Raw genomic sequence first — 57531 nt, 5'->3', positions numbered from 1 at the left:
CTTGTCCCGCGCCGCGTCGTCCGCCGCGGGCAGCAGGGCAAACAATTCCCGGATTTCCGCAAATGTCGCCTCGACCACACGCTCCACCATGTTTCCTCCGCCGGTTCGGATCGGGACCGCCGCCAGGAGTCCGTCATGCCAATTCCCCCGCGCCGCGACCGCGGCGTGGGCCGGCCCTCGTATATGACGGTTCAGCCGGCACCGCAAATTCATCGGTGGCCAACTCTGATTTTCCGCCGTCAACCATGACTGCCGCGGCCGCCACGGGCGCGGAATATCCAAGGCCGGGAAACAAGAGGCGTATCAACCGGCGCATCCGACGGAAAAAAGCTGAAGGACCTGATCGACGCTACAGATGCAGCCGGAAGGGAATCATGGTTGACCGCTTGAAGCCGAACCGTTCGTAAAAGCGGTGCGCGGCGCTATTGTCCCGGTCGCTGTTCAGGGAAATACGACCGACCCGCGCCCGGCGGCAGGTATCCATCACGCCCCGCATCAGGGCCGCCCCGGTGCCCCGGCCGCGCATGGCATGATCCACAACCAGATCGTCAAGCAGCGCGACGCGCCCGCCCAGTACCGTGCTGACCGTGAACAGCAGCGTCGCCATGCCGGTCAGGCGGCCGTTATCGTCCGCCACCAGAATTGTGCCGGCCGATGGATCGGCAAGGATCAGCAACAAGCCGGCGCGCTGCGCCGCATCGTCCGGGCGGAACTCCGCTTCCTGACCGAACAGCTGGCCCAAAAGACGCGTCAGCGCCGGAATATCGGTTTCAACGGCGGAGCGGATCCGAAGCACAGCGCAAACCTTTCTGGCAGTTCCGGCAACAATCACGAACTGATTCAACTTATCGAGATAGCGCCTTCACAGGTTTGAACGGAACCTGTTGCGGTTCCGTTCAAACCTGTGAAAGTGCTATAGGACACCGACACAATGCAGATTTTCACAACAGGAACAATGACCGACACGAACTCAAAACAGCCGCCGTCATCGCAGTACCTGATACGCGACCTGCGCATCGCCATCGCGTTCCTGACACGGCTGCCGATCGCCGGCGCGGAAGGCGGGCTGGCGGCTGCCAGTTGGGCCTTTCCCGTCGCCGGCCTTCTGGTCGGGGTGTGCGGCGGGCTGGCTTTCGGGCTGTCCCTGGGGATCGGCGCGCCCGGCGCCGTCGCGGCGCTGATCGCGCTCGCGGCAACCGCGATCGTTACCGGCGCGCTGCACGAAGACGGGCTGGCCGATACCGCAGACGGGTTTGGCGGCGGTACGACACCTGAGCGCAAACTGGAAATCATGCGCGACAGCCGCAGCGGCGCCTTCGGTGTGCTGGCGCTTGTTTTCAGCGTCGCCCTGCGCGCCGCCGCCCTCGCCGCCATTCACCAAACCGATGCCGCCGTCGCCGCGCTGATCGCCGCCGCGGCCCTGTCGCGCGGACTGCTGCCGGCGGTCATGAACGTGCTGCCCATTGCCAGCAGCACCGGGCTGGCGGCGGCGGCCGGCCGTCCGCCAAACGGCACGGCCTGGGTTGCGGCGGGTATCGGCGCCATTGCCGCGCTGGTCCTGCTGGGTCCGGGCGCCGGCATTGCGGCAATCATACTGGCCTGCGTGGCCGTCACGGGGCTGGCCGTGCTGGCCCGCCGGCAGATCGGCGGCTATAACGGCGATACACTGGGCGCGGCGCAACAGGTGGCGGAAGCCGCCGTCCTGGTCGCGGCCGCCGCGCAGTTTGCATAGCAGAGGAAACACAACGGTGAGCACCGTGACCCGCTGGTGGTGGGTTCGTCACGCGCCGGTTCCTGACGGGCTGGATATTGTCTACGGGCAGCGCGACCTGGACGCCGACTGCACCGATACGCATGCCTTCAGGGCGCTGGCGGGTATCCTGCCCGCCAATGCCGTGCTGGTCACCAGCGATCTGAGGCGCGCCACCCAGACCGCCGACGCCATCCGGGCCGCCGGGCTGGACGTGCCGGCGCCGCTGCGCGAACCGGACCTGCGCGAACAGAATTTCGGCGATTGGCAGGGCATGCGCAACGAGGCATTCGCCGCCCTGCGCGACAGCATGCCGCCGCAATCCTGGCGCGCCCCCGCATTTGTCCGGGCCCCGAACGGAGAAAGCTTTGCCGATCTTGTTTCCCGCGCTGTCCCGGCCATCATCCGCCTGTCGGCGGACCATGCCGGGCGTGACATCATCGCCGTAGCCCATGGCGGTACAATCCGCGCGGCACTGTCGCTGGCACTGGGTCTCGGCCCGGAACGCGCACTCGCCTTCAGCGTCGTTCATCTGGGCGTCACACAGCTCGACTACATTACCGGGCTGGCCGAAGGCGAAGCCTGGCGGGTATCCGGCGTCAACAGACCGGCGTATTAACGGTCGCAAAATCCGAATGCCGAATTGTTGAAACCGATGCGCGGACTGTCATTGCCCCTTTCACGTCGGCACCGATATAAACGACTACCAGTATGCTAGTTTCACGAAGGAGACGCAGAGGGTGAGGGCATTGCAGTCCCGTCCCATTGTACAGAGCTTGCGGCGTATGCTGCGGTATCGCCTGCTCGTGCCGCTGCTGCGCGCCAAACATTCCCCGCACTATACGGCGCGCGGTGTCTTTATCGGGTTGCTGGTCGCGATGACGCCGACCGTCGGCGTGCAGATGCCCATCTGTCTGGCCATCTGGATCGTGCTGCGGATAATCCGGCCGGAATGGGACTTCAGCGCCATCGTCGCCATGGCCTGGACCTGGGTTACCAATATTTTTACCCTGGGGCCGATGTATTACCTTTTCCTCGTGACCGGCCGGCTGATGCTGGGCGAAAACAGTAACTTTTCCGGTTATGACGAATTTACCGCCACGCTTACGAATATGCTGGACGCCGATGCCGGATTCCTGGACTCGATCTGGATCTATACGGTCGCGCTCTTCGAAAGATGGGGCCTGCCGATGTTTATCGGATCGATCCCCTGGGCATTGCTCAGCGCCGTCATAGGCTACTGGTGGAGCCTGAAACTGCTGGAGCGGATGCGGGTCCGGCGCATGCGGAAACGCCTCGGACGGAAGGGGCAGCCCGGCATCGGCGTCTCCCGGTAACGCTTGCCCCCGGCGATGCGGCGCGGTACCGTCGCGCCAGCGTGCCAGAACAGGGAAGTCCGGTGCAAGCCCGGCGCTGCCCCCGCAACTGTGACAGGCGGACCCGGAACAAATTGCCACTGGCGGCCCTGCCGCCGGGAAGGCGCTCCGGAAAGACCCCGCCCCAGCCAGGAGACCTCTCCGGTGCGCATATGAACTGGCCCCCTCGGGCGGAGGACGATGCCATCGATACGAAGGAAGAATCCGCGTTGCGTCCGGTGACGCTTGTCCTGGGCGGCGCGGCGTCGGGAAAAAGCCGTCACGCGGAAACGCTGATCGAAGCCGGTTTCGGCACGTCCTGGACGGGTGCGACCTATATCGCCACCGCGCATGCGGGCGATGCGGAAATGATCGACAGGATCAAACGGCACCGGCGACGCCGAGGCGACCGCTGGCAAACGGTGGAGGAACCGCTGGCGCTGGCCTTCGCCATCGCAAAACATGCGGCGCCGAACCGGCCGGTGCTGGTCGACTGCCTGACCCTCTGGATCACCAATGTGATGCTGGCCGACCGTGACGCGGACAGGGAAACCCGGCATCTGGTCGATACGCTGGCCGGCCTGGCTGGCCCGGTGGTAATTGTCGCCAACGAGGTAGGGCTTGGCGTTGTGCCCGCGAATCCGCTGGCGCGCGCCTTCCGCGACATGGCCGGAAACCTGAACCAGGCGGTTGCCGCCGCCGCCGACCGCGTCCAGTTTATGGCCGCCGGGCTGCCCCTCACGCTAAAGGACAATTAGAATATCATGACCGAAAAAATTCCCGCGACCGTCATCACCGGCTTTCTTGGCGCCGGCAAGACCAGCCTGATCCGCCACATGATCGAACAGAACAGGGGCAAACGGCTGGCCTTTCTGATCAACGAGTTCGGCGACCTCGGCATCGACCGCGATGTCCTCCTGGGTTGCGGGATCGAGGATTGCGGGGAGGACGATATCGTCGAACTTGCCAATGGCTGTATCTGTTGCACGGTCGCCGACGATTTCCTGCCCGCCATGGAGATCATCCTGAACCGTGACAATCCGCCCGATCACATCATCATCGAGACGTCCGGGCTGGCGCTGCCCAAGCCGCTGGTCAAGGCGTTCAACTGGCCGGAAGTGCGCAGCCGCGTCACCGTCGACGGCGTGATCGCCGTTGTCGATTCCGCGGCGATGGCCGAAGGCGTATTTACCGCCGACCCCGCCGCCCTGCTGGCGGCGCGCATGGCCGACCCGGCGCTGGATCATGACGACCCCCTGGAGGAAGTCTTTCAGGACCAGCTGGCCTGCGCCGATATGGTGGTGATGAACAAGACGGACCTGATCCCGAAGGCCGCCGCCACCGTCCTTCGCCACCAGATGGCGGCGCGCATCCGGCCAGGCGCCCAGGTGATCAGCGCCGCCAACGCCCGGGTCGACCCTGCTGTCCTGCTGGGGCTCGGCGCGGGCGCGGAGGACGACCTGGACACACGGCATTCCCGTCACGACGACGAATCCGATCACGACCATGACGATTTCGAAAGCTTTATCATCACACCCGGGCCCGTCGCGGATGCGGACGCGCTGGAGAAGCGGCTGCGGCAGGCCGTGGCGCAGCACCATATCCTGCGGGTGAAGGGTTTCCTTGACCGCCCGGGAATCGCCCGTCGCGAAGTCGTGCAGATGGTCGGTCCGCGGCTCGACCGGTATTTCGACCGCGAATGGACGCCGGGCGAGGAGCGCCGCAGCCATATTGTCGTCATCGGCTTCGCGGGGCTGGACAAGAAGGCGATCTGGGAGACGGTGCTGGGCTGACACGGGATGCACCTGCTCGCCACCCAGCCCGGCACGATCGAGGACGGAAGCCCCGCCATCGACCTGGAACAGACGCCGGGCGATGTCGTCATCCTGACCGCCGCCGATAGCGAGATTGCCGGCTTCGCTGCCGCGCACAGGCACAGAGCCGGTGCGATTTCCCTGCGGCTGGCCAACCTGATGCAGCTCGGCCACAACATGTCGGTCGATCTCTACGTCGAATCCGTGGTCGGACAGGCAAAACTGGTGATCGTCCGCCTGCTCGGCGGGCGTGGCTACTGGCCCTACGGTGTGGAGCAGATCGCCGATACCTGCCGCAGGGAAAACATCGCATTGGCCTTCCTGCCCGGCGACGACCAGCCGGACGCCGAATTGACCTCGCTGTCCACCCTGCCGGGCGATGTGGCCCACCGGCTGTGGCAATACTGCGTGCAGGGCGGTCCGGCGAATTACCGCGAATGCCTCGCCTATGCCGCCAGCCTTTGCGGGCATGACACCGAATGGCGCGAACCCGCCCCGTTGCTGCGCGCCGGGTTGTATGCGCCGGACCGCGCGCCGGAAACCATCGCCGATCTGGACTGGCGGCCCGACCGCCCGGCGGCGGCGCTGGTGTTCTACCGCGCGCTGGTACAGGCATCGAACACCGCCGCCATCGACGCCATGATAACCGCGCTGAATGCGGCGGGACTGAACGTGCTGCCGGTCTACGCCACCAGTCTGAAGGACCCGGTCGCGGCGGAAACCATGCGCCGGCTGATTGCCGAAGCCGCCCCCGCCGTCATCCTGAACGGCACCGGTTTCGCCCTGAGCAGCCCTGGGGCGAAGCGCAGTGAAACGCCCTTCGACGATGCCGACTGCCCGATCCTGCAGATCGTGTTTTCCGGCGGGACGGAAGAAGCCTGGCGCGGCAGCACGCGCGGACTGTCGGCGCGGGATATCGCGATGAACGTGGCGTTGCCGGAAGTGGACGGCCGCCTGCTCACCCGCGCGGTTTCCTTCAAGGCGCCGGCGCAGCGCGACGACGCGGTCGAAGCCGATATCGTCACCTACAAACCAGTCGCCGACCGTTGCGCCTTCGTGGCGACGCTCGCCGCCAACTGGGCAATGCTGCGGAACACGAAGCCGGGTGACCGGCGCGTCGCGCTGATCCTCGCCAACTACCCGAACCGGGACGGGCGCATCGGCAACGGCGTCGGCCTGGACACACCGGCCGGCACCGTCACCGTGCTGCGGGCAATGGGTTCCGCCGGTTACCGCGTGACGGACATTCCCGAAGACGGCGATGCGCTGGTCGCGCGGCTGACCGAGGGGCCGACCAATGCGGGCTGGCGCGGCCGCAGGATCGAGGAAACTTTGTCGCTCGCCGATTACCACCTGTTCTTCGGCGGGCTGCCAGAAGCCGTGCGTGCGCAGGTCGCCGAACGCTGGGGTCCGCCGGAATCGGACCCGTTCTACCGCGAAGGCGAACTGGATTGCGGCAGCTTCACGATTCCCGCCTTCCGCTGCGGCGGCGTCGCCATCGGCCTGCAGCCGGCGCGCGGATATAATATTGACCCGGTGGCCAGCTATCACGACCCGGCGCTGGTGCCGCCGCACAACTACTTTGCGTTTTACGCCTGGCTGCGGGAATCGTTCCGGGCGCAGGCGCTGGTCCATATGGGCAAACATGGCAACCTGGAATGGCTGCCGGGCAAGGCGCTGGCGCTGTCGGAAGAATGCTTTCCGGAAGCGACACTGGGACCGCTGCCGAACCTGTACCCGTTCATCGTCAACGATCCGGGCGAAGGGACGCAGGCCAAGCGCCGCGCACAGGCGGTGGTGATCGATCACATGACGCCGCCGCTGACCCGCGCCGAAAGCTATGGCCCGCTGAAGGATCTGGAGGCGCTGGTCGATGAGTATTTCGAAGCCGCCGGAGTCGACCCCCGGCGCCTGAAGGTGCTCGGCGGCCAGATCCTGGAACTGACCCGGTCGCTGGGGCTGGACAGGGATTGCGGCATCGCGCCGGACGCATCGGAGGACGATGCGCTGGGCAAGCTCGACAATTTCCTGTGCGAGTTGAAGGAAATGCAGATCCGCGACGGGTTGCATGTCTTCGGCGAATCGCCGGACGGGGACCGGCTGAACGACCTGCTGGTCGCGCTGGCCCGGGTACCGCGCGGCAAGGGCAAAGGCGGCGACGCCTCGCTGATCCGCGCGCTGGCGAAGGACCTCGGGCTTGTATTCGATCCACTGGACTGCGTGTTAGGAGATGCGTGGTATGAGGCACGGCCGGGAGAACTCGCAACGGTGATCGTGTCTCCCCCTCACCCCGACCCTCTCCCCACAGGGAGAGGGAGTGAAGAATTGGGCGATGGATCGAATCTTTCTCCCTCGCCCCCCTTGGGGGGAGAGGGTCGGGGTGAGGGGGTCGCGCGTGCAATCCCTTGGCGCACCAATGGCGACACGGTGGAGCGCCTCGAAATTCTGGCGCTGAACCTTGTCAGCGGCACGTCGACTCCCTCTGCCGATTGGACCGCCTCCCTCCCCGTCCTCGACGAAATCGAAAGCCGTATCCGTCCCGATGTCGAAGCCTGCGGCGATGCCGAAATCGCCGGGCTGCTGGCCGGGCTGGACGGCCGTTTTGTTGCGCCCGGCCCGTCCGGCGCGCCGACGCGCGGCAGGCCGGATGTATTGCCGACTGGACGCAACTTCTATTCCATCGACACCCGCACCGCGCCGACGCCGGCGGCCTGGCTGCTGGGATGGAAGTCCGCGCAGATGCTGGTCGAACGCCACGCGCAGGACCATGGCGACTGGCCGAAGACCATGGCGCTGTCCGCCTGGGGCACGTCCAACATGCGCACCGGCGGCGACGATATCGCCCAGGCGCTGGCGCTGATCGGCGCGCGCCCGACATGGGATTCGGCGTCGCGCCGGGTTACCGGGTTCGAGGTGTTGCCGCTGAACGTGCTGGACCGGCCCCGGGTCGACGTTACCCTGCGGATTTCAGGTTTCTTCCGTGACGCCTTTCCAAACCTGATCGACCTGTTCGATTCCGCCGTGCGCGCGGTGGCGGCGCTGGACGAAGACGCGCGCGATAACCCGCTGGCCGCGCGCACACGTGAAGACACGGCGGCGCTGGAAACGGAGGGCATCGACGCCGCCACCGCGATGCGCCGCGCCGCCGCGCGCATCTTCGGATCCAGACCGGGCGCCTATGGCGCTGGACTGCAGGCGCTGATCGACGAGAAAGGGTGGGAATCGCGCGACGATCTGGCCCGCGCCTATATCGCCTGGGGCGGCTATGCCTATGGCGCGGGATCGGACGGCGAGGCGGCTCACGGGATGCTGGAAAACCGGCTGCGCGGGGTCGATGCCGTGGTCCACAACCAGGACAACCGCGAGCACGACCTGCTGGATTCCGACGACTATTACCAGTTCGAAGGCGGGATGACCGCTACCGTGCACAGCCTGCGGGGCGAGCGGCCAGCCGTTTATCATAACGACCATTCGCGCCCGGAAAGCCCGCGCATCCGCACGCTGGAGGAGGAAATCGCCCGCACCGTGCGGGGCCGGGTGCTGAACCCGAAGTGGATCGCCGGCGTGATGCGCCACGGCTACAAGGGCGCCTTCGAAATGGCGGCGACGGTCGATTACATGTTCGCCTTCGCCGCCACGACCGGCGCGGTACAGGACCACCATTTCGATGCCGTGTTCGAGGCCTATCTGGGCGACGACACCGTGCGCGGCTTCATCCGCGACCACAATCCGGCGGCGCTGCGGGAGATCGCCGAACGCCTGATCGAGGCGCAGGACCGCCGATTGTGGCAGCCGAAATCGAACACCGCCCGGCGTGCGCTGGAAGCAATGGCCGCACAGGGAAATTAACGGTTCGCAATCAGCGGCGTTCAATCGGTTGCGGTCGGGCTTCTCAAAGAAAGAATATTTTTGCCTATCGCAACGGAACCCGTTTCCGCATGCAGCGTTGGCTGCAAATGCAATGGAAACGGCTGATTTCGATAGGCTTAATTTCATATGATTTTAATTCACGGCGCCCCCAGGTCGGGAACGACGTGGCTGGCAAAAATATTCGACAGCCATCCAGATGTGCTTTACCGACACGAGCCGGATATTGAACTTCGCAATACAGATATTCCCTTCTTGCCGCGGGAAGATGAAATTGAAGCTAGTGCCTCTGCTGCTCGCGAATATGTAGCGACGATGCATCGCATCAGGACGCTGCGCACTTCCGGCACATTGCCCGTTTTTCCCAAGGCGCATAACTCCAGACTGAGTTGGTTGACGCGCTACTTTATCGTGGCTGCATTACATGCGCTTGATCAGTTTCCCGCCAAACCACGTTGGGTCGGTAAAATCGATGTTCCGGATCTTATCAGTAGACGTAACGAAGATTCAGTTGTCCCCGTGATTAAATCAGTGGGCTCCTTAGCAAGGATACGGCTGTATTTGCATGCTGTCCCAGAATCCAAGGTGGTTTTTATCATCCGTCATCCATGCGGATACGTTTCCTCCGTCATGCGAGGCAGAAAAACGGGCAGCATGGGATCCAATGTGGCAATCAGTGGCCTGGCCGAGACCGGCCCGGGCAGGCGCCGCGGACTCACCAACGAGTATCTGGCAAAAACCGTTCCTGTCGAGAGGCTGGCCTGGGTTTGGACATTGCTCAACGAATTGGCACTCGAAAACAGCGATAACTCAGAACGCTTCAAATTGGTCCGGTATGAAGATTTATGTGAATCTCCTATAAAGTTGTCGAAGGAACTATTCGCGTTTTGCAACCTGGATTGGAAAAACCAATCGGAAAAATTCCTGCAACGGAGCACAAATGGCCCTCGCGATGCCCGTTATTTCAGTGTAATTCGTGATCCGCTGGATGCGGCAATGCGCTGGCAAAAGGAAATGACGGCTGGCGATATCGAGACCGTGGAAAAAATCGCAAAAAATTCGCTGCCGGGGAATTTATTCTACAACAATTCCCTGTAATCGCGCTCAACACCCGCGCAAATCATCCAAGATACACCCAAGGACCTGCAATGCGTCTTCCTGTGGCGGCGATAGCCGTGCCGTTCCCGGATATTCGCGATTTGCACACACGCCATAACCTTTGCACAATTCGCGTGTATGATATCCGTGAATAACGCCCGTAATACATAGGCGCCGGGAACAGGAGATAAACGCGGATGAAGACCGAGGGGATGACGGAGGCCGAAGCGGACGCGCGGCATGCGGAAAAGATGGCCAGCAAGAAGGCCGCCAGAGACCGGATGCTGGCCGGCAAGACCATTGAGAAGGGACTGCTGATCGTCCATACCGGCAAGGGCAAGGGGAAGTCCACCGCCGCCATGGGACTGGCGGTGCGGGCCATCGGCAACGGCATGAAGGTCGGCATCGTGCAGTTCGTAAAGGGTGCCTGGGCAACCGGGGAACGCGAGGTGCTGGATAAATTCCCCGAACGCTGCACGATCAAGGCAATGGGCGAGGGCTTCACCTGGGATACCCAGGACCGGCAGCGCGATATCGCCGCCGCCCGCGCCGCCTGGGAATACGCGAAGGCGCTGATGACTGACCCTTCATACCGGATGATAATTCTCGATGAACTAAATATAGTATTGCGCTATGATTATTTACCCCTAAATGAGGTGGTGGAAACGCTTTCGGCGAGGCCGGAAAACCTTCACGTCGTGGTCACCGGACGCAACGCCAAGGACGCCCTGATCGACTTGGCGGATCTGGTGACGGAAATGACGCAGGTGAAACATCCGTTCCGCAGCGGCGTAAAGGCACAGGCGGGCATCGAATTCTGAGGGGCAGCCTTCATGGACCCCCAACGGCAACGGGAAACAGAGCATGACACGGATTACAGCATTTTTCTTCGCGGCCCTGATGGCGGCCTCCTTCGCGGCGAGCACACCGGCCCGGGCGCTGTCGGAGCAACAGGAACTGATCGATAAATCGATCATCACCATCGAAAAACTGGCCGGCCGCGAAGACATCAGGGACCACGTCAGGAAATACCTGCGCGAAGCCCGCGGCGTCTTCATCGTTCCGGCCCTGATCAAGGGCGCCTTCATCGTCGGCGGCGAGGGCGGCACCGGGGTCCTGATGGCCAAGGGCAGCGGCAACCAGTGGAGCTATCCCGCTTTCTATACGATGGGTGCGGCGAGCTTCGGATTACAGGCCGGCGGCCAGGTGTCGGAAACCATGCTGATCATCATGACCGCGAAGGGGCTGACTTCTATCCTTGAAAACAGGGTGAAGATCGGCGGCGACCTGAGCGCGGCGGTCGGCCCCTACGGCGTCGGCATCGAAGGCTCGACCACGACGGCGGTCGGCGCGGATATCATCACCTATTCGATCGGCAAGGGCGCCTTCCTGGGCGGCTCGATCGAAGGCGCGGTGATCGAACGGCGCCCATCCATGAATTACGAATATTATAACGATACGACGGCGACACCGAATGCGATTCTGCTCGACGGCAAATTCGCCAATCCGCAGGCCGACCGGTTGCGTCAGGTCATCGGAAACGTCAGCGCCAAATAATCCGTACAGGATGGCCGGGAATGCCCGCCGCATTGATGCTGCAGGGCACGGGCTCCGATGTCGGCAAGTCGCTGCTGGTTGCCGGGCTGGCCCGCGCCTGCCTTAGGCGCGGGCTGACGGTGCGGCCCTTCAAGCCGCAAAACATGTCCAACAACGCCGCCGTCACCGCCGATGGCGGCGAAATCGGCCGGGCCCAGGCGTTGCAGGCGCGGGCCTGCGGCGTGCCCCCCAGTGTCGACATGAATCCGGTATTGCTGAAACCGCAGGCGGAAGCCGAAGCGCAGGTCATTTTATGCGGCAGGATCTTCGGCACCGCCGGCGCGCGGGACTATTACCGGCTGAAGCCGCAATTGCTGCCGCGTGTACTGGACAGTTTCCACCGGCTCGGCCGCCAGGCCGACCTGGTGCTGGTCGAGGGCGCCGGCAGCCCGGCGGAGGTCAACCTGCGCGCGGGCGATATCGCCAATATGGGTTTCGCCGAAGCGGCCAATGTGCCGGTGGTGCTGGTCGCCGATATCAACCGGGGCGGCGTGATCGCCAGCCTGGTCGGCACCCATGCATTGCTGACCGATGCCGAACGCAGGCTGCTGCGCGGTTATATCGTCAACAAGTTCCGCGGCGACCAGCGGTTGTTCGACCCGGCGCTGGACATCATCCGGGACCGCACAGCCATGCCCTGTTACGGGGTGGTTCCCTGGTTCGAAGCGGCACGGCTGCTGCCGGCGGAGGACGCCATGGCGCTGGATCGCCCGACGGCGACGGCGGCGTCCGGCGCGATCCGGATTGCCGTGCCGCGACTGGGCCGGATCGCCAATTTCGACGACCTGGACCCGCTGGGCGCGGAGCCGGGTGTCGCCGTGACTATCGTGCAGCCGGGCGACCCGATCCCCGGCGACGCGGATATCGTGCTGCTGTCGGGATCGAAGGCGGTGCGCGCGGACCTCGCGGTACTGCGGGCGGAAGGCTGGGATATCGATATTCACGCCCATGTCCGGCGCGGCGGTATCGTGGTCGGCTTGTGCGGCGGCTACCAGATGCTGGGGAACAGCGTCGCCGATCCGGACGGGATCGAGGGGCCGGCTGGCGTCAGCGACGGGCTCGGCCTGCTTGACGTGGCGACGGTGCTGGCCGGCGACAAGACACTGACCGACGCGCAGGGCGCCGAAACCGCGACCGGCGCGACGGTACGGGGATACGAGATGCATATGGGCCGCACGACCGGGCCGGGACTTGCCCGCCCCATGCTCGATTTCAGCGGCCGGGCGGACGGCGCGGTTTCAGCAGACGGGCGGGTCATGGGCTGTTACCTGCACGGGTTGTTCGCGGCGGATGATTTCCGCACGGCGTTCCTGTCGCGGATCCGGACCGGCCATGTCGCCGGGGCGGCGTATGATTTGCAGGTGGAGACAATACTGGACCGGCTGGCGGCGCATCTGGAGGCGCATGTGGATATAGACCGGCTGCTGGCGATCAGTTCAGCCGCATCGACGCCAGGGTGACATAGAACAGCAGATGCAGCACCCCTGTAACGCCATACAGCAGCAGGGCGCGGTCAATATCGCGCACAGTGGCGCGGGGGTTGCCGTCGCCCAGCCATGCCGCCTTCACGACGCCGCCCAGATATTGGCGCGGACCGCCCAGCGACAGGCGCAACGCGCCGGCCACCGCGGCTTCGGGCCAGCCGGCATTGGGCGAATCATGCCTCCCCGCGTCGCGCCACATGATGCGCAGGGCGCGCAGGGGATTGGCGGTGGGCGTCACGATAGCAGCCAGCACGAACAGCAGGCCGGCAAGCCGCGCCGGGATCAGGTTCACCACATCGTCCAGCCGTGCCGCCGCCATGCCGAAATCGCGGTATTGCTCGGACCTGTACCCGATCATGCTGTCCATCGTGTTGATCGCCTTGTAGGCGAACAGCCCGGGCAGCCCCAGGATCACGTACCAGAAGGCGGGGGCGACGACGCCATCGGCGAAATTCTCGGCCAGCGATTCGATGGCGCCCCGGGCCACCCCGTGTTCGTCCAGCCGGTCGGTCTTGCGCCCGACAATATGGGCGACGGCGGCGCGGCCCGCCGGCAGCCCGTCCCGGCGCAGCGCAATGGCGACGGCGCGGGCATGGCCGTAGAGGCTGCGCTGCGCGATCAGCACGGTGACGAAGAACAGCTCGATCCCCCAGCCATAGGGAATATTCCGTCCGGCCTCGCCCAGCGCCCAGCCGGTCAGCGCCGCCAGCCCGGAGACAATGAGTGTGACGATTATGCCCCGGATCAGGCGGTTCGCGGCGCTGCGGCCGCTGCGGTTCAGCCTTGCATCCAGGAAGCCGATCAACCGCCCGGCCAGCACGACGGGATGCGGCAGAATACGGAACAGCCAGCGCATGTCGCCGACGATCGCGTCCAGAATCAGGGCGAATGTCAGGACGACCAGCGGGTCCGCCGCGCGGGCAACAGTTTCGGGCATCGAAATCATCCGGCGATCATAGAGAGAATTGGCCTGACCCGCACGAGCTGGACTGTTAACATGCGTTCGGGATATTTTTCGTAAAAGGGGAAGTTGCATGGCCGAACAGACCGGCGTGATTGTATGCGGCCACGGCAGCCGCGACGAGGCCGCGGTGCGCGAATTCCGGTCGGTCGCCGCCGGACTGCGCGGCCGGCTGCCCGAATACGATATCGACTACGGGTTCCTGGAATTCGCCACGCCGATTATCCGCACCGGGCTGGATGCGCTGCGCGCGCGCGGCAACAGGCGGATACTGGCGGTGCCGGGCATGCTGTTCGCAGCCGGCCATGCGAAGAACGACATTCCCTCGGTGCTGAACACCTATCAGGCGCAGCACGACGATGTCGAAATCCTCTATGGAAGGGAGCTTGGCATCGACCCCAAGATGATCAACGCCGCAGGGTCGCGGATCCGCGAGGCGCTGGACGCTGCGCGCGGCGACATTCCGAAGGAAGAAACCCTGCTGGTCGTCGTCGGCCGCGGCGCCTCGGACCCGGACGCCAATTCGAACGTCGCCAAGATCACCCGCATGCTGTGGGAAGGCCTGGGCCTCGGCTGGGCGGAAACCGCCTATTCCGGCGTCACCTTCCCGCTGGTCGAACCGGGGCTGGAACAGGCAACGCGGCTCGGCTTCAAGCGCATCGTCGTATTTCCCTATTTCCTGTTCACCGGGGTCCTGGTGAAGCGGATCTACGATTACACCGACAAGGTGGCGGCGCGGCATCCCGATATCCAGTTCATCAAGGCCGGATATCTGAACGATCACGCGCTGGTGCTCGACACCTTTGCCGAACGGGCGCGGGATATTCTCGGCGGACCGAATACGATGAATTGCCAGTTGTGCAAATACCGCGAACAGGTGCTGGGATTCGAGGATCAGGTCGGGCTGGCCCAGGAAAGCCATCACCATCACGTCGAAGGCATCAATGCCGGCCATTCGCACGATGAGCACGATCATGGCCACAGCCATGCGCACGGCCACGGCCATAGCCACGACCGCAAGCATTCGCACAGCCATCACCATCCCTACCCCCATGCCGACCACCCGATGGGGCCGCGCAGCATGGAAAAGGATTCGGACCCGGTCGAGTGACGATGGCGCTGTTCGATGCGTATCTCATGGTCGACTGGAGCGCCGCGGCCAAACCGGCGAAGGGGAAGGATTCGATCTGGTGGGCGCTGCTGCAGCGCCAGGACGGCAAGACCCGGCTGACCCGGCACGAGAATCCGGCAACGCGCGCGGACGCCACCGCCGCGATCGCCGATACGCTGGATTCGCTGGCGGTCGCGGGGCAGCGGGTCCTCGTCGGATTCGATTTTCCCTTCGGCTACCCGGCGGGCACCGCCCAGCGGCTCGGCATGCCGGGGCTACCCTGGCGGTATATGTGGCAGGAGCTTGCGGACTTGCTGGACGATGCGCCGGGCAACGCCAATAACCGCATCGACGTGGCGGAAGGGCTGAACGCCCGGATCAGCGGCGAGGCGTTTCCCTTCTGGGGCAATGTCCGCGAGGAAAGCCGCCCCTGCCTGCGGCGGCGCGGACGGCGGCCGCACGGGGCCGGCGACCTGGACGAATGGCGGCTCTGCGACCGGCTGGCGAAAACCGCCAGTTCCGTCTGGCAGCTGGCCGGCGCGGGTTCGGTCGGCAGCCAGGTCCTGACCGGCATTCCCCGCGTGCTGGCCTTGCGCACCGACCCGCGGCTGGCCATGATCAGTGGAATCTGGCCGTTCGAAACCGGGCTGACTCATGACCCGCGATTGCAGATCATCCTCGCCGAGGTTTACCCCTCGATGGTCGCACCGGAACCGGAAGACGAAATGGTAAAGGATGCAAGACAGGTGCGCAGCATCGCGGCGCATTTCGCTACGCTGGACGATTCCGGCGCGCTGGAACCGCTGTTCGCCGGCGACCCGACGCTGACATCGGCGGAGCGCCGGATCGTCGAGCGCGAGGAAGCCTGGATACTGGGCGCATGACGACACCGCGTTACGACTACATCCGCGACCCGGTGGAAATCTATCGGCAATCCTTTGCCGCGATCCGGCGCGAAGTCGATCTGTCGGCGCTGCCGGATGACCTGGCGTCGGTCGCGCTGCGGCTGGTCCATGCGACGGCGATGCCGGAAATCCTGGACGACCTCGTCGCGACGCGCGGCGCGGCGCTGGCCGGCAGGGACGCGCTGGCAAGGGGTGCGCCGGTCCTGTGCGATGCGGAAATGGTCGCCCGCGGCGTCACCCGCAACCGGCTGCCACGGGACAATGACGTGCTGTGCCTGTTGAACGACGACCGGGTCCTGCCCCTGGCGAAGTCTTCCGGAACAACGCGCTCCGCCGCCGCCGTCACCCTGTGGCAGCCGCATCTGGCGGGCGCGGTCGTGGCCATCGGCAACGCCCCGACGGCATTGTTCCGGCTGCTGGAAGGACTGGCCGAAGGGTGGCCGAGACCCGCCGTGATCCTGGGATTTCCGGTCGGCTTCATTGGCGCGGCGGAATCGAAATCCACCCTGATCGACGACAGTTTCGGCGTCCCCGCCATCGCCCTGCGCGGACGCCGGGGCGGCAGCGCCATGGCGGCGGCGGCGGTCAATGCGCTTTGCGGAGATAGCGCATGACCCCCTGGCTCAGCATCGTCGGCGTCGGCGCGGAGGGCATCGGCGACCTGCCGGCGCCGGCGCGGGTCCTGATCGACAATGCGGAAATCGTCATCGGCGGCGCGCGGCATCTGGCAATGCTGCCGGACGACCATCCGGCCGAGCGGCAGGGATGGGCATCGCCGATCGGCGACACGGTTGCAGCGATGAAACGGCTGGCAGGACGGCGTGTCGTCGTTCTGGCGACCGGCGACCCGATGAGTTACGGCATCGGCGTGACCCTGGGGCGCGCCTTTGGGCCCGACGCAATGACGGTGCTGCCCGCGCCGGGCGCGTTCTCGCTTGCCGCCGCGCGGCTTGGCTGGGCGCTGCATGAAACCGACTGCCTGACCCTGCATGGCCGGCCGCTGGCGGCGCTGAACCTGTTCGTCCGGCCGGGCGCGCGTCTGCTGATCCTGTCCGAGGATGGCGGCACACCGGCGCAGATCGCCGCGACCCTGCGGGACCGGGGCTACGGGAAAAGCGTAATCACGGTGCTGGAAAACATGGGCGCGCAGAACGAATCGGCGCGGATCGCCACGGCCGATGACTGGGACGAGACACCGGCCGCCGACCTGAACACCGTCGCCGTGGCCTGCGTCGGCGGCGACCGCGCCCTCACCCATAGCCGGATTGGCGGTCTGCCGGACGACGCCTTCGCCCATGACGGGCAGCTGACCAAGCGCGTCGTGCGGGCGGCGACCCTGTCGGCGCTGGCGCCGCAACCGGGCGAATTCCTGTGGGATGTCGGCGCCGGCTGCGGGTCTATCGCCATCGAATGGATGCGCGCCGGCGGAAGGGCCGCCGCTATCGAACGCAGCCCGGAGCGCTGCACCCTGATCGCCCGCAATGCGGCGATGCTGGGCACGCCGACGCTGGATATCGTTACCGGTACCGCGCCCGATGCGCTGGCGGACCTTGCGCAGCCGGACGCGATCTTTATCGGCGGCGGCGTCAGCGCGTTGTCCCTGGCGGAGGCCTGCTGGGCGGCGTTGGCCAGGGGCGGGCGGCTGGTCGCCAATGCAGTCACACTGGAAGGCGAAGCGATGCTAATGTCACGCCAGGAAAAATGGGGCGGCGCGCTGACCCGGATCGCCGTATCGGAAGCGAAGCCGATCGGCGGATTGCGCGGCTGGCAGCCCATGCGGCCGGTGACGCAGTTCAGCGCCGTGAAACCATGAGCGGAACCCTGTACGGCATCGGCGTCGGCCCGGGCGACCCGGAGCTGATCACGCTGAAGGCGCTGCGCCTGCTGCAGGCCGCCCCGGTGATCGCGTGGCCCGCGCCGCCGGAAGGCGAAAGCCTGGCCCGGAAAATAGCCGCGCCGCATATCACGCATAGCCCGAAGGAAATCGCCATCCGCATGCCGCTGGAAGTGACCCGTTTTCCCGATCGCGGCGTCTATGACGAGGCGGCGACCGAAATCGGCAGCCATCTGCGCGCGGGTCAGAACGTCGTCGCGCTCTGTGAGGGCGACCCGTTTTTCTACGGCTCGTTCATGTACCTGTACGACCGGGTCGCGGACCATCATCCGGTTATCGTGGTGCCGGGCGTATCGTCGCTGATGGCGGCGGCGGCCGCATCGGGATCGCCGCTGGCGTCGCGCAACGACATGCTGAGCGTCGTGCCGGCGCCCCTGCCGGAAGACGCCCTGTCCGCCGCCATCCTCGGCGCGGACAGCGCCGCCATCATCAAGGTCGGGCGTCACCTCGGCAAGGTTCGCCGGGTCCTGGCCGGGCTCGGCCTCGCCGGCAATGCACGCTATATCGAGCACGCCACCATGCCGAACGAATCCACGTGCCCGCTGTCCGATATCAGCGACAAGGCGGCGCCCTATTTTTCAATGATCCTGGTGCACCGGCGCGGGACGGCGCTGCGATGAACGCAGCCCTGATCGTTCTGAACGCGGAAGGTCTGACGCTGGCCCGACGGCTGCAGCCGCGGATTCCCGGGGCGCGGATTCACGGATTCGCCGGACGGGCGGATAATGCCGATTTGGTGTTCACCGACACAATGGCGCATCTGCGAAGCCTGTTCCGCGAAGGCGTACCCATTATCGGTATCTGCGCATCGGGCATCCTGATCCGCGCGCTGGGACCGCTGCTGGACAACAAGCATCGCGAATCCGCCGTCGTCGCGCTGGACGAGGACGGCAGCGTCATCGTGCCATTGATCGGCGGGCATCATGGCGCCAACGCCCTGGCGCGGCGGATCGCCGGGATCACCGGCGGCGTACCCGCCATCACCACCGCGGGCGACCGGCGCTTCGGTTTCGCGCTGGACGAGCCGCCGCCGGGCTGGCGCGTCGCCAACCCGGAAATGGCAAAGCCGGTCATGGCGGCGCTGCTGTCGGGCGCGGGCGCGCGGCTGGATGGGGTAACCCCCTGGCTTGCCGGGGCGCCCTGGCGTGACGATGCGGCGCTCGGCGTTTGCGTCACGGAACGCGCCGGTTGCGAAAACGACCATACGCTTGTCCTGCATCCGCCGGTCCTGACCGTCGGGGTCGGCTGCGAGCGGGGAACGGACCCGGCCGAACTGGCGGCGCTGATTGCGCGCAGCCTCGCCGAAACGGGGCTCGCCGCGGGCGCGGTCGCGGCCATCGGCTCGCTGGACCTGAAAATGGACGAGCCCGCGATGCACCATGCGGCTGCGGCCCTGAATACCCCGTTACGGTATTTCTCTGCCGCCGAACTGGAAGCGGAAGCGCCCCGGCTGCGGAATCCGTCCGACATCGTGTTTCAGGAAACCGGCTGCCATGGCGTCGCCGAAGGGGCCGCGCTGGCGCTGGCGGGACCGGACGGAGAACTCGTCGTCGCCAAACGCAAATCGAAACGGGCGACCTGCGCCATCGCCCGCGCCGCCATGCCATTGGAGGGGGAACCGGCGGGCCGGCCGCGCGGCGCCCTTTCGGTCGTGGGCATCGGCCCCGGCAGCGACGCCTGGCGGTCGCCGGAAGCGACAGCGCTCATCGCGCAGGCGGATATCGTTGTCGGATACGGGCTTTATATCGATCTGCTTGGCGCGCTGGTGCCGGTGGCGAAGCGGCGCGACTACGGGCTGGGTGCGGAAACCGCCAGGGTCCGCGAGGCGCTGTCGCAGGCGGCGGAAGGCCAGCGGGTCGCGCTGGTCTGTTCCGGCGATGCCGGCATCTATGCGCTGGCGACCCTCGTTTACGAAATGCTGGATGCCACCGACGACCCCGCCTGGCGCCGGATAGCCATTTGCGTTGCGCCCGGTATTTCCGCGATGCAGGCCGCCGCCGCGCGGGCCGGCGCGCCGCTGGGGCATGATTTCTGCGCCGTCTCGCTATCCGATCTCCTGACGCCGCGAGGGGCCATCATCGCGCGGCTCGAAGCCGCCGCCGCCGGCGATTTCGTCACCGCGCTTTACAACCCGCAAAGCAACAGCCGCCGCGACCTGCTGGTCCGGGCGCGCGATATTTTCGCCGCCGCGCGCCCACCCTCCACGCCGGTAACCGTCGCCCGAAACCTGGGTCGCCCGGATGAGACGGTGGCCGTCGTGCCGCTGTCCGACCTGGATATCGAATCAATTGACATGCTGACGATCCTCATCATCGGCAACAGCGAATCCCGCATGCTGGACACCGGCGATGGCATGCGGATGTACACGCCACGGGGCTACAGGGGAAAGATATGACCGTCCATTTTATCGGCGCGGGACCGGGCGCCGCCGATCTGATAACCGTGCGGGGCCAGAACCTGATCCGCACATCGCCAGTCGTTCTTTATGCGGGCTCGCTGGTCCCGGCGGAAATCGTCGCGCAGGCGCCGGCAGGGGCGCGCGTTCTGGATACCGCGCCTCTGAACCTGAATGAAATCATCGCCGAAATCGCGGCGGCCCATGCGCAGGGCCTGGACGTGGCGCGGGTGCATTCCGGCGACCCGGCCCTATACGGGGCGACCGGCGAACAGATGCGGCGACTGGACGCGCTGGGTATTCCCTATGACGTCGTGCCCGGCGTATCGAGCTATTCCGCCGCCGCCGCCGCGCTGAAGGCGGAACTGACCCTGCCCGGCGTGGCGCAGACCGTCGTGCTGACCCGGACGGCGACGCGGGCTTCCGCCATGCCGCCGGGCGAGGAGCTGGAAACACTGGCCCGGAGCAGGGCGACGCTGGCCATCCACCTGTCGGTCAACAACATGGCCCATGTGGTCCGGGCGCTGACGCCCCATTACGGCGCGGATTGTCCGGTGGTCGTCGCGTACCGGGTGACCTGGCCGGATGAATTGATGCTGCGGGGCACGCTGGCCGACATCCGCGACACGGTCAAAGCTGCCCGCATCACGCGCACCGCGCTGATTCTGGTCGGCAGGGTTCTGGCGTCAGAAGATTTTTCAGACAGCCGCCTGTACGCGCAAGACCATCACCACGTGCTGCGGCCGCGCAAATAGGAACGGCTTTCAGCGCCGACTGTCGGCCTGCTCCAGCAGCTTCAGGACATCGCGGTTTCGCCCGTTGCGCGCGAGCTCCAGCGCGTTTCGGCCCGTGTAATCCTGCAGGTTCATATCCGCCCCGTTCTCCAGCAGATACTGTACGACATCGTAGTAGCCTCCGGCCGTCGCCTGCATCAACGGCGTGATTCCCTGACCGTTTTGGAGGTTCACCTTTGCATTCGCCTCAACCAGTATCCGGACCACTTCATACGCGCCCTGTTGCGCCGCCCAGCCCAGCGCGGAATTGCCGCCATTGTCCTGCCGGTCCACGGTTGCGCCGGCATCCAGGAGAAGTCTGACAATTTCCGGCGATCCGACAAAGGCGCCGAAAATCAGCGCTGTCCGACCTGATTGATCCCGAAGGTCGGCATTCATGCCGCGTTTGATCCAGTATTCGACGACGTCGACATTGCCGACGGCGGCGCCGTCGATCATCGGATTGGTCGTGGTCAGGTCCATCTGTGCGGCGGACGGCGCCGCCCACAAGGCAGCCATCGCAACGATTGCGGCGCAGGCGATCCGCATCAGGTTTCTCTCCCTACCATTGTCTGCGCGACCCATTGCAATGCTCCTTCAATCGTCTCGACGTTCAATCCGCGTTCAGCCGGCGGCGGCGCGATCATGACAACCGGCAGCCGCAGGCGCCGCGCCGCGGCGATCTTCGCAAAGGTAGCCGTCCCGCCACTGTTCCGGCTCACCACCGCATCGACCCGTTCGCGGCGGAGAAGATCGATTTCCGCCGCCTCGCAGAACGGGCCCCGGTCCAGAATGACCGAATAGTCGGCGAGCGGCAAATCGGCTTTTGGGGCATCGATCATGCGAACCACCAGATGAACGCTCCGCAACCCGGCAAACGCGTCCAGTTTCTGCGACCCGATGCTGAGGAATATCCTGGACCCGATTCGCGGCAGCATCGCGGCCGCGCAGCCGAAATCCGGAACCTCGCGCCACCGGTCGCCGGCCGCCGCTGCCCAGGGGGGGCGTGAAAACACCAGCCGGGGAACCTTTGCGATATCGCAGGCCATTCGGGCATTCGATGAAATCCGCGTCGCATAGGGATGTGTCGCGTCCACGACCATATCGACCCGCGCGGCCCGCAGCCAGGCGGCAAGCCCGTCCGCGCCACCAAACCCGCCGATCCGCATCGCGCCGGCAAGCGTTTCCGGCGAATCGGTTCGCCCCGCCAGCGATACCGTCACTGCCAGGGATTTTCCGAACCGGGCCCAGACCGCATCTGCCAGTCGCGCCGCATGTGCGGTCCCTGCCAGGATGAGAAGATGCGGGTTACGGTCCCGCATGGCCGATTGCCCTGCCCTGCCGGTCGACCACCAGGATATCCACCGCGATATTGCCGGACAGGACGCGCATGGCTTCTTCTTGTGCCGCGCGCGCCACGGCGTCGGGCAGCGACGGCGCTAATTCCAGCGCCTGCGCCGCTGTATTCGCGCCGCGTATCGACTGCTGAATTTCCGGAGTCGCGCCCAGGGTTCCCGCCATGGCCGCCAGCCGCTCCAGATCCACCTGGCTGCGCGCCGAGTGCAGGTCCAGATTGCCCTGGGCCAGTTTGGTCAGTTTCGCGAACCCGCCAGCGATCGTCACGCGCGGCAGGGGATGCCCGTTCAGGTATTTCAGCATGCCGCCCGCAAAATCGCCCATATCGACCACCGATTCCATGTCGAGTCCGTGATACCGGCGCACCGCGGCCTCGGAAGTTTTTCCCGTCGCGCCGGCAATATGGGAAATGCCAGTGGCCCGGGCCACGTCGATCCCCTGCCGGATCGAATGAATCCACGCGCTGCAGGAATAGGGAATCACGATCCCCGTCGTGCCCAGAACGGACAGGCCGCCAACGATTCCGAGCCGCGGGTTCCACGTCCGTTCGGCGATCTTCTCGCCGCCGGGGATCGAGACGGTGACCGCCACATCGCCCGACACGCCGTGCGCCGCCGCGATTTCGGCAAGCGCCTCGCGAATCATCTTTCGCGGCGCCGGGTTGATGGCGGGCTCGCCAGGCGGGATCGGCAGGCCGGGACGGGTCACGGTGCCGACGCCTTCGCCGGCATGAAACGTCACCCCGGCCCCCGGCGCACCCGCGCGGACGGTGACGACGACCATCGCGCCATGGGTAACATCGGGATCGTCGCCCGCGTCCTTGACGATCCCTGCTGTCGCGCTATCGCCATCAACGGATTCCCGCGCCAGTGGAAACACCGGCATCTGCCCGCGCGGCAGCCGGATTGTCACGGGATCGGGAAAACGCCCGGTCAGCAACGCCATGTAGGCGGCCTTCGCCGCCGCCGTGGCGCATGCCCCGGTCGTCCAGCCGCGCCGCAGTGTCCCTTCGGGTTTACGATTCATCGCAATGATTTTATCAAATGCCGCCGCTGTGCGATAATGATGAATCTTCTATTTCCTTCCATTCCCGAGGAGACTGGCCGGTGACCGACTGTTTCGTAGCGCGGGCGAATGCCCAAACCCTGCCCATCACGCCATTGACGGCTGCACAGCAAGACGATTGGCTGAAGGATCAGCCACAGGAAATCGCCGCATGGGTGCGCGCATCCGCCTTCACGGCAGCCGCCGGCAGCGTGCTGTTGCTGCCGGGCGGGCCGAATGGCGCAACCGGCGTTCTGGTTGGCGTGGAGGGCGATGCCGATATCTGGTCGTGGAGCGCCATCAGCGCAAAACTTCCGGCCGGCCGCTACCGGCTGGCCCGCGAACCGAAAGCCGCCACCGCCACGCAACTGGCGCTCGGATGGGGACTCGCCGCCTATGGCTTCGACCGCTACCGCAAGGAACGCAAACCGCATCCGCAACTGGTCTGGCCACAGAAGGCGGACAGGGGCTCGGTGGAAGCGACCGTCGGCGCGACCTTCCTGGTCCGCGACCTGATCAATACACCGGCCTCCGATATGGGGCCGGAGGAACTGGCGGCGGAAGCCCGCAAGCTGGCCCGCGAATTCAAGGCGCGGTTCAGGACCATCGTCGGCGACGACCTGCTGAAGCAGAATTTTCCAGCGATCCACGCGGTCGGGCGGGCGTCGCCCCGCGCGCCGCGGCTGATCGATTTCACCTGGGGCAACGCCCGGCACCCGAAAGTGACGCTGGTCGGCAAGGGCGTGTGTTTCGATACGGGCGGGCTCGATCTCAAGCCCGCCTCCGGCATGCTGCGGATGAAGAAGGATATGGGCGGCGCCGCCCATGTGCTGGGCCTCGCCCGGATGATCATGATGGCGAAACTGCCGATCCGGCTGCGGGTGCTGATCCCCGCCGTGGAGAACAGCGTGTCGGGCAATGCCTACCGGCCGCTCGATATCATCACGACGCGCAAGGGCATCCGGATCGAAATCGGCAATACCGATGCGGAAGGACGGGTTGTGTTGTCCGATGCGCTGGCGCTGGCCGCGGCGGAAAAACCGGAAATGATCCTCGATTTCGCGACCCTGACCGGGGCGGCGCGCATCGCCCTGGGGCCGAGCCTGCCGGCAATGTTCGCCAATGACGACAAGCTGGCCGACGAGTTCCACAAACGCGGCGCGGCGGCGGACGATCCCGTCTGGCGGCTGCCGCTGTGGCAGCCCTACAAGAAGATGATCGAGAGCTCGGTCGGCGATATCGTCAATACCGGCAACTCGCCGCAGGGCGGCGCGATCACCGCGGCGCTTTTCCTGGAAGCCTTTGTCGAGGATACGATCCCCTGGGCGCATTTCGATATCATGGCCTGGAACAATTCATCCCAGCCGGGCCGGCCGGAAGGCGGCGAGGCCATGGGGATGCGGGCCGCCTTCGAGGTTATTTCCGGACGCTACGCCAAATAGGTCTGTTGCCGCTGGCCCGGTCGTCCCGAGAGACCGTTCCGTTCGGAGGGGCGCCGAATGTGACCGTCGTCACGATGGGAATCCCCGCTTTCGGCGGAACATATCGCAGGAGGCCATAAGCGCGCCGCCAACGATCAGGGCGCAGGCTGTCAGCACAACCCCGCTGGCGGGCGCCTGTCCGAAGGCGATCAGAAGCAGGGTTGAAATCAGCGGTGCGAAATAGGCAAAAACGCCGAGCACGCGGATATCGCCATGCTTCACGCCTACGTCCCAGACGAAGAATGCCGCGCCGACCGGCCCGAGGCCCAGCCCCAGCACCGCCAGCCATTCGCCCGCACCGGCGGGCCATACCGTTGTCTCAAAAATAAAATGCGCCGCATAGCCGAGCAGCGCCGACGCGCCGCAGAACCAGCCCACCGTGTCGGTCGGCACCGCCGCAAAACGGCGGCTGAGCACCGAGTAACCGGACCATGTCACCGCGCAGGCCAGCGCCGCCGAATAACCGAACACGAACTCCGCCCGGAAGCCGACCCGGCCGCCATCGGTCACCAGCAACACGCATCCGGCCAGCCCGGCAAGCGCGCCCAGGATATGCCACCAGCGCAACCGTTCCCCCGGCAGCGCCGCCGAAAAGATGACGATCAGCAGCGGCCAGAGGTAGTTGACCAGATTGGCCTCGACGGCGGGCGCGTTGCGCAGCGCCATGAAATAAAAGAAGTGATAGCCAAACAGGCCGCCGACGCCGAGCAGCCAGACCGGCGCCCCATGGCGGATATGGGTGCGGAGGTTTTCACCGCGCACCAGCCATTTCGCCAGCGCCAGCGCAAAGGCGACGGTAAACGACATGGCGACCAGTTGAAACGGCGGGACGGACCCGGTCCAGGTCGTGAGGATCGCCAGCGCCCCCCACATCAGCACCGCCGTCGCGCCGATGGCCGTCGCCCGGGCCGACGTCATGGGCATCGCGATGCTGCCGACATCTGGATCGCCCGCGCCGTTTCCTTCCATAGATTGAAATCGTCGATTTCGTCCAGCCCGACCCATCGCACGCCCATCGCATCGTCGCCGGCGACCGCGGTGCCCGACCGCCATTCGGCGGTAAAATCGATCAGCGTGTATTGCAGGCGGATCCGGCCGTCGTCGTCGCGGGCAATCGTGTCGAACACGTCGATCAGGCCCCGGACCTCGATCTCGACGCCGGTCTCCTCGCGGATTTCCCGGGCCGCCGTTTCGCGTACCGTTTCGCCCAGTTCCTGGGCGCCGCCCGGCAGGCTCCAGGATCCGCGGCGCGGCGGCTTGCCCCGCTGGATCAGCAGGAACCTGTCCTCCCGCCAGACAACAACGCCGACACCGACGATCGGCCGTTCCGGATATTCACGCGACATGTCGTTCCCCCTCACTGCTGCGAATCATTTACACGCCGCGACACCCGATCACAACTTTGCCGCTACGGGCGCGACACGCTAGACTGAACGCAGCCCCGGGCGCATTCGCCGCCCGACCCGAACTGACGGACAGGATGTGAATATGGAATATCGGAATCTCGGCCGCAGCGGCCTGATGGTGTCGCCGCTTTGTATCGGCACCATGCTGTTTGGCGGCCTGACCAACAAAAAGACCGCCGATGCGATTCTCGGCTCGGCGCGCGACGCGGGAATCAATTTCATCGATTCGGCGAGCAGCTATACCGGCGGTAAATCGGAATCCATGGTCGGCGAACTGCTCGCGAAGGATCGCGACAAATGGGTCCTGGCGACCAAGGGCGGCTCGCCGCTGGGTCCGGGCCCCTATGACCGGGGCATCAGCCGCAAGGCGCTGATGAAGTTCCTCGACGACAGCCTGAAGCGGCTGAACACCGACTATATCGACCTGTATTACCTGCACAAGGACGAGGAAGACCGGGGGCTGGAGGAAACGGTCGCCACGGTGGGCGACATGATCCGGTCCGGCAAGATCCGCTACTGGGGCATTTCCAATTACCGGGGCTGGCGGCATGTGGAGGTCGTTCATCTGGCGGACAGGCTCGGCGTCCCCCGTCCAGCCGCCAGCCAGCCCTATTACAACGCGATGAACCGGATGCCGGAAAACGACATTCTGCCGGCCTGCGCCCATCACGGTATCGGCGTCGTGCCCTATTCGCCGCTGGCGCGGGGCGTGCTGACGGGGAAATACGACCCGAAGGCGGCGCCGGACAAGGATTCCCGCGCGGGTCGCGAAGACCGGCGCATGATGGAAACCGAATTCCGCCCCGAATCGCTGAAGATGGCGCAGAAGATCCGCAAGCATGCGGAAAAGCGCGGCATGACGGCGGTTTCCTTCGCCTTCCTGTGGATCCTGCACAACCCGATCATCACCGCCGCCGTGGCGGGGCCGCGCACGCTGGACCACTGGAAATCCTATCTGGAAATCTTCAATCACGAATTCACCGCCGAGGACGAAGCGCTGATCGATTCGATGGTCCCGTCCGGCCATCCGTCGACTCCCGGCTATAACGACCCGCAATACCCGATCCTCGGCCGACCGACAGGAGCAAAGTAAATGGCGCGCCTTCCCTATCTCGACGAAGCGGACCTCAAGCCGGAAGACCGCGACCTGCTGAAAAGGCCGATCAACCTGCACCGCATGCATGTGCACAGCCCGGGCATGGCGCGGCCCTTCACGGCGCTGGGCCACCACATCCGCTATGGCAGCACGCTGGACCCGCGCCTGCGGGAACTGGCCATCCTGCAGGTCGGTTACGTGACGAAGAGCCCGTACGAGTACAGCCACCATTTGAAGATCGGCAAGGATTTCGGCGTCACTGTCGCTGATCTGGCGGCGATCGAAACCGAAACCAATGGCGGCGCCAGCAGTCTGCCGGAACTCGACCGGGCGGTATTGCGAGCGGCGCGGGAAATGACCGAGGGGCTGAAGGCGTCCGACGAGACCTTCGCCATATTGCAGGCGCATTTCAGCAACGAGCACCTGGTGGACCTGGTCACCATCATCGCGTTCTATAACGGGGTCGTGCGATTCCTCGCGACGATGGATGTCGATGTGGAACCCGGTTCCAGCTACGACGCGGAACTCAAGGCGCATCCCCTGCCGGAATAGAGCACTCAGGTCATGTACTGGCCGCCATTGGCGGTCAGCGTGATCCCGGTCAGGAAATCCGATTCCGCCGCGACAAGGAACATGACGCAGCGGGCGATGTCTTCCGCCGTGCCCAGCCGCCCGACCGGGATCAGCGGCAGCAGCTTTTCCTCGATCACGCCGCGATCCAGCGAATGCAGCATCCCGGTATCGATATGGCCGGGCGCGATGCAGTTGACCGTTATCCCCCGCCCGGCGCCTTCCAGCGCCAGCGCCCTGGTGAAGCCGATGATTCCGGCCTTGGCGGCAGAATAGTTGATCTGGCCGAACTGGCCCTTCTGACCGTTGATAGACGTCATGTTGACGATCCGCCCGAAGCGGCGCGCGCGCATGCCTTCGATGACATGGCGCGACATGATGAAGACGCTGTCCAGGTCGGTCCGCAGGACGGTCGACCATTGTTCCATCGTCATCCGGTGCAGCGGCACATCCCAGATGATGCCCGCATTGTTGACCAGCACATCGACCGGTCCGAGTTCCGATTCGATTTTTGCGACCGCCGCCCCGCATGCGTCGAAATCGCCGACATCGAAGCGATAGGTGGCGATACCGGTCCGCTCGCGGAAGGCGTCCGCCGCCGCGTCGTCGCCGCCGTAACACGCCGCGACCCGGTATCCCGCGCCGGCCAGCGCGATGGAGACCGCTTCGCCGATGCCGCGGGTCCCGCCCGTTACGATTGCCGTTCCCGCCATGCGTCCCGCCTTCTACCAGTCGACCACGGTCACGTCGGCCGCTTTCTGGATGGGCCGGATGATCTCGTTCATGTCCACATCCGGTCCCAACTCGTAACTTGCCGCCTGCAGCATGCCGCGCACCATGTTGCCGACCATCATGGGCGCGCCGCTGTCGATGCCCAGCTGCGTCGCCAGCCGCACATCCTTGAGCATCAGGCCGAGCGCGAAATTCACATCCCGGGAACCGGACAGCAGTTTCGGCATGTGGTTCGCCGTCGTGCTGCTGTAGGAGGTGCCCTTGTTCATCACCTCGGCCATGGTTTCCAGCGACAGCCCGTTCTTCGCGCCCATCGACACCGCCTCATAGGTGGCGGCGCGGATGCAGGCGCTGGTGACATTGTTGACCAGCTTCATGACATGGCCGTTACCGGTGCCGCCGCAATGGAAGATGTTGGGGCTGATCAGTTCCAGTGTCGGCTTTATCTTCGCGAACATTTCGTCGGACGCGCCGACCATGAGGGCGATGGTCCCCGCATCGGCGCCGCGAATCCCGCCCGATACCGGCGCATCGACGAGTTCGACGCCGTGCCGGCGCAGCTCGGCGGCCATCGCGCGGGTTTCGTTCGGGTCGCCGGTCGTCTGGTCGATGATGATCTTGCCGGGCGCCAGACCTTCCAGCAGCCCGCCCGCGCCGAAGATCGCCTCGCGCACGTTCTGCGAGGTCGGCAGGCAGGTCATCACCACATCGCATTCGCGGGCCAGCGACGCGCCGTCCTGCGTCGCAATGGCGCCGTTGTCGACCAGCGCGCTGACCGATTCGGGGCGCAGGTCATAGACGCGAAGCTGGCGCGACAGCTGTAACCGGCGGGCCAGCGCGCCGCCCATATTGCCAAGGCCGACATAACCGATATTCATGGATTTTCCCCTCCCAGGATTTCAGGCGCGCGCAACAGCGTGCCGCAAGCGTGACAAGCCCGACGGGCAAGGTCAATGGCCGCACGGGTCCCGTTCAGCGTGCGGCGGCGCGCGCCTTATCGGTAATACCGGACCAGTCTCCCTGTTCCATGTCCTGCGCCCCGGCCACCCAGCTGCCGCCGACACAGACGACATTCGGCAGGGCCAGGTAGTCGGCGAAATTACCGGCCCCGACGCCGCCGGTCGGGCAGAACGCCATGTCGCGGAACGGCGAGGCGAAGCTCTGCAGCATGGCGACGCCACCCGCCGCCTCGGCGGGGAAGAATTTCACGAAGCGGAACCCGGCGCGGCGCGCCATCATCACTTCGGACGCGGTCGCGACGCCGGGCAGATAGAACAACCCCTGTTCCCGGGCGATATCCGCCAGCAGGGGGTCGAAACCGGGACTGACGGCGAAGGCGGCGCCGGCCTGCTTCGCCCGGATCATCTGCTCGGGCTCCAGCACCGTCCCGACCCCGACGGTTGCTTCGGGATGCGCTTCAATAATTTCCGCCAGCGACTGCCAGGCGGTATCCGTGCGCAGGGTTACTTCCAGGGCGGGAAGCCCGCCGGCGATCAGCGCCGCCGCCGTCGGCGCCGCATATCCGGGCTCTGGAAAAATCAGCACCGGGATGACCCGGGCCCGTTCGAACAGGTCTTTCATCGTTCTCCCCCCGGCATGGCGGCGCGCGGCATGATCGCGCCCCGGTGCATGATGACCTCGCCGGCGAGCCGATGCGCCCGCCGCGCCGCCTCGACGGGACCGGCGCCGGACAGCCGCGCGGCCAGATACCCCGCATTGAACGAATCGCCCGCGCCCGTCGTATCCAGCGGATCGGCGCGGGCAACGGTCGGGACATGTTCACGGATATCCGGCGCGGAAACCAGGCATCCCGCCGCATCCCGCTTCACCACGGCTTCGGCGACGCCCGCCGCGTGCAGCCGGTCGGCGCAGGCCGCCGCATCCGCATCGCCAAAGACCTGATAATCATCGCCAAACGTCGGCAAGGCCAGATCGGTGCGGGTCAGGATTTCGGACATCACGCGCCGTGCCGCCCCGGCATCGGACCAGCCCCGCGCCCGGTAATTGGTGTCGAACACAATCCTGCAGCCGTTCCGCCGGACGGCATCCAGCAGGCCATACAGAATGGCGCGCGATTCGGCCGGGTAGAGCGACAGGGTGATGCCGCTGAGGTAAATGCAGTCATAACCGACCAGCCGGCCTGCCAGCGCATCGCTTTCGGGAAACGAAAAAAGGTCCCGCGCCGGCGCCTGGTCGCGCCAGTAGAAAAACTGCCGTTCGCCCGCGCCATCGGTCCGGATGGCGTACAGACCGGGCACCCGCCCCCTGGCCCGGACCACCAGCGATGTGCCGACGGCTTCGGCCTGCCACTGGTCGATCATCCAGTCGCTGTACGGATCGTCGCCCAGCGCCGTGACATAATCGGTTTCGATTCCAAGCCGCGACAGGTATACCGCCGTGTTCAGCGTATCGCCGCCATAGGACAGCGTCATCGCCCGGTTATCGGCGCCGCTGAGTTCCAGCATGCATTCGCCGATACAGGCCACGCGCGGCATCGGTCAGCGATCCGCCGGCAGCAGCGGAAAATCCGGAAACCCGGCGCGTATGGCGCAGTAACAAACCGTCATCATCAGAACCGTCCAGCGTCCCCGGCGATATATCCAGACACCATGCCGGCGCAGCCGCTGTCAATGGACGGGCGGCATCGCGCGCCGTGGCGCGGGTGATTTCAGGAATTATTACGCAGCGCCCACGATATAGGTAACGATGCCGACCGTTCCGATCCACCATGCGAAGGTCAGCACGAAGACCACCCCGCCGGACAGGATCCGTGTTTTCCTGTGTTTTTCGCTCTCGGCATTCATGTTTTTTCCTTTTCCCGGCAACGCCTTCGGCGCCCCGCGACGCCGCCGGTTTGATTTCCGATCCGCCGTCTGCATGTCATGGAATTGCCTGTTTTTCATATGGTGGGAAGGTAGGAGATGTACAAGCAGCCTTGCCAGCCCTTGAAACGCAATGATAAAGGATTATATACCTTTTTGTGAAGCCCCGTCCATCGAATGAAAGCCATTCGACGCCAGTCCAGATAACGCGGTTCCGGCAGCCCTTCGCAGGCTTGGCCGCGGCGTGCCGGAACGTCTATGCTTCGCGCCGGGGGACGACGCGCCCGCGCGATGCCGATAAATGTCAATAAAAGCCAATCATTTTGAACAGGGGGAACGGTGCCATGGCGGAAGATATAAAGGTAGGCGTTGTCGGCTGTACCGGCCGGATGGGACAGATGATTGTCACGCTGGTGACCGAAGCCGACGGCTGTGTCGTCGCCGGCGCCAGCGAATACCCGAACCATCCGATGGTCGGGCGCGACGCGGGCGAGGTCGCGGGGCTGGACGCGATAGGCGTTACGATCCTCGCGGATGCGGCGGAAATGATCGCCGGCGTCGATGTGGTCGTGGATTTCACCATTCCGGAAGCCTGCGTCGGGCACGCCAGGCTGGCGGCGCAGGCGGGGGCGGCCATGGTGATCGGCACGACCGGGTTGAGCAAGGAACAGGCGGGCATTCTGGAAGCCGCCGCCCGGCATGTCCCCATCGTCTGGGCCCCGAACATGAGTGTCGGCGTTACCCTGCTGCTGGCGCTGAGCGAACAGGTCGCCGGGTTGCTGGGCCCCGATGACTACGACGCCGAAATCGTCGAAATGCATCACCGGCACAAGATCGATGCGCCGTCCGGCACGGCGCTGGGCCTGGGCCGGGCGGTCGCCGCCGGGCGCGGGGTCGATCTGGACACGGCCTACAGGGCGGCGCGGGACGGCCATACGGGCGCGCGGCCGCGCGGCGAAATCGGTTTTGCGGTGTTGCGCGGCGGCGATGTGGTCGGCGAGCATTCCGTCATTTTCGCCGGCGACGGGGAACAGGTGGTGCTGACCCACAAGGCCGGCAGCCGGCGGGTCTTCGGCGCGGGCGCGCTGCGTGCGGCGCAATGGACCCAGGGCCAGCCGGCCGGGCTCTATTCGATGAAGAACGTCCTGGGCTTCAACGATTGAGGCGCGCGAAAGGACGGTCCTACCGCGGGTCCTTAACGATCCCGGTGCTCAAGACCGAGCTGACGCTGGCCAGGGCCGCGTTGCGCCAGCGCAATTCCGGCGAGAACGAGCGCCAGGGCAAGAGCGGCATTGGGGTGCAGCGATTCGTCCAGGATAAGCACGCCCAGGAAGACGCCGAACAGCGGGACGAGATAATTGCTGAGCGATACGAAGGTCGGGCCGGCGGTTCGCACCAGGCGCAGGTAGACCAGCGTCGCAAGCGCCGTCGGTAACAGGCCCAGCACGATGATGGCCACGAGGGCCGCCATCGACGGTTCGACTGTCCAGGGCCGTTCCGCGAACAGGGCAACCGGGGTCCACAGGATCGCGGCGGCAGTCATGATTCCGGCGGAATTCGTCATGTCCGATTCCTTCGGCAATTGCCGCGCAATGATATTGGCGCTGGCGTAGCAGACCGCGCCCAGCGCGACGGCGGCCTGACGTATCGCCTGGTCCCCGAGACCGGCCAGGGCCGCGGGACCGATCAGCACGATGACCCCGGCGAGGCCGAGCAGGATACCCAGCAGGCGGGGCAGCGTCAGCGGTTCTTCCGAAACGAAGATATGCGCCAGGATCAGGGTGGTTAGCGGCGTGACCGCCATCAGGATCGCCGCCAGCCCGCTGTCGATCGCGACCTCGCCCCAGCCGATCAGGGTAAAGGGCAGGGCCGCGGCAAAGGCGCCCATGATGAAATACCGCCGCCAGGCGTCGAAAGTGACCGGCAGTCGGTGGCCGCCGGCATAGGCGAGGGCGACCAGAACAACCGCGGCAATGACAAGCCGGCCCGCCGCCACGCTGGCCGCGGGCACTTCCATCACCGCGATCTTGAGCACCATGAAGGAACCGCCCCAGAGCAGGCCGAGCGTCAGCAGCCCGCCGACCCGCATTGCGGCGGACGACCCGGAAGGCGGGTTGTCGGTCATTCCGCGCCGAAATGCGACGACACGTGGCGATACTGCCGGATGGCGGATCCCAGCGCCTCGGCCAGGTCGGTCCGTTCGCCATGGGTCAGGAAGCTGCCGATGCTGGTTTGCCGGCCGTGGCTCGACAGGGTGATCTTTCCGGCGCCGCGCCGCGGGTTTTCGACCGTAATACGCAGCCAGGTCGGTTCGCTGTCCCAGTCGCGGGTCGTGCCGTCCGGCGCGCGGTATCGGACCTGCAACCCCCGGTCGGTCAGCAATATCCGCTCGCGCCGCATACCGGCGCGGTAATTCATCCGGAACGCGACATACAGCAGCAGGATTTCCAGCCCGCAGAAACCGAATACCGGCCAGGCGCCGATCATCATGAAGGTAACGCCGATGACGAAACCGAACCCGGTCGCCACGGCCATGACAATGACGAATCCGCTCGGCCCGAGGCTGCGGTGCGGGCGCAGTTCGGTGTTGAAATAGACCCGCTCCCGCGGGCCGTCCGGCGTCGGTTGATCAGTCATCCTGTCTATAAATAGGAACGTCATGCGGCACTGTCCATCGCGCGTCCGATTCATTACTCTTCCGGCCATGAAGAAAGCCGATATCGAGACATTTTTTACCCGGCTGAAGGCGCGCGACCCCGAACCGCGCGGCGAGCTGGATTACACCACGCCGTATACGCTGCTGGTCGCCGTGGTGCTGTCGGCGCAGGCGACGGATATCGGCGTGAACAGGGCGACGGGGCCCCTGTTCAAGGTCGCGGATACGCCGCAGAAGATGCTGGCGCTGGGCGAAGCGACGGTTCGCGACTACGTCAAGACAATCGGCCTGTTCAACACCAAGGCCAAGAATGTCATCCTGCTGAGCCGGCAATTGCTGGAACGCCACGGCGGCGAGGTGCCCCGGGACCGCGATGCCCTGGAGGCACTGGCCGGCGTCGGCCGCAAAACGGCGAGCGTCGTCATGAACGTCGCGTTCGGCGCGCCGACCATCGCCGTCGATACCCATGTTTTCCGTGTCAGCAACCGCACCGGGCTGGCCCCCGGAAAGTCGGTGCTGGCGGTGGAGCAGAAGCTGGAAAAGGTTGTGCCGGCCGCCTTCAAGCAGCACGCGCATCACTGGCTGATCCTGCATGGCCGCTATGTCTGCAAGGCGCGCAAGCCGGAATGCCCGGCCTGCAGCGTGGCCGACCTTTGCCGGTTCAAGGGAAAAACCCTGTAGACCGGAACGGCAAATCGGCCCTCGGGCAGCCCCGTTTCGGCTATTTCCGGCTCGCCAGCAGGTCGCCGAAACAACGCCGCGCGGGGATTGTTCCATCCGCCCGTTCGCGCAGGTCCACATGGGCGACCGACAGGCCGCTACTGTCCTGGAACAGAAAGACGTCGAGCACGCATTGCGCCGCCCGGTACTGCCAGATTTCCGCCGTCCCGTCACGGCGCACATAGCTGGCGGGCCCCAGTAACGCCGCGACCGTCTTGCCGCTCAGCCGGAGAAGCTGCCTGGGGTCGTCGTTGACCGGTTCGGCTACGGGTTCGGGGGGAACGGACGCCTGCTGGCGCGTTGCCGGCGACGGGACCGGGTTTGGACGACGGGCATCGAGGGACGGCGACAACGGGGCAACGGTAATGGCGGGCGCCGCCGCGTTCGGCGCAGGCGGCGATTCGGACGGCGCGGTACCGCAGGCGGCGAGGGACAGGGCCAGCACTAGGGCCGCCGGGGCGGTTCCGCGGCTAACCGCGCTCCGCCGCATTCGGAGCCGGGGACGGTGTCTTCTCGATCAACTGGATATCGCCGGAAATGCGGCCACCGCGCTCGATCTCGATTTCAGCATAGCGGATCGTGCCTTCGACGCGGCCCTTGCCGTGAATGATCAGCCGGCTGCGCGCGGTCAGCGAGCCCTCGAACTGCCCGCTGATTTCGGCAACATCGATTTCGATCTGTCCCCGGAACACACCGGATTCCGCGATCTCGATTGTCCGGCTGTCGGTCAGCGACGCTTCGACGGTCCCTTCGACCACCAGCGTATCGCAGGCGGAAATCTGTCCCGACAGGCTGATTTCACGGCCGACAATGAGCTTCTTTCCCGGCGAACCGCTGGGCGAATCCGGCCGGTGGACACCGGGGATATCGACGACGCGGCGGCTCGTATCCGCCCGCTTTTCGGGAGCAAAGGGGTTTTCGTTCGCCATGGGATCTCCTCGTCGGTCCGCACCTGCAGACACCGCAAAAAATGGAGCGAAGGGCACATCCCCTCCGCGCCCGCTACTGACTATCACGGACGCGTTGGGAATTTAAGCAATATTTGCCGGCGGGCCGGCAGGCGAGACTGTGAATTCGCCGCGGCGGGGCATGCTTTGATAGACATGCACCATGAACGCCGCCGCCAGAACGGGCGTTACGAAATTGACGATGGGAATGGTCATGACAAATACGATGATGACGCCGGCGAACAGCAACCGTCCGCGATGGGCCCGGCGCAGCCGCCGCGCGTCGCGCTGGTCCAGGCGCCGGAAGGCAACCAGTTCATAGAATTCACGGCTGACGAGATAGCCGTTGAGCAGATAGTACAGCACGAGGTTCATCGGCGGCACCAGGAAAAGTATCAGGTATAGCGGCAGGAACAGCAGGTTTAGCGACACCACCAGAAGCGCGAACCGCAGCGTCGACGCCAGCATCTCCGCCAGCGGCTGCGGCCGGGGCGCCGGTTCGTTCGGGTAGTGTTTCGATTCGACCGCACCGACGACATCTTCGAGGAAAAATCCGACGACGACCGTCACGACGGCGGGAAACAGCAGGAAGGTGGCGATCAGGACGGACGAAAAATACAGGAAACCGCCGATCCACTCCGCGAAGCCGCCGAGCCATTCGATCACGGCGCCGAGCAGCCATACTTCGGTCCAGGCCACCGCACTCATCGCCCAGAGCAACATCATCCACAGGACGAAGAATACGGCGAGCGAACCGACAATGCCGATCAGCAGGACCCGACGCAACCGCGGGTCCGGCATTTGCGCAACGGCCTTCATGAAACAGTCGACAATGCTCATGCGGATCCCCTGAAAATCATGAAAATTTCATATCCTTCCCCGTGTCCGGGCGCAACCCGCGATCACCCTTTGCGGGGTTTTCGGTGATAATTTGGGTGCCTTCATCGCGCGCTATGTTAGACAGGGGTGTGCTGGAATGATCGCGAGGGTGCGCAACCCGGGTCCGGCGCAACGGAATCAACAATTAAAAGGAAAACTAATGACGGAGTATGACCTTCTTGGCATTGGCAACGCACTTGTCGATGTCGTCGCCCAGACCGATGAATCGTTTCTGAAGAATGAAAGCCTCGACAAGGGCGGCATGATGCTGATCGACCCGGAGCGCGCGACGCAGCTTTACGCGCGGATGGGCCCGGCGGTCGAAAGTTCCGGCGGCTCCTGCGCCAATACGATGGCCGGCTTTGCCTCGATGGGCGGCAAGGGCGCCTATATCGGCAAGACCCATGACGACGTATTCGGGACGGTCTTCCGGCACGACATGACCGCCATCGGCGTGACCTTCACGACGCCCGCCGCGGTTGACGGCGCACCGACCGGCCGCTGCCTTGTCCTGGTCACGCCGGATGCGCAACGGACCATGTGCACCTGCCTCGGCGCCGCAACGGCGCTGAACGAAGACGATATCGACGCCAACCTGGTCCAGGCTTCCGCCGTAACCTATATGGAAGGATACCTGTTCGATCCGCCCGAGGCGAAGAAAGCTTTCGTGCGCGCCGCCGAACTGGCCCACGCGGCGGGCCGCAAGGTCGCCATCACGCTGTCCGACAGTTTCTGCGTCGAACGCCACCGGGATGAATTCCGGGCGCTGGTCGAGGATCACATCGACATCCTTTTCGCCAATGAGGCGGAAATCATGTCGTTGTATCAACTTTCCAAATTCGACGACGCGTTGCAGGCAGTGCGCGGCCATTGCGAGGTTGCGTGCCTCACGCGCAGCGAAAAGGGTTCGGTCGTGCTGTCCGGCGACGAAGTGCATGTAATCGACGCGGAACCCGCCGCCGCGATCATCGACTCGACCGGCGCGGGCGACCAGTACGCCGCCGGATTCCTGTATGGCTATACCAAAAATTGCAGCCTTGCGGTTGCCGGCCGCATGGGCAGTATCGCCGCGGCGGAAATCATAAGCCATTACGGCGCGCGGCCGGAAGTCAACCTGGCGGAACTGATACGCCGTAAGCTCCGCTGACGCAGGCGATGCAATGACGCGGGAAAGCTGGGGCGCGGCGGCCGGGGTCTATCGGGACCGCCGGGTCGCGTCGCTGTTTTTCCTCGGCTTCTCCAGCGGGCTGCCGCTGGCGCTGACCGGCGCGACCCTTGCCGCGTGGTTCACCCAGTCCGGCGCGTCCCTGACGGAAATCGGCTTCGTCAGCCTGGTCGGGATCGCCTATGCGCTGAAATTCGCCTGGTCGCCGCTGGTGGATCGTATGCCGGTGCCGGTCCTGTCCCGGGTGTTCGGGCGTCGCCGCGGCTGGATGCTGACATCCCAGATGCTGCTGGTCGCAGCACTTGGCGCGCTGGCGCTGACCGATCCGGGAACGGCGGGCGGCTGGACGGTCATGTTCGCCGCTTGTGTCGCGTTTGGCTCGGCGACCCAGGATATCGCGATCGACGCCTATCGCACGGAGATCCTGGAGGAAGAACAACTCGGCGCCGGCGCGGCGATGCTGGTTTTCGGCTATCGCGTCGCCATGCTCGTCTCGGGCGGCGGCGCCCTGATCGTCGCGAGCGTGACGGGGTGGGGCTGGGCATATGGCGCGATGGCGGCGCTGATGGCGGTCGGAATCGCGGCGACATTGATTAATCCCGAACCGGATCCCCCCCTGTCCGATGCGGATCCGGCCGCTGCGGATAAAAACGACCGTTATCCGGTCCGACGGATGCTGGCCTGGTTTCATGGCGCGGTGATCCGGCCCTTCGGAGAGTTCATGTCGCGCCCGGGCTGGATCGCGGTACTGCTGTTCGTGGCGCTGTATAAATATGGCGACGCCCTGCTGGGCGTGATGGCGACGCCGTTTTACCTCGATATCGGCTTTTCGCTGGCCGAAATCGGCGTCGTGACGAAGGGCTTCGGACTGGCCATGACCCTTGCGGGCGCCGCGCTGGGCGGCGTCCTGGTGGCGCGGCTGGGAATTGTCCGCGCCCTGCTGCTGGCCGGGCTGGCGCAGGCCGTGTCGAACCTCGTTTTTGTGGTACAGGCTTGGGTCGGGCATTCACTGCCGATGCTGTCGGTGACGATCGGTGTCGAAAACCTGACCGGCGGCGCGGGAACGACAGCGTTTGTCGCGTATCTGTCCAGTTTGTGCAACCGCGCCTATACCGCCACGCAATACGCGCTGTTGTCGTCGATGATGGCGGCGGCACGCACACTTTTTGCCTCCGGCGGCGGCTGGGCGGCGGATCAGACGGGCTGGATCGGCTATTTCCTGCTGACGACCGCGGCGGCCGCGCCGGGGCTGCTGCTGTTGTGGTGGATCATGCAGCGCTACCCGGAACCGAAACAACCGGTGCCGGTCAGCGCGGTTTTCGATTAACGCTTGTACGGGAACCGCCGTCCGGTCCGTTGGTCAGTCCAGCGTCGCATGCGCGGCCAGCGCCGCCGCCGTCACCAGATCATGCGCGGTTGCGCCCATCTGCACGATCTGCACCGGTTTTTCCACGCCGAGCAGAATGGGGCCGACAACAGAGCCGCCGCCGATTTCCTGCATCAGCTTGGCCGCGATATTGGCGCCGTGCAGCGCCGGCATGACCAGCACGTTGGCGGGGCCGGTCAGGCGGCAGAACGGGTAATGCTCCTGCATCAGCTTGAAGTTCAGCGCCGTATCCGCCGCCATGTCGCCGTCATATTCGAAATCGACGCCGCGCGCGTCCAGAATCGCGACCGCGTCGCGGATCCGGGCGACATTCCGCGTTATCGGCTGCCCGAAATTTGAGTAGGACAGCAACGCGACACGCGGCGCATGACCGACCCGGCGCGCATAGGCGGCGCTTTGTATCGCAATATCGGCCAGCGCTTCCGCGTCGGGTTCTTCGTGGACGCGGGTATCGGCGATGAACACCGTCCTGTCCTGCGCGATCATGATCTGCAGGCCGAGCATCCGCTCACCGGGTTTCGCGTCAAAGACCTTGCAGATGTCGTCATAGGCGACAGAGAATGGCCGGGTCGCCCCGGTGACCATGGCATCCGCATCGCCGCAGGCCACCATACAGGCGGCAAAGACATTCCGGTCCAGGTTCACCAGCCGCTGGCAATCGCGGTACAGCAATCCTTCGCGCTGCAGCCGGCTGTACAGAAAGTCGGTATATTTCTTGTTGTGGGATGACAGCCGCGCATTGTGGATTTCAAGACCATCGCTGTTTTCGATACCCAGCGCCGCGATCTTTTCCGTCACTTCCTCGTTCCGGCCGATCAGAACCGGCGTGCCATAGCCGCTGTCGCGATACGCCTGCGCCGCGCGAATGATGCGGTCTTCCTCGCCTTCCGCGAATACGGTACGGCGCGGACTGGCGCGCAGCTTTTCATATACGAGTTGCAGGGTCGATACGCGCGGATCGAGACGCGCCGACAGCTGCTGCTTGTAAATTTCCATGTCGGCGATCGGCTTGCGCGCCACGCCGCTGTCCATCGCGGCCTGCGCCACGGCGGCCGGAATCGCCGCGATCAGCCTAGGATCGAACGGCACCGGAATGATATACCCGGGGCCGTAGCGAAGGTGCTGACCGGCATAGGCGGCATCGACCTCATCGGGGACGTCTTCCCGCGCCAGGGCGGCAAGCGCCTCGGCGGCGGCAATCTTCATCGCGTCGTTGATCTGCACGGCGCGCACGTCGAGGGCGCCGCGGAAGATATACGGAAAGCCCAGGACATTATTGATCTGGTTCGGATAATCGGACCGGCCGGTCGCCATGATGGCGTCGTCGCGGACGGCCGCGACCTCTTCCGGCGTAATTTCCGGATCGGGATTCGCCATGGCGAAGATCAGGGGTTTCGCGGCCATGGATTTGACCATCTCCCGGGTGACGGCGCCCTTCACGGACAGGCCCAGCATGACGTCGGCGCCGTCCAGCGCATCGGCAAGCGTCCGCGCATCGGTATCCGCCGCATGCGCCGATTTCCACTGGTTCATGCCGTCTTCCCGGCCCTGGTAGATGACACCCTTGCTGTCGCAGAGGATCGCGTTGTTGTGGGGCAGGCCCATCGACTTCAGCAGTTCGATACAGGCGATGGACGCGGCGCCCGCGCCGTTCACGACGATTTTCGTATCGGCCAGCGTGCGGCCGGTCAGGTGCAGCCCGTTGATGACCCCGGCGGCGGTAATGATCGCGGTGCCGTGCTGGTCGTCATGAAATACCGGAATATCCATCAGTTCGCGCAGCCGCTGTTCGATGATGAAACATTCCGGCGCCTTGATGTCCTCAAGGTTGATTCCGCCGAAAGTCTTGCCGAGGTAGCGGACGCAGTTCACGAATTCGTCGACATTTTCGGTGTCGACTTCGATATCCATGCCGTCGATATCAGCAAAGCGTTTGAACAGCACGCCCTTGCCTTCCATGACGGGCTTCGCCGCCAGCGCGCCGATATTGCCCAGGCCGAGAACCGCCGTACCGTTCGTGATGACGGCAACGACGTTACCCTTGTTGGTATAGTCGAAGGCAAGGTCCGGGTTCTTCTCAATGTGCAGACAGGGAAATGCCACACCGGGCGAATAGGCGAGCGACAGTTCGTGCTGTGTCGTCAGCGGCTTGGTCGCCATGACCGCGAGTTTGCCCGGACGTCCCTTCGCGTGGAACTCGAGCGCTTCTTCTTCCAATGATCTTCCATTAGCCATTTGCAATTGACGGAGGCTGCGCCTCCCTCCCCCTCATATCGATTATTGCACCGCAATATGAATGCAGTAGCCAGGATTGCGAACTTTTCAGAAGCTAAACGCCATATTCGCGATCATGGCAAGGATTTAAGTGGCGGGCGCGGCATGCTTTGCCGATTCGGAACATTGGGAGCGTTGCCATGACGTGCTATGAACGGGCATCATGAATGGCCCCGTCCGAAAGCCCGCCGCGACGCCGATGATGGCGCAATATCTCGCGATCAAGAAACAGCAGCCCGACTGCCTGCTGTTTTACCGCATGGGCGATTTCTATGAACTCTTCTTCGACGACGCGGTCCAGGCGTCGGCGGCGCTGGATATCGCACTGACCAAGCGCGGCGCCCATAACGGCAACGATATCCCGATGTGCGGCGTGCCGGTGCATGCCGCCGATACCTACCTGTCCCGTCTGATCCGCGAAGGCTTCAAGGTGGCGGTCTGCGAACAGGTCGAAGATCCCGCCGAAGCGAAGAAGCGCGGCCCGAAATCGGTCGTGAAGCGGGAAATCGTCCGGCTGGTGACGCCCGGCACGCTGACGGAAGAGGTTCTGCTCGACGCGCGCGCGCATAACCACCTGGCGGCGCTGGCGGAAGCCGGCGGCCGGATGGGCTTCGCCTGGCTGGACATGTCGACCGGGGAATTCACGGTCCAGCAGGTCGATACGGCGGGCGTGGCGGCGGTGCTGGCGCGGGTATCGCCCGGTGAACTGATCGTGCCGGAGCGGATGCTCGAAAATCCGGATCTGTTCGATGTCTTCGCGCAGTGGAAAACCATCCTGTCGCCGCTGCCGGGCAGCCGGTTCGATTCCGAAAACGGCCGTCGGCGGCTGGAAGCGCTGTATGATGTCGCGGTGCTGGACGGGTTCGGCAGTTTCGAGCGCATGGAACTCGCGGCGGCGGGCGCGCTGGTCGACTATGTCGCGCTGACCCAGTATGGCAGCATGCCGCGCCTGTCGCCGCCCCGCCGCCTGGCGCTCGGCGCGGTGCTGGAGATTGACGCCGCCACACGGGCCAGCCTGGAACTGACGCGGAGCCTGAGCGGCGGGCGCCAGGGCAGCCTGCTGTCGGTTATCGACCGCACCGTCACCGGCCCGGGCGCGCGATTGCTGGCGGCGCGGCTGGCGGCGCCGGTCACGGATGCGAATGCGATTGCCGCGCGGCTGGACATGATCGGGTTCTTCATCGAGGCGGCGACGGTCCGGTCCGACCTGATCGGTCACCTGCGCCATTGCCCGGACATGATGCGCGCCCTGTCGCGATTGACGGTCAGGCGGGGCGGCCCCCGCGATCTCGCCGCGATCCGCGACGGGCTGGGCGTTGCAGGCGATATCGGCGGATTGCTGGCCGACCCGGACCTGATGCCGCCGGACGGCGTGGCGGCGGCGCGGCGAGCCCTTGGCCCGCATGATACGCTGCGCGACCGGCTGGGCCGGGCGCTGGCGGAAAACCTGCCGCTCCTCGCCCGCGACGGCGGCTTTATCGCGCCGGACTATTCACCGGAACTGGACGGGTTTCGCAAGCTGCGGGATGAGGGTCGCCGGCTGATCGCCAATCTGGAGAGCCGCTACCGGACCGAAACCGGCGTCGAAAGCCTGAAGATCAGGCACAATAACGTGCTGGGGTACTTTATCGAAATCACGCCGCGCCATGCCGATAAAATAGGCGAGGCCTTCATCCACCGCCAGACGCTGGCCAGCGCGATGCGGTATTCGACCGTCGAACTGGCCGACCTCGCCCGCGATATTTCGGAAGCCGCGGACAAAGTTCTGGCGATCGAACTGGCCCTGTACGAGGACGTGGTTGGCGAAGTAACCGCAAGGTCAGAGGCAATCGCCGCAACGGCGGACGGTCTTGCGGCACTGGATGTCGCAGCGGCGCTGGCCGACCTGGCGCAGGCGCGGCGCTATTGCCGGCCGGAATTCGATAGCGCGCCCGTATTCGATATCAGGGGCGGCCGGCATCCCGTCGTCGAGGCCTCGCTGGAGGGCGGAGAATTCGTCCCGAACGACTGCGATCTTGCGGAAGACCGGCGGCTCTGGCTGATAACGGGGCCTAACATGGCGGGGAAGAGTACCTTCCTGCGGCAGAACGCCCTGATCGCCATCATGGCGCAGATGGGATCGTATGTTCCGGCGGAGTCGGCGACCATCGGCATTGTCGACCGGCTGTTTAGCCGGGTGGGCGCCGCCGATGACCTCGCGCGCGGCCGGTCCACCTTCATGGTCGAGATGGTGGAAACGGCGGCGATCCTGAACCAGGCGGGCCCCCGTTCGCTGGTGATCCTGGACGAAATCGGCCGGGGCACCGCGACCTATGACGGGTTGTCCATCGCCTGGGCCTGCGTCGAACATCTGCATGAGGTGAACCGCTGCCGCGCCCTGTTCGCCACCCATTACCATGAACTCACGGGACTGACCGGGCGGCTGGCATCGCTGTCGCCGCATACGATGCAGGTCAAGGAATGGAACGGCGATGTCGTCTTCCTGCATTCGGTGGCGCCGGGCGCCGCCGACCGGTCCTACGGCATTCACGTCGCCAGGCTGGCGGGACTGCCGGCGTCTGTGGTGGCACGCGCCGGCGCCGTCCTGACGGAACTGGAAAAGGGCGAACAGTCGGGTACCCTGGCGCGGTTGTCCGACGACCTGCCGCTGTTTGCCGCCGCCGCGCGGCCTGCCGCCGCACCACCGGTTGAATCCGCCGTCGAATCGGCGCTCGCGGATGCCGACCCCGACAGCATGACGCCACGGGAAGCGCTGGAATATCTGTACCGGCTGCGCGGCATGCTTGCGAATAACTAACCCTGCCTTGTTATTTGGAGCCTTCGCTTACAGATTATAGCCATGAAAACACTGCGTGGAACACGAAAGATCATCGATCGTCTGGCGCTGACCGAGAGGGCAATGGCGCTCGCGGCCCTTAAGGATTCGGAGCGCCGGACCGCTCTGCTGGCCTGCTACCGGGACGCACTGGATTCGGGTGTCGCGGAGGTCCGTCAGCGCTTCGAAGCGGACCACGATGGCGGGCTGTGCGTACAGGGCGCCTGCCACCTGATCGATCAGCTGATACGGGCGATCTACGATGTCGTCGCCGAAAAGATCTATCCGGCGGCCAACCCGACAGCCGGCGATCAGGTCTGTATCGTCGCCTATGGCGGCTACGGCCGTGGCGAACTGGCGCCGAAATCCGACGTCGATCTGCTGTTCGTGCTGCCCTACAAGAAATCGGGACGCAGCGAACAGATCGTCGAGCACATCCTTTACATGCTGTGGGACCTCGGGCTGAAGGTCGGCCATGCGACACGTTCGCTGGATGAATGCGTTCGCCAGGCAAAGTCCGACATCACGATACGGACCGGACTGTTGGAATCGCGCTATGTCTGGGGCGAGCAGGGCCTGTACCTGGAGCTGCGAAAGCGTTTCTGGAACGAGGTCGCGACGGATACCGGAACGGAATTTGTCGATGCCAAGCTGCATGAACGTGACGGGCGCCACAAGCAGATGGGCGATACGCGCTACGTGCTGGAGCCCAATATCAAGGAAGGCAAGGGCGGCATCCGCGACCTGCAGACGCTGTTCTGGATCGCCAAGTACCTCTATCAGGTCGACAACGTTTCCGCATTGATCGAGAAAGGCGTTTTCACGTCCAGGGAGGTCGCCCGCTTCGACAAGGCGCAGGCCTATCTGTGGACGGTGCGATGCCATCTGCACTATCTGGCCGGCCGGCCAGAGGAGCGATTGACCTTCGATGTCCAGCCGGAACTCGCCCGCCGGATGGGTTACACGGACCGGGCCGGAATGCTGGGAGTCGAACGATTCATGCGTCACTATTTCCTGGTGGCCAAGGATGTCGGCGACCTGACACGCATATTCTGCGCCGCGCTGGAAGCGCGCCAGCAGCGGCAGCGGCGCTTTTCGCTGCCGCGCCTTGGGCTGTGGAATCGCGAGATAGAAGGTTTTCCCGTCACGGCCGGGCGGGTCAACGTGGCGTCACCCAGGCATTTCGCCGAACACCCGATCGACATGATCCGGCTGTTCGACGTCGCGCAGCGCGGCAGGCTGGATATTCACCCCGACGCGCTGCAGACGATGACCCGCAACCTGCGGCGGATCGACAAATCGCTGCGGTCCGATCCGGAAGCCTGCGCGATTTTCATGAAAATCCTGACGGCGAAGCAGGATACGGACCTCACCCTGCGGCGGATGAACGAAGCGGGTATCCTGGGCAAGTTCCTGCCCGATTTCGGACGCGTCGTGGCGCAGATGCAGTACGACATGTATCACGTCTATACGACCGACGAGCACACGATCCGCGCCATCGGCATTCTTGGCCAGATCGAGCGCGGCGAGTTGAAGGATGAACTGCCCGTCGCCAGCGACATTATCCATAAGGTGTTGTCTCGCGAGGTGCTCTATATGTCCGTGCTGCTGCATGACATCGCCAAGGGACGCGGCGGCGACCATTCCGTGCTGGGCGCGAAAGTCGCGGAACGGCTGTGTCCGCGGTTCGGGTTCACCCCGGCGCAAACGGAAACCGTGGCCTGGCTGGTGCGGCATCACCTCGAAATGTCCAATACGGCGTTCAAGCGCGACCTGGACGACCCCAAGACCATCACGGATTTTGCCGATCTGGTGCAATCGCCGGAGCGGCTGCGGCTGTTGCTGTGCCTGACTGCGGTCGATATACGCGCTGTCGGTCCCGGCCGCTGGAATAACTGGAAGGCGACCCTGCTACGCGAACTGTTCTACCATGCGGAATCGGCCATGTCCGGCGGCTATGACAGTTATCAGTCGCGCGATCGGGCCGCGAAGGTCCGTCAACGGGTCGCCGATGCGCTTTCCGACTGGCCGCTGGAGGAACGCGAAGCTCATGTCGGGCGTGGTGAATCGTCCTATTGGCTGTTCTATGACATGGACACGTTGATCCAGCATGCGGAAATGATGCGGGCCGCGGAAACAAAGGCGCAAAAACTGGCCGTCGATGCGCGTATAAACCTGGACCACGCGGTAACCGAGCTGACGATCTATACGGCCGACCACCCTGGTCTGTTCAACAAGATTGCCGCGGCGATTTCGGTTACGGGGTCGACGATCGTGGATGCGCGGATCAACACACTGATGGACGGCATGGCGCTGGATACTTTCTGGATTCAGAATGCCGCCGGCGCCGCAATAGAAAATCCCGCCGATCTGGCGCGGCTGTTGGAGCGGGTCGAGCTGTCACTTTCCGGGCGGTTCAACATGGCCGACGAATTGTCGAAACGCAGCCCTATGCCCAGCCGCACACGGATTTTCAAGGTCGCGCCGCAGGTCTTTATCGACAACAAGGCCAGCAATACCCACACGGTTATCGAAGTGAACGGGCGCGACCGGCCCGGGCTGATCTACGATCTGACCCGCACACTGCACGATCTGAACCTCCAGATAGCCTCGGCGAAGGTCTCGACCTTCGGCGAGCGCGTGGTCGACGTCTTCTACGTCAAGAACCTGTTCGGCACCAAGATCGACCATCCCGACAAGCTGAAGCAGATCGACCGGGAACTGCTGGCAGTTCTAGAGGGACCGGCGCCGGCGGAGCGGAAGAAGTCGCGAAGGAAACCTGTCGTAAAGCCGGCTGCGAAGGAATCGAAAGCAAGGGAATCGAAAAAAGCGACTGTCGCGGCGAAGTGATCCGCCTTTTTCGCGCCGCCATTATCCGCTAGATAGCGCCATGGCACTCTTTCGTTCCATTGCGACCGTTGGCGGCTGGACCATGATGAGCCGGGGCCTCGGCTTTGCCCGCGACATGCTGCTAGCCAATGTGCTCGGCGCCGGCATGGTCGCGGATGCGTTTTTCGTTGCCTTCAAGTTTCCGAATTTCTTTCGCCGCCTGTTTGCCGAAGGCGCCTTCAACGCCGCCTTCGTACCGCTGTTCGCGGGACGCCTGACGACGGAAGGGCGCGACGCCGCGCTACGCTTTGCCGCGCAAGTCGCGGCGGTCATGGCGACGGCGCTGATTATCTTCAGCATCGCGGTCATTCTGGCCATGCCCTGGCTGATGTACGCCATTGCACCCGGTTTCGCCGACGATCCGGTCAAGTTCGACATGACCGTCGAACTGACCCGCGTCACCTTCCCCTACCTGCTGTTCATGGCGCTGATCGCGCTGATGGGCGGGATGCTGAATTCCCTGGAGCGGTTTGCGGCCACGGCGGCGGCGCCGATTTTCCTGAACGTCGTCCTGATCGCGGTGCTGTTGCTGGCGCAGGCGGGCGTCTTTCCCGTGCCCGGCTATGCGCTCGCCTGGGGTGTGGCGGCCGCCGGGCTGGGACAGTTCGCCTGGATTGCCTGGGCGTGCAAACGGGCGGGCATCCTCGCCACCCTGCCGCGACCCCGATTGACGCCCGGCGTGAAGCGGCTGTTCGTGCTGATGGTGCCGGCGCTGATCGGCGCCGGCGTCGTGCAGATCAACCTGGTGGTCGATGTCGTTCTCGCATCGACCCTGCGCGAAGGGTCGGTCTCGTTCCTGTATTACGCGGACCGGATAAACCAGCTGCCGCTGGGGGTGGTCGGCGTGGCTGTCGGCATCGTACTGCTGCCGATGCTGGTGCGACAGTTGCGGTCGGGTGAAACCGAAGCCGCGCAATACAGCCAGAACCGCGCCATCGAATTCGCCCTGACGCTGACGGTGCCCGCCGCCGCGGCTCTGATCGCCATATCCGGTCCGATCGTTACCGTCTTGTTCCAGCGCGGCGTTTTCGATGCGGCCGCCGCCGAAGCGACGGCCAATGCCCTGACAGCCTTCGCCACCGGCCTGCCCGCCTATGTGCTGATCAAGGCCCTGACGCCGGGCTTCTATGCCCGGGAGGATACGAAGACGCCGGTAAAGATCGCTGTATCGGCGGTCGTGCTGAATATCGTGCTGGCGGTACTCCTGATGCAGGTTCTGGCCCATGTGGGCATCGCCCTGGCGACCGCCCTGGCCGCCTGGATGAATGCGGGCCTGCTGGGAACAATACTGATCCGGCGCGGCCATCTGACATTCGACGCGCGGCTTCGCAACCGGATCCCCCGGCTGGTTATGGCGTCGGCGGTGCTGGCCGGGGCGCTTTATGCGGGGGCGGCATATTTGCAGGAATGGCTGAACGCCGGCGAACCGGAACGGATTGCCGCGCTCGTCCTGCTGGTTGCCGGCGGCGGAGTGGTCTTCGCCGGTCTGGCGGCGGTTACCGGCGCCGTCCGGCTCGCCGACCTGCGGGAGATGGTCTCGCGCCGGTAATGCGGCGCCATCCGGCGCGGCGCCGGGCTTGACCGGGCGCGGAGGAGCCGCGATAACACGCGCCGTTCAGTTCTGCGAAGGATTTCCACGGGGGCGTCATGGACCGGATATTCTCGGGCGTACAGCCCACGGGCAACCTGCATCTCGGCAACTATCTGGGCGCGATCCGGAATTTCGTCCGTCTGCAGGAAGGCAATGAATGCATTTACTGTGTTGTCGACCTGCACGCGATTACGGTCTGGCAGGATCCCGAAGAACTGCGGCAAAGCACCCGCGAAGTGACCGCGGCTTTTATTGCGGCCGGCGTCGATCCGAAGAAAAGCGTCATCTTCAACCAGTCCCGTAACCCGCACCATGCGGAACTCGCCTGGGTGTTCAACTGCGTCGCGCGGCTGGGCTGGCTGAACCGGATGACCCAGTTCAAGGAGAAGGCGGGCAAGAACCGCGAAAATGCCTCGGTCGGCCTGTATGCCTATCCGAACCTGATGGCGGCGGATATCCTGGCCTACAAGGCGACTCATGTGCCGGTTGGCGAAGACCAGAAACAGCATCTGGAACTCTGCCGGGACATCGCGCAGAAGTTCAATAACGATTACGAAACCGAACTGTTTCCGATTACCGAGCCGCTGATCGTGGGGCCGGCCACGCGGGTCATGTCGCTGCGGGACGGGTCGTTGAAAATGTCGAAATCCGATCCGTCCGACAACAGCCGGCTGAACCTGACCGATGACGCGGATACGATTGCGCAGAAAATCCGGCGGGCGCGAACCGACCCCGATGCCCTGCCGGACGAGGCGGCGGGACTGGAAGGCCGTCCGGAGGCCGCCAATCTGGTCGGCATCTATGCCGCGCTGTCCGATTGCAGCGTCGACGCTGTCCTGTCCGATGTCGGCGGCAGGATGTTTTCCGAGTTCAAACCCATGCTAGCCGACCTGGCGGTTTCCGTGCTGGGGCCCATCGGCGCGGAAATGCAGCGGCTTGTCGCCGACCCCGGCTATATCGACGGCGTATTGAATGACGGGGGCGCCCGCGCGCGGGCCATTTCGGCGCCGGTCATGCGCGAGGTCTTCGACGTCGTGGGGCTGCTGCAATCCTGAATCGGAGATGTCCGCGACCCGGCCCCTTGCGCTGCATGCCCCGGATACACAATTAAACACAATGAATGATGATGATCTGATCAGCGATTCAACCGCCGCCCGCCCCCGGCTGGACGGCCAGCGTGGCCCTGCCCGGGAGCGGAATTACGGCAGGATCGCGTTGCGGATCCTGGGAATACTTGCCGTCCTTGCGCTGCTCTACTACCCCATCGGAATGCTGCTTATTCACGATATCGACGATGACGCGGAATTGAGTTATCAGGTCGATGAAGGCGAAAGCCGCGCCGTCGCGGTAGCGGCGGCGCTGATTACGCGCGAGACCGATGAAAACCGGTGGACCGCAAACGATCCGTTCTTCATGCCCGGCTTTATGCTCGACAATATGCCTAACTTCCAGCAGGGTATCATGTATGCCCTGTCCCGTTTCGCCATCGAGATGAGCGATCAGATCGGCCGGGTCCGGGGGTCGAGCCAGGTTGACGCCGACCTCGACAGCGCGGCCGGCCGATTGAAATTTCCCGGTACGATCTGGTTGTTCGATTTCGGGACATCGCTGGCGCCGACGACCGCTTCCGAACAGCATTACCGGACGGCCCGGCTGGCCTTCCTGAACTACAACAAGCGCCTGGCCGTGGGGCAGGCCAGTTTCGAACGCCGTGCCGACAACCTGCAGGCGACGATCGAACGGATCAGCAACGACATTGGGTCGTCATCGGCGGTGATCGACCAGCGCATCGCCACCGGCGGTTTCCTGATCGACACCGAGGCCGACGACGTTTTCTACCAGACCAAGGGCCGGCTTTACGCATATTACCAAATTCTCAAGGCATTAGGCCTGGATTTCCAGAAAATAATCGACGAACGGGAATTGACCGCCGCCTGGAGCCAGATGCTGGAATCCTTCCGGATTGCGGCTACCATGCAGCCGCTGGTCGTCGCGAACGGCGAACCGGACAGTCAGGTCATGCCGAGCCACCTGGCATCGCAGGGCTTCTACCTGCTGCGGTCACGGACGCAGATCAAGGAAATTGCCAATATCCTTCTGAAGTAGCGTCTGCTCTTCCGGATATTCCTGATGCCATGCGGGATTTTCTTTAAACTCCACACATTCGCATGACAGAATGGGTGCGGGCCTTTTCCGGCACGCGCCCGCGCCGCCGGTGATGTATCAAGTACCGGCCCTTCGGATTTATATGAGGAACAATACGCCATGTTCAGCCTGACCGACGAACAGCGCGCCTTTCAGGCGCGCGCCCGCGACCTTGCGGAAACCGTGATTGCCCCGCGCGCGGCCGAGGTGGATCGCAGCGAACAGTATCCCTGGGACAACGTGCAGGCACTGAAGGAAGCGGGATTTGTCGGTATCTCCATTCCGGGGGAACTCGGCGGTCAGGGCCGGTCGATCTTCGACGCCGTCTTGCTGATCGTCGAAATGGCCAAGGTCTGCGGGGTCACCGGCCGCATTGCCGTGGAATGCAACATGGGCGCGATCAGCGCCGTGATGAAATATGGCGACGCCGCACAACGCAGGTTCGCGGCGGACCTCGTGCTGTCCGGCGACAAGCCGGCGATCTGCATCACCGAGCCGAATGCCGGCAGCGCCGCCAGCGAGATGACGACCCGCGCCGAAAAGCACGGCGAGAGATACATCCTGAACGGCAAGAAGCACTGGATCACCGGCGGCGGCGTATCGCGGCTGCACCTGATCTTCGCACGGGTCTTCGACAACGGGTTCGAGCAGGGTATCGGCGGTTTCCTGGTGGTCCGCGACCCGCAGGCCGGCACGCCGAAGGGGCTCGTCATCGGCAGGCGCGAACCGACCATGGGGCTGCGCGGCATACCGGAAGCGGAAGTGATGTTCGAGGATCTGGAAGTCGATCAATCCATGATGATCGTGCCGCCGGAAGGATTGCGGCGCGGCTTCGCCGGGCTGATGAATGCGTACAACGCGCAGCGTGTCGGGGCGGCTTCCGTCGCGCTGGGCCTGGCGCAGGGCGCCTATGAAAAGGCGCTGGCGTTCAGCCATCAGCGCGAACAGTTCGGCCGCCCGATTCACGAATTCCAGGGACTGCAGTGGATGCTGGCCGATATGTCGATCCAGATCGCCGCGGCGGAGGCGCTCTGTTACAAGGCGGCGGGCAATGCCGGCGAGGGGTTCCCCGACGCCAACGAGGCGGCGCAGGCCAAGATATTCACCTCCGAAATGGCGATCAAGGTCACCAATGACGCGCTGCAGGTATTCGGCGCGGCGGGGTATTCGCGCAACAACCCGCTGGAACGCATGGTGCGGGATGCGCGCATGTTCACCATCGGCGGCGGCACGGCGCAGATCCTGCGCACGGTCGTGGCGTCGCGCATCCTGAACAGGAAACTGCCGCAGACGCGGGACGGCTACATGAACCTGCCACGGCCGGGAGCGGAACGCTGATGGCCACTGCCGCACAAATTGTCGCCCGCCGCCTGCACGAGGCGGGCTGCCGCCATGCGTTCGGCATCCCCGGCGGCGAGGTCCTGACCATGATGGCGGCGCTGCAGGAAGCGGGAATCGAGTTTGTCCTCGTGAAGCATGAAAACACCGGCGGCTTCATGGCCGAGGGAACGTTCCACGCGTCCGGCGCGCCGGCGGTGCTGGTATCGACCATCGGGCCTGGCATCACCAATGCGGTCAATGTCATCGCCAATGCGAAGCAGGACCGCGTCCCGATGATCTTCCTGACCGGCGCCTTCACCGAGGGCGAGTCGCACAGCTATACGCACCAGGTCATGGACCAGGTGGCGCTGATGAAATCCGTGGCCAAGGCCAGCTTTACCCTGATCGACGGCGCCGTCGACACCATTATCGACAAGGCGATCGCGATTGCGACCGATGCCCGCCCGGGCCCCGTACATATCGACGTGCCGACGCCGCTGGCCGGGCGCGAACAGCCGGACGCGCCGCCGGTACGACGGGTCCGCCCCGCGCCGTCCGTCCCGGCGGCGGGACCCGAACTGGCCTTCGCCCGGAACCTGCTGGGACAGGCCAAACGGCCGATCATGATCGCGGGCGTCGAGGTGCTGGAACATGACGCGGCGGAAACCGTTGCGTCGCTGGCGCGGGATTTTTCCATTCCGGTCATCACGACATACAAGGCGAAGGGCGTTCTGCCCGAAGACGATCCCCTGGCGCTCGGCGGCTGGGGGCTGTCGCCGCTGGGCGATACCCATCTGATGCCGCTGATCGAAACCGCCGACCTGATCCTGCTGGCGGGATACGACCCGATCGAGATGCGGTCGAGCTGGGTTGCGCCCTGGGACCCGGTAAAAACGCCGGTGATCGAATTCTGCGCCGTCGCCAATACCCATTATGTTCATCAGGCGAGCCTGTCCTTCGTCGGCGATATCGGCGCCGGGTTGCGGGCGCTGCGGGACGGCGTCATCCCCGGACCGGTCTGGTCGAACGGAGCCGCGCTGGAAGCCCGCAAGGCGCTGGCCGCCGCCTTTCCGACCGACGAGGCCTGGGGCCCGGCCGCGATCTGCGACGAAGTGAACCGCCTGCTGCCCGACCATGCAATGGTCAGTTGCGACACCGGCGCGCACCGGATCCTGCTGAATTCGGTCTGGAAATGCGCGCGGCCGCATACGCTGATCCAGTCCTCGGCCTTCGGCAGCATGGGCTGCGGGATGCCGCTGGCGGCCGGCGTGAAGCTGGTGGATCCGGACCGTCCGGTCGTCGCCTTCACGGGCGATGCGGGGCTGGAAATGGTCCTGGGCGAACTGGCGACCCTGCGCGACCGCAGGCTGCCGGTTGTTATCGTGGTTTTTGTGGATGCGTCGCTGACCCTGATCGAAATGAAACAGCGCGCCACCGGCATGACCAATCTGGGCGTCGATTTCGAGCAGACGGATTTCGCCGCCGTGGCGCGCGCCATGGGCGGCATCGGCGTCGACGTGAACAGCCGGCCGGCGCTGGCGGATGCGGTACGCGACGGGCTGGCCGCCGACACCTTCACGGTCATCGCGGCGCATATCCCGCGCGGCGCCTATGACGGGCGATTTTAGGGTTATATCCCGACCCGGTTGAAACCCTTCCACAATGATAGGATATTGAAGCCGGAAACCGGGGAAAGATCGCCTGCGATTGCGGCGGCTTCCGGTATATTGATCTTCCGATAACAGGAGTAGTGCTGCGTGATCCTGAGCCGCGAATCGATCAGGGACGGTGTCGTCGGGGAAATCGTGCGCGAAGCGCAAGCGCTTGGCCTTACCGCGCGGATTTCGGACGAAGCGCGCAATGAAACCCTGCGCGCGGCGCTAAGCGATATTCCGGCGGGCGAATGCGTCTGGCTTTTCGGGTACGGCTCGCTGATGTGGAACCCCGCCTTTCATTACTGCGAGCGCCGCCCCGGCACGGTGCATGGCTATCACCGCAGTTTCTGCATGTGGACGGCGGCCGGGCGCGGGTCGCCGGAACTGGCGGGGTTGACCCTGGGACTGGATCGCGGCGGGTCATGCACCGGAATAGCCTATTGCATCGCGCCGGAACAGGTCCGCGAGGAACTGGAGATCGTCTGGGCGCGGGAAATGGGCGGCGGATCGTATCTGGCCCGCTGGGTCACGGTCCGCACGGCGGCGGGCCCGGTGAAGGCGCTGACCTTTGTCATCCGGCGCGATCATGTGCGGTATGCGGGCAAACTGCCCCGCGACCTGCTGATCGCCCACCTGGCTGAAGCCAGGGGGAAGATCGGCAGCTGCGCGGAGTACCTGGCGAACACGGTTGAACACATGCACGCGCTTGGCATAGAAGATGGGCCTATGCACGAGATGCTGGAAGGGGTCCGCGCCTATTGCGGCGGACCGCCGGCGGGACGATGGGAGAACGGCAAATGGCTGACGATACATCCGGCAAGGTCGTAAAAACGGACGCCGAGTGGCGGGCGCAACTGTCGCCCGAGCAGTACCACGTGACTCGTGAGAAGGGCACCGAGCGTGCCTTTACCGGCAAGTACGCCAATACCAAAGACGCAGGAATCTATGTCTGCGTCTGTTGCGGCAATCCGCTGTTCGATTCCGACACCAAGTTCGATTCCGGCACCGGCTGGCCCAGCTTTTACCAGCCGCTGTCGCCCGACGCGGTCGGCGAGGAATCGGACAACAGCTTCTTCATGCGCCGGACCGAAGCGTTATGCGCGAAGTGCGATGCCCATCTTGGCCACGTCTTCCCGGACGGCCCGGCCCCGACCGGGTTGCGCTACTGCATGAATTCGGCGTCGCTGGAACTGAAACCGAAGGAATAGCAAATCCCGAGCGGGCAATTTTGCCCGCGACGACGCATTTGCGGCAACGCGGAATCCCGTTTCAGACGGGCGGAACCGTCCGCTGCATCGATTCCCGTTCGCCGAAGCGGTCGATCCAGGCCGACAGGTTCGGGTTGCCGGTCCGCCAGTCGAAGTCGGGCATCGTTCTGTCGCGCCAGTGATAGGTGCAGCCGAGGATGAGTTGCGCCCGATCCAGCGGCCCGTCCAGCGCGCCGCCGGCGACGATAGCGTCAAATTCCCTGGCCAGGCGCAGGCCGCGCGCTTCCTCCAGCTCCAGGATGACGGGCGAGCGGTGCTCCGGCGGCCGCCGCAATTCGCGTATCCACACCGACAGCCCGTCCAGGTTGCTGCGTGCATGCGCTTCCAGCCGTTTCTCGGCCCAGCCGGAAGGCGGCGCCAGCAGCGGCGGCCCGTATATGGCTTCCAGATAGTCGATGATGAGCGCCGATTCGTCGAACATCTCGCCCCCGTCATTGACCAGCGTCGGCACCCGGCCCGCAGGGTTGATCGCCAGCAGCGGCGTATCGAGCGTACGCGTCTGAATCGGCACGACGGCGACCCTGTCCTCGATGCCCTTTTCGATAACCAGCACCCGCGCCATGCGAGCATAGGGCGATGTCAGCGTCACATACAGTTTCATTGCGCGTCCCTCACATCACGACTTCAACCAGATAGGGGCCCTTTACCGCTAGCCCCGCCATCAGCGCCTTATGGAATCCCTCGCAGTCGTCGACGCGTACGGCCTCCACGCCCATGCCGTTCGCCATCTGCACCCAGTCCAGGTCGGGCCGCGACAGATCCAGCATGTCCAGCGCCTTGCGTCCCGGGTTTTCCGCACCGACCCGGGTCAGTTCGCCGCGCAGGATCGCATAGGACCGGTTGGCGAGCACCACCGTCGTGACGTCCAGACTTGCGCGCGCCTGGGTCCACAGCGCCTGCAGCGTGTACATGCCGCTGCCGTCGCCTTCCAGGCAGACCACCTTGCGGTCCGGGCAGGCAACCGCCGCCCCCGTCGCCATGGGCATGCCAAGCCCGATGGAGCCGCCCATGTTGTTCAGCCAGTCATGCGGCGGCGTGCCGGCGGTGAGGGCGAAGAAGCCGCGTCCGACCGACACCGATTCGTCGGCGACGATGGCGCCTTCGGGCAGGACATTGCCCAGTACCGCGGCGATGGTTTCCGCCGTCAGCGCCCCCTTCGGCAGGTCGGGACGGAAGGCCTGCTGCACCTGCGCGTCGCCCGGTTTCGCGCCCACCGCCTCGGCCAGCCGTTCCAGCGCGTCCACCGCATCCTCGGCCAGATCGCACAGCCGGTGGATCCTGCAGCCTTCGGGCTCCAGCCGACTCGGCTTGCCGGGGTAGGCGAAGAAGGCGACCGGCGCCTTCGTACCGACCAGGATGATGTTCCGATAGGACGCCAGCACCTCCAGCGCCTGGTCGACCGCGAACGGTATGCGGTTGACCGGCACGCGCCCCGCGCCGCGCTGCGTCCGGGCGTTCGCCCCCTGCGCCATCAGCTTCGCGCCGGTGCGCGCGGCGATGCGGCCGGCGACGTCGAGCCCGTGTTCGTACAGCGCCTGCCCGGTCAGCAGCAGCAGGGTCGGTTCGCCGGAGCGCAGCACCTTCGCCGCGGCTTCCACAGCCCCGTCGGACACCGTGCCCCGTTTCGGCGGCGGCGGCACGCTGGCCGGCCCGTCCGCATCTTCCCAAGCGGTATTGGCGGGCAGGATCAGCGTCGCGATCTGCCCCGGCGGCGCGCTGGCGGCGGCAATGGCTTCCGCCGCGTCGGCCGCTACCGTTTTCGAATCCATCGAGGTTCGCACCCAGTGCGACACGGGCCGGGCGATGCCTTCGATATCGGCGGTGAGCGGCGCGTCGTGTTCGATATGATAGGTCGCGTGTTCGCCGACGATATTGACCATCGGCGTATTCGCCTTGCGCGCGTTGTGCAGGTTGGCGACCGCGTTGCCGAGGCCGGGACCAAGATGCAGCAGGGTCGAGGCCGGCTTTCCGGCCATCCGGGCATAGCCGTCGGCGGCGCCGGTCACCACGCCTTCGAACAGGCACAGCAGGCAGTTCATGCCGTCGACCTTGTCGAGTGCGGCGACGAAATGCATCTCCGACGTCCCCGGGTTGGTGAAGCAGACATCGACACCGCCCCTGACCAGTGTCCTTACCAGGCTTTCCGCGCCGTTCATTCCTGCCGTACTCCCATGATTCAGGCGGCCTGGACGCGCCGCGGACCGGGTTAGCAATTGCATCGTCCGGCGGCATATGTCAAACGGTCGGGAATCGTTACCAGGGCAACGAATCCAGGTTAACGATCCATGGTTCCGAGGATTGATGCCAGGA

54 protein-coding genes and 1 riboswitch (1 of these 55 only partly in view) are annotated in these 57531 nt (G+C 64.9%); of the genes, 33 read left to right on the top strand and 21 right to left on the bottom strand.

The window, feature by feature from the left end; translation table 11 throughout:
* Together cobT and WD767_04425 are read right to left on the bottom strand one after the other, a co-directional pair.
* Positions 1-90 carry the beginning of a nicotinate-nucleotide--dimethylbenzimidazole phosphoribosyltransferase gene (cobT, locus tag WD767_04430; GenBank protein MEX2615323.1) on the bottom strand. Its footprint begins 936 nt before the window's first position, so only the first 90 of its 1026 coding nucleotides appear in the window; it begins with the start codon at positions 88-90; its stop codon lies off the left edge, out of view.
* 259 nt (positions 91-349) lie between these two features.
* Positions 350-796, bottom strand: a complete 447-nt coding sequence (locus tag WD767_04425; GenBank protein MEX2615322.1) for a GNAT family N-acetyltransferase — start codon at positions 794-796, stop codon at positions 350-352.
* 159 nt (positions 797-955) lie between these two features.
* Here WD767_04425 and cobS point away from each other — a divergent pair, with 159 nt between their 5' ends.
* The 10 genes from cobS to WD767_04375 all read left to right on the top strand — a co-directional run bounded on the left by cobS (position 956) and on the right by WD767_04375 (position 12940).
* Complete coding sequence (gene cobS / locus WD767_04420; protein ID MEX2615321.1) at positions 956-1732, top strand: adenosylcobinamide-GDP ribazoletransferase; 777 nt, start codon at positions 956-958, stop codon at positions 1730-1732.
* A gap of 16 nt (positions 1733-1748) precedes the next feature.
* Positions 1749-2369: a histidine phosphatase family protein gene (locus WD767_04415; protein ID MEX2615320.1), complete on the top strand. Its 621-nt coding sequence runs from the start codon at positions 1749-1751 to the stop codon at positions 2367-2369.
* A 166-nt stretch (positions 2370-2535) separates the two neighbouring features.
* Entirely contained in the window at positions 2536-3087 is a 552-nt protein-coding gene (locus WD767_04410; GenBank protein MEX2615319.1) for a DUF2062 domain-containing protein, read from the top strand.
* Positions 3088-3135: 48 nt separating this feature from the next.
* Positions 3136-3265, top strand: a riboswitch (cobalamin riboswitch).
* Positions 3266-3278: 13 nt separating this feature from the next.
* The gene (gene cobU / locus WD767_04405; GenBank protein MEX2615318.1) at positions 3279-3863 is read left to right on the top strand and encodes a bifunctional adenosylcobinamide kinase/adenosylcobinamide-phosphate guanylyltransferase; all 585 of its coding nucleotides are present in this window, start codon (positions 3279-3281) and stop codon (positions 3861-3863) included.
* 6 nt (positions 3864-3869) lie between these two features.
* Entirely contained in the window at positions 3870-4898 is a 1029-nt protein-coding gene (cobW, locus tag WD767_04400) for a cobalamin biosynthesis protein CobW (GenBank protein ID MEX2615317.1), read from the top strand.
* Positions 4899-4904: 6 nt separating this feature from the next.
* A complete protein-coding gene (cobN, locus tag WD767_04395; GenBank protein MEX2615316.1) occupies positions 4905-8768 on the top strand; it encodes a cobaltochelatase subunit CobN in 3864 nt (1287 codons plus the stop codon).
* A 147-nt stretch (positions 8769-8915) separates the two neighbouring features.
* Positions 8916-9884, top strand: a complete 969-nt coding sequence (locus WD767_04390) for a sulfotransferase (GenBank protein MEX2615315.1) — start codon at positions 8916-8918, stop codon at positions 9882-9884.
* A 197-nt stretch (positions 9885-10081) separates the two neighbouring features.
* On the top strand, positions 10082-10705 hold the full coding sequence (gene cobO / locus WD767_04385) for a cob(I)yrinic acid a,c-diamide adenosyltransferase (protein ID MEX2615314.1): 624 nt from the start codon (positions 10082-10084) through the stop codon (positions 10703-10705).
* Positions 10706-10748: 43 nt separating this feature from the next.
* Positions 10749-11441 (top strand): lipid-binding SYLF domain-containing protein, encoded by a 693-nt coding sequence (locus WD767_04380; protein ID MEX2615313.1) that lies wholly within the window; start codon positions 10749-10751, stop codon positions 11439-11441.
* 20 nt (positions 11442-11461) lie between these two features.
* Positions 11462-12940 (top strand): cobyric acid synthase, encoded by a 1479-nt coding sequence (locus tag WD767_04375; protein ID MEX2615312.1) that lies wholly within the window; start codon positions 11462-11464, stop codon positions 12938-12940.
* Here the strand turns inward: WD767_04375 and cbiB are convergent.
* Positions 12912-13901 (bottom strand): adenosylcobinamide-phosphate synthase CbiB, encoded by a 990-nt coding sequence (gene cbiB, locus WD767_04370; GenBank protein ID MEX2615311.1) that lies wholly within the window; start codon positions 13899-13901, stop codon positions 12912-12914. The two genes, WD767_04375 and cbiB, sit on opposite strands and share 29 nt — an antisense overlap.
* Positions 13902-13998: 97 nt before the next feature.
* Between cbiB and WD767_04365 the strand changes: the two genes are divergently transcribed.
* From WD767_04365 to cobM, 7 genes are read left to right on the top strand one after another with little or no spacing between them, the layout of a single operon-like run.
* Complete coding sequence (locus WD767_04365; protein MEX2615310.1) at positions 13999-15036, top strand: sirohydrochlorin chelatase; 1038 nt, start codon at positions 13999-14001, stop codon at positions 15034-15036.
* The gene (locus WD767_04360; GenBank protein MEX2615309.1) at positions 15033-15920 is read left to right on the top strand and encodes a cobalamin biosynthesis protein CbiG; all 888 of its coding nucleotides are present in this window, start codon (positions 15033-15035) and stop codon (positions 15918-15920) included. Before WD767_04365 ends, WD767_04360 begins: the two co-directional genes overlap by 4 nt.
* Positions 15917-16555, top strand: coding sequence for a precorrin-8X methylmutase (locus WD767_04355; protein MEX2615308.1), 639 nt, complete (start codon positions 15917-15919; stop codon positions 16553-16555). The genes WD767_04360 and WD767_04355 overlap by 4 nt, the downstream gene beginning before the upstream one ends.
* Positions 16552-17754, top strand: a complete 1203-nt coding sequence (gene cbiE, locus WD767_04350) for a precorrin-6y C5,15-methyltransferase (decarboxylating) subunit CbiE (GenBank protein ID MEX2615307.1) — start codon at positions 16552-16554, stop codon at positions 17752-17754. The genes WD767_04355 and cbiE overlap by 4 nt, the downstream gene beginning before the upstream one ends.
* Positions 17751-18455 (top strand): precorrin-2 C(20)-methyltransferase, encoded by a 705-nt coding sequence (gene cobI / locus WD767_04345; GenBank protein ID MEX2615306.1) that lies wholly within the window; start codon positions 17751-17753, stop codon positions 18453-18455. The genes cbiE and cobI overlap by 4 nt, the downstream gene beginning before the upstream one ends.
* On the top strand, positions 18452-20230 hold the full coding sequence (gene cobJ / locus WD767_04340) for a precorrin-3B C(17)-methyltransferase (GenBank protein ID MEX2615305.1): 1779 nt from the start codon (positions 18452-18454) through the stop codon (positions 20228-20230). Before cobI ends, cobJ begins: the two co-directional genes overlap by 4 nt.
* A complete protein-coding gene (cobM, locus tag WD767_04335; protein MEX2615304.1) occupies positions 20227-20985 on the top strand; it encodes a precorrin-4 C(11)-methyltransferase in 759 nt (252 codons plus the stop codon). Before cobJ ends, cobM begins: the two co-directional genes overlap by 4 nt.
* Positions 20986-20994: 9 nt before the next feature.
* Here cobM and WD767_04330 read toward each other — a convergent pair whose 3' ends face one another.
* From WD767_04330 to WD767_04320, 3 genes are read right to left on the bottom strand one after another with little or no spacing between them, the layout of a single operon-like run.
* On the bottom strand, positions 20995-21552 hold the full coding sequence (locus WD767_04330; GenBank protein MEX2615303.1) for an ankyrin repeat domain-containing protein: 558 nt from the start codon (positions 21550-21552) through the stop codon (positions 20995-20997).
* Positions 21552-22325, bottom strand: a complete 774-nt coding sequence (locus WD767_04325) for a cobalt-precorrin-6A reductase (GenBank protein ID MEX2615302.1) — start codon at positions 22323-22325, stop codon at positions 21552-21554. Before WD767_04325 ends, WD767_04330 begins: the two co-directional genes overlap by 1 nt.
* Positions 22312-23385 carry a cobalt-precorrin-5B (C(1))-methyltransferase gene (locus WD767_04320; protein ID MEX2615301.1) on the bottom strand — a complete coding sequence of 358 codons (1074 nt, stop codon included), beginning with the start codon at positions 23383-23385 and terminating at the stop codon, positions 22312-22314. The genes WD767_04325 and WD767_04320 overlap by 14 nt, the downstream gene beginning before the upstream one ends.
* A gap of 80 nt (positions 23386-23465) precedes the next feature.
* Between WD767_04320 and WD767_04315 the strand changes: the two genes are divergently transcribed.
* Positions 23466-24845, top strand: coding sequence for a leucyl aminopeptidase family protein (locus tag WD767_04315; GenBank protein MEX2615300.1), 1380 nt, complete (start codon positions 23466-23468; stop codon positions 24843-24845).
* Positions 24846-24914: 69 nt separating this feature from the next.
* On the opposite strand, the gene WD767_04310 is transcribed toward WD767_04315, so the two are convergent.
* On the bottom strand, positions 24915-25802 hold the full coding sequence (locus tag WD767_04310) for an EamA family transporter (protein MEX2615299.1): 888 nt from the start codon (positions 25800-25802) through the stop codon (positions 24915-24917).
* Positions 25799-26230, bottom strand: coding sequence for an NUDIX hydrolase (locus WD767_04305; GenBank protein MEX2615298.1), 432 nt, complete (start codon positions 26228-26230; stop codon positions 25799-25801). Before WD767_04305 ends, WD767_04310 begins: the two co-directional genes overlap by 4 nt.
* Before the next feature lie 142 nt (positions 26231-26372).
* Between WD767_04305 and WD767_04300 the strand changes: the two genes are divergently transcribed.
* Positions 26373-27383 carry an aldo/keto reductase gene (locus tag WD767_04300; GenBank protein MEX2615297.1) on the top strand — a complete coding sequence of 337 codons (1011 nt, stop codon included), beginning with the start codon at positions 26373-26375 and terminating at the stop codon, positions 27381-27383.
* Positions 27384-27938: a carboxymuconolactone decarboxylase family protein gene (locus WD767_04295; protein MEX2615296.1), complete on the top strand. Its 555-nt coding sequence runs from the start codon at positions 27384-27386 to the stop codon at positions 27936-27938.
* 5 nt (positions 27939-27943) lie between these two features.
* On the opposite strand, the gene WD767_04290 is transcribed toward WD767_04295, so the two are convergent.
* The 5 genes from WD767_04290 to WD767_04270 form a co-directional block, all read right to left on the bottom strand.
* On the bottom strand, positions 27944-28669 hold the full coding sequence (locus tag WD767_04290; GenBank protein ID MEX2615295.1) for a 3-oxoacyl-ACP reductase: 726 nt from the start codon (positions 28667-28669) through the stop codon (positions 27944-27946).
* A 12-nt stretch (positions 28670-28681) separates the two neighbouring features.
* Entirely contained in the window at positions 28682-29566 is an 885-nt protein-coding gene (locus WD767_04285) for an NAD(P)-dependent oxidoreductase (GenBank protein ID MEX2615294.1), read from the bottom strand.
* A 94-nt stretch (positions 29567-29660) separates the two neighbouring features.
* Complete coding sequence (gene eda, locus WD767_04280) at positions 29661-30269, bottom strand: bifunctional 4-hydroxy-2-oxoglutarate aldolase/2-dehydro-3-deoxy-phosphogluconate aldolase (protein MEX2615293.1); 609 nt, start codon at positions 30267-30269, stop codon at positions 29661-29663.
* Positions 30266-31183, bottom strand: a complete 918-nt coding sequence (locus WD767_04275; protein ID MEX2615292.1) for a sugar kinase — start codon at positions 31181-31183, stop codon at positions 30266-30268. The genes eda and WD767_04275 overlap by 4 nt, the downstream gene beginning before the upstream one ends.
* A 183-nt stretch (positions 31184-31366) precedes the next feature.
* On the bottom strand, positions 31367-31492 hold the full coding sequence (locus WD767_04270) for a hypothetical protein (protein MEX2615291.1): 126 nt from the start codon (positions 31490-31492) through the stop codon (positions 31367-31369).
* Positions 31493-31866: 374 nt separating this feature from the next.
* Between WD767_04270 and dapB the strand changes: the two genes are divergently transcribed.
* Complete coding sequence (dapB, locus tag WD767_04265) at positions 31867-32673, top strand: 4-hydroxy-tetrahydrodipicolinate reductase (protein ID MEX2615290.1); 807 nt, start codon at positions 31867-31869, stop codon at positions 32671-32673.
* A gap of 32 nt (positions 32674-32705) precedes the next feature.
* On the opposite strand, the gene WD767_04260 is transcribed toward dapB, so the two are convergent.
* Both WD767_04260 and WD767_04255 read right to left on the bottom strand, forming a co-directional pair.
* Positions 32706-33635: a DMT family transporter gene (locus WD767_04260; protein MEX2615289.1), complete on the bottom strand. Its 930-nt coding sequence runs from the start codon at positions 33633-33635 to the stop codon at positions 32706-32708.
* Entirely contained in the window at positions 33632-34171 is a 540-nt protein-coding gene (locus tag WD767_04255; GenBank protein MEX2615288.1) for a DUF2244 domain-containing protein, read from the bottom strand. Before WD767_04255 ends, WD767_04260 begins: the two co-directional genes overlap by 4 nt.
* Before the next feature lie 43 nt (positions 34172-34214).
* Here WD767_04255 and nth point away from each other — a divergent pair, with 43 nt between their 5' ends.
* A complete protein-coding gene (gene nth / locus WD767_04250) occupies positions 34215-34847 on the top strand; it encodes an endonuclease III (GenBank protein MEX2615287.1) in 633 nt (210 codons plus the stop codon).
* Positions 34848-34887: 40 nt separating this feature from the next.
* Here nth and WD767_04245 read toward each other — a convergent pair whose 3' ends face one another.
* From WD767_04245 to WD767_04235, 3 genes are all read right to left on the bottom strand, one after another.
* Positions 34888-35331, bottom strand: coding sequence for a hypothetical protein (locus WD767_04245; protein MEX2615286.1), 444 nt, complete (start codon positions 35329-35331; stop codon positions 34888-34890).
* Between the two features lie 25 nt (positions 35332-35356).
* Complete coding sequence (locus WD767_04240) at positions 35357-35815, bottom strand: polymer-forming cytoskeletal protein (protein ID MEX2615285.1); 459 nt, start codon at positions 35813-35815, stop codon at positions 35357-35359.
* A 102-nt stretch (positions 35816-35917) separates the two neighbouring features.
* Entirely contained in the window at positions 35918-36673 is a 756-nt protein-coding gene (locus WD767_04235; protein MEX2615284.1) for an EI24 domain-containing protein, read from the bottom strand.
* Positions 36674-36872: 199 nt separating this feature from the next.
* On the opposite strand from WD767_04235, the gene WD767_04230 reads away from it, so the two are divergent.
* The gene (locus WD767_04230) at positions 36873-37859 is read left to right on the top strand and encodes an adenosine kinase (GenBank protein ID MEX2615283.1); all 987 of its coding nucleotides are present in this window, start codon (positions 36873-36875) and stop codon (positions 37857-37859) included.
* 13 nt (positions 37860-37872) lie between these two features.
* A complete protein-coding gene (locus WD767_04225; protein MEX2615282.1) occupies positions 37873-39204 on the top strand; it encodes an AmpG family muropeptide MFS transporter in 1332 nt (443 codons plus the stop codon).
* Between the two features lie 33 nt (positions 39205-39237).
* Here WD767_04225 and WD767_04220 read toward each other — a convergent pair whose 3' ends face one another.
* The gene (locus WD767_04220; GenBank protein MEX2615281.1) at positions 39238-41499 is read right to left on the bottom strand and encodes an NADP-dependent malic enzyme; all 2262 of its coding nucleotides are present in this window, start codon (positions 41497-41499) and stop codon (positions 39238-39240) included.
* 202 nt (positions 41500-41701) lie between these two features.
* Here WD767_04220 and mutS point away from each other — a divergent pair, with 202 nt between their 5' ends.
* From mutS to msrB, 9 genes are all read left to right on the top strand, one after another.
* Positions 41702-44335 (top strand): DNA mismatch repair protein MutS, encoded by a 2634-nt coding sequence (mutS, locus tag WD767_04215; GenBank protein ID MEX2615280.1) that lies wholly within the window; start codon positions 41702-41704, stop codon positions 44333-44335.
* 42 nt (positions 44336-44377) lie between these two features.
* Entirely contained in the window at positions 44378-47203 is a 2826-nt protein-coding gene (locus WD767_04210) for a [protein-PII] uridylyltransferase (GenBank protein ID MEX2615279.1), read from the top strand.
* A 40-nt stretch (positions 47204-47243) separates the two neighbouring features.
* A complete protein-coding gene (gene murJ / locus WD767_04205; GenBank protein MEX2615278.1) occupies positions 47244-48791 on the top strand; it encodes a murein biosynthesis integral membrane protein MurJ in 1548 nt (515 codons plus the stop codon).
* 98 nt (positions 48792-48889) lie between these two features.
* The gene (gene trpS / locus WD767_04200; protein MEX2615277.1) at positions 48890-49888 is read left to right on the top strand and encodes a tryptophan--tRNA ligase; all 999 of its coding nucleotides are present in this window, start codon (positions 48890-48892) and stop codon (positions 49886-49888) included.
* A gap of 61 nt (positions 49889-49949) precedes the next feature.
* Positions 49950-50939, top strand: a complete 990-nt coding sequence (locus WD767_04195; GenBank protein MEX2615276.1) for a DUF2333 family protein — start codon at positions 49950-49952, stop codon at positions 50937-50939.
* 159 nt (positions 50940-51098) lie between these two features.
* On the top strand, positions 51099-52316 hold the full coding sequence (acdA, locus tag WD767_04190; GenBank protein ID MEX2615275.1) for a 3-sulfinopropanoyl-CoA desulfinase: 1218 nt from the start codon (positions 51099-51101) through the stop codon (positions 52314-52316).
* Positions 52316-53926 (top strand): thiamine pyrophosphate-binding protein, encoded by a 1611-nt coding sequence (locus WD767_04185; protein ID MEX2615274.1) that lies wholly within the window; start codon positions 52316-52318, stop codon positions 53924-53926. The genes acdA and WD767_04185 overlap by 1 nt, the downstream gene beginning before the upstream one ends.
* Positions 53927-54055: 129 nt before the next feature.
* Positions 54056-54781: a gamma-glutamylcyclotransferase gene (locus tag WD767_04180; protein ID MEX2615273.1), complete on the top strand. Its 726-nt coding sequence runs from the start codon at positions 54056-54058 to the stop codon at positions 54779-54781.
* Positions 54751-55161, top strand: a complete 411-nt coding sequence (msrB, locus tag WD767_04175) for a peptide-methionine (R)-S-oxide reductase MsrB (protein ID MEX2615272.1) — start codon at positions 54751-54753, stop codon at positions 55159-55161. The genes WD767_04180 and msrB overlap by 31 nt, the downstream gene beginning before the upstream one ends.
* Positions 55162-55222: 61 nt before the next feature.
* Here the strand turns inward: msrB and WD767_04170 are convergent, their stop codons facing one another.
* Both WD767_04170 and WD767_04165 read right to left on the bottom strand, forming a co-directional pair.
* Positions 55223-55822 carry a glutathione S-transferase N-terminal domain-containing protein gene (locus tag WD767_04170; protein MEX2615271.1) on the bottom strand — a complete coding sequence of 200 codons (600 nt, stop codon included), beginning with the start codon at positions 55820-55822 and terminating at the stop codon, positions 55223-55225.
* 10 nt (positions 55823-55832) lie between these two features.
* Positions 55833-57377 (bottom strand): acetolactate synthase large subunit, encoded by a 1545-nt coding sequence (locus tag WD767_04165; GenBank protein MEX2615270.1) that lies wholly within the window; start codon positions 57375-57377, stop codon positions 55833-55835.
* Between the last annotated feature and the right edge of the window lie 154 nt (positions 57378-57531).

The organism is Alphaproteobacteria bacterium (genome assembly GCA_040905865.1).
In the GTDB taxonomy this organism is placed as follows: domain Bacteria; phylum Pseudomonadota; class Alphaproteobacteria; order UBA8366.
This window is presented reverse-complemented; position numbering and strand designations above follow the sequence as displayed.

Excerpts from the sequence above, each read along its gene's own strand:
- cobS (MEX2615321.1), top strand. The coding sequence starts at position 956 with ATGACCGACACGAACTCAAAACAGCCGCCGTCATCGCAGTACCTGATA.
- WD767_04410 (MEX2615319.1), top strand. The coding sequence starts at position 2,536 with ATGCTGCGGTATCGCCTGCTCGTGCCGCTGCTGCGCGCCAAACATTCC.
- cobU (MEX2615318.1), top strand. The coding sequence starts at position 3,279 with ATGAACTGGCCCCCTCGGGCGGAGGACGATGCCATCGATACGAAGGAA.
- cobW (MEX2615317.1), top strand. The coding sequence starts at position 3,870 with ATGACCGAAAAAATTCCCGCGACCGTCATCACCGGCTTTCTTGGCGCC.
- cobN (MEX2615316.1), top strand. The coding sequence starts at position 4,905 with ATGCACCTGCTCGCCACCCAGCCCGGCACGATCGAGGACGGAAGCCCC.
- WD767_04390 (MEX2615315.1), top strand. The coding sequence starts at position 8,916 with ATGATTTTAATTCACGGCGCCCCCAGGTCGGGAACGACGTGGCTGGCA.
- cobO (MEX2615314.1), top strand. The coding sequence starts at position 10,082 with ATGAAGACCGAGGGGATGACGGAGGCCGAAGCGGACGCGCGGCATGCG.
- WD767_04380 (MEX2615313.1), top strand. The coding sequence starts at position 10,749 with ATGACACGGATTACAGCATTTTTCTTCGCGGCCCTGATGGCGGCCTCC.
- WD767_04375 (MEX2615312.1), top strand. The coding sequence starts at position 11,462 with ATGCCCGCCGCATTGATGCTGCAGGGCACGGGCTCCGATGTCGGCAAG.
- cbiB (MEX2615311.1), bottom strand. The coding sequence starts at position 13,901 with ATGCCCGAAACTGTTGCCCGCGCGGCGGACCCGCTGGTCGTCCTGACA.
- WD767_04365 (MEX2615310.1), top strand. The coding sequence starts at position 13,999 with ATGGCCGAACAGACCGGCGTGATTGTATGCGGCCACGGCAGCCGCGAC.
- WD767_04355 (MEX2615308.1), top strand. The coding sequence starts at position 15,917 with ATGACGACACCGCGTTACGACTACATCCGCGACCCGGTGGAAATCTAT.
- cbiE (MEX2615307.1), top strand. The coding sequence starts at position 16,552 with ATGACCCCCTGGCTCAGCATCGTCGGCGTCGGCGCGGAGGGCATCGGC.
- cobI (MEX2615306.1), top strand. The coding sequence starts at position 17,751 with ATGAGCGGAACCCTGTACGGCATCGGCGTCGGCCCGGGCGACCCGGAG.
- cobJ (MEX2615305.1), top strand. The coding sequence starts at position 18,452 with ATGAACGCAGCCCTGATCGTTCTGAACGCGGAAGGTCTGACGCTGGCC.
- cobM (MEX2615304.1), top strand. The coding sequence starts at position 20,227 with ATGACCGTCCATTTTATCGGCGCGGGACCGGGCGCCGCCGATCTGATA.
- WD767_04330 (MEX2615303.1), bottom strand. The coding sequence starts at position 21,552 with ATGCGGATCGCCTGCGCCGCAATCGTTGCGATGGCTGCCTTGTGGGCG.
- WD767_04325 (MEX2615302.1), bottom strand. The coding sequence starts at position 22,325 with ATGCGGGACCGTAACCCGCATCTTCTCATCCTGGCAGGGACCGCACAT.
- WD767_04320 (MEX2615301.1), bottom strand. The coding sequence starts at position 23,385 with ATGAATCGTAAACCCGAAGGGACACTGCGGCGCGGCTGGACGACCGGG.
- WD767_04310 (MEX2615299.1), bottom strand. The coding sequence starts at position 25,802 with ATGACGTCGGCCCGGGCGACGGCCATCGGCGCGACGGCGGTGCTGATG.
- WD767_04305 (MEX2615298.1), bottom strand. The coding sequence starts at position 26,230 with ATGTCGCGTGAATATCCGGAACGGCCGATCGTCGGTGTCGGCGTTGTT.
- WD767_04300 (MEX2615297.1), top strand. The coding sequence starts at position 26,373 with ATGGAATATCGGAATCTCGGCCGCAGCGGCCTGATGGTGTCGCCGCTT.
- WD767_04295 (MEX2615296.1), top strand. The coding sequence starts at position 27,384 with ATGGCGCGCCTTCCCTATCTCGACGAAGCGGACCTCAAGCCGGAAGAC.
- WD767_04290 (MEX2615295.1), bottom strand. The coding sequence starts at position 28,669 with ATGGCGGGAACGGCAATCGTAACGGGCGGGACCCGCGGCATCGGCGAA.
- WD767_04285 (MEX2615294.1), bottom strand. The coding sequence starts at position 29,566 with ATGAATATCGGTTATGTCGGCCTTGGCAATATGGGCGGCGCGCTGGCC.
- eda (MEX2615293.1), bottom strand. The coding sequence starts at position 30,269 with ATGAAAGACCTGTTCGAACGGGCCCGGGTCATCCCGGTGCTGATTTTT.
- WD767_04275 (MEX2615292.1), bottom strand. The coding sequence starts at position 31,183 with ATGCCGCGCGTGGCCTGTATCGGCGAATGCATGCTGGAACTCAGCGGC.
- WD767_04270 (MEX2615291.1), bottom strand. The coding sequence starts at position 31,492 with ATGAATGCCGAGAGCGAAAAACACAGGAAAACACGGATCCTGTCCGGC.
- WD767_04260 (MEX2615289.1), bottom strand. The coding sequence starts at position 33,635 with ATGACCGACAACCCGCCTTCCGGGTCGTCCGCCGCAATGCGGGTCGGC.
- WD767_04255 (MEX2615288.1), bottom strand. The coding sequence starts at position 34,171 with ATGACGTTCCTATTTATAGACAGGATGACTGATCAACCGACGCCGGAC.
- nth (MEX2615287.1), top strand. The coding sequence starts at position 34,215 with ATGAAGAAAGCCGATATCGAGACATTTTTTACCCGGCTGAAGGCGCGC.
- WD767_04240 (MEX2615285.1), bottom strand. The coding sequence starts at position 35,815 with ATGGCGAACGAAAACCCCTTTGCTCCCGAAAAGCGGGCGGATACGAGC.
- WD767_04235 (MEX2615284.1), bottom strand. The coding sequence starts at position 36,673 with ATGAGCATTGTCGACTGTTTCATGAAGGCCGTTGCGCAAATGCCGGAC.
- WD767_04230 (MEX2615283.1), top strand. The coding sequence starts at position 36,873 with ATGACGGAGTATGACCTTCTTGGCATTGGCAACGCACTTGTCGATGTC.
- WD767_04225 (MEX2615282.1), top strand. The coding sequence starts at position 37,873 with ATGACGCGGGAAAGCTGGGGCGCGGCGGCCGGGGTCTATCGGGACCGC.
- WD767_04220 (MEX2615281.1), bottom strand. The coding sequence starts at position 41,499 with ATGGCTAATGGAAGATCATTGGAAGAAGAAGCGCTCGAGTTCCACGCG.
- mutS (MEX2615280.1), top strand. The coding sequence starts at position 41,702 with ATGAATGGCCCCGTCCGAAAGCCCGCCGCGACGCCGATGATGGCGCAA.
- WD767_04210 (MEX2615279.1), top strand. The coding sequence starts at position 44,378 with ATGAAAACACTGCGTGGAACACGAAAGATCATCGATCGTCTGGCGCTG.
- murJ (MEX2615278.1), top strand. The coding sequence starts at position 47,244 with ATGGCACTCTTTCGTTCCATTGCGACCGTTGGCGGCTGGACCATGATG.
- trpS (MEX2615277.1), top strand. The coding sequence starts at position 48,890 with ATGGACCGGATATTCTCGGGCGTACAGCCCACGGGCAACCTGCATCTC.
- WD767_04195 (MEX2615276.1), top strand. The coding sequence starts at position 49,950 with ATGAATGATGATGATCTGATCAGCGATTCAACCGCCGCCCGCCCCCGG.
- acdA (MEX2615275.1), top strand. The coding sequence starts at position 51,099 with ATGTTCAGCCTGACCGACGAACAGCGCGCCTTTCAGGCGCGCGCCCGC.
- WD767_04185 (MEX2615274.1), top strand. The coding sequence starts at position 52,316 with ATGGCCACTGCCGCACAAATTGTCGCCCGCCGCCTGCACGAGGCGGGC.
- msrB (MEX2615272.1), top strand. The coding sequence starts at position 54,751 with ATGGCTGACGATACATCCGGCAAGGTCGTAAAAACGGACGCCGAGTGG.
- WD767_04170 (MEX2615271.1), bottom strand. The coding sequence starts at position 55,822 with ATGAAACTGTATGTGACGCTGACATCGCCCTATGCTCGCATGGCGCGG.
- WD767_04165 (MEX2615270.1), bottom strand. The coding sequence starts at position 57,377 with ATGAACGGCGCGGAAAGCCTGGTAAGGACACTGGTCAGGGGCGGTGTC.